At 71.4% G+C, this 57,370-nt stretch carries 47 protein-coding genes and 3 pseudogenes (2 of these 50 only partly in view); 23 read left to right on the plus strand and 27 right to left on the minus strand.

Features of this window, described 5'->3' with window-relative positions:
- On the minus strand, window positions 1–2,181 hold the 5' portion of the coding sequence (locus ACIBAG_RS31125) for a SpoIIE family protein phosphatase (protein ID WP_399109589.1). 597 nt of this gene lie to the left of the window's left edge; only the first 2,181 of its 2,778 coding nucleotides appear in the window; it begins with the start codon at window positions 2,179–2,181; the stop codon falls past the left edge of the window.
- 185 nt (window positions 2,182–2,366) lie between these two features.
- Window positions 2,367–4,892, minus strand: a complete 2,526-nt coding sequence (locus tag ACIBAG_RS31130; RefSeq protein ID WP_399109591.1) for a SpoIIE family protein phosphatase — start codon at window positions 4,890–4,892, stop codon at window positions 2,367–2,369.
- A 313-nt stretch (window positions 4,893–5,205) separates the two neighbouring features.
- On the opposite strand from ACIBAG_RS31130, the gene ACIBAG_RS31135 reads away from it, so the two are divergent.
- Both ACIBAG_RS31135 and ACIBAG_RS31140 read left to right on the plus strand, forming a co-directional pair.
- The gene (locus ACIBAG_RS31135) at window positions 5,206–6,888 is read left to right on the plus strand and encodes a hypothetical protein (protein ID WP_399109593.1); all 1,683 of its coding nucleotides are present in this window, start codon (window positions 5,206–5,208) and stop codon (window positions 6,886–6,888) included.
- Between the two features lie 59 nt (window positions 6,889–6,947).
- On the plus strand, window positions 6,948–7,199 hold the full coding sequence (locus ACIBAG_RS31140) for a hypothetical protein (protein WP_399109595.1): 252 nt from the start codon (window positions 6,948–6,950) through the stop codon (window positions 7,197–7,199).
- Window positions 7,200–7,309: 110 nt separating this feature from the next.
- Here ACIBAG_RS31140 and ACIBAG_RS31145 read toward each other — a convergent pair whose 3' ends face one another.
- The 3 genes from ACIBAG_RS31145 to ACIBAG_RS31155 are packed head-to-tail and all read right to left on the minus strand — an operon-like array spanning window position 7,310 to window position 10,496.
- Window positions 7,310–8,593: a sugar ABC transporter permease gene (locus ACIBAG_RS31145; protein WP_399109597.1), complete on the minus strand. Its 1,284-nt coding sequence runs from the start codon at window positions 8,591–8,593 to the stop codon at window positions 7,310–7,312.
- Window positions 8,587–9,369 carry an ATP-binding cassette domain-containing protein gene (locus tag ACIBAG_RS31150; RefSeq protein ID WP_399109599.1) on the minus strand — a complete coding sequence of 261 codons (783 nt, stop codon included), beginning with the start codon at window positions 9,367–9,369 and terminating at the stop codon, window positions 8,587–8,589. The genes ACIBAG_RS31145 and ACIBAG_RS31150 overlap by 7 nt, the downstream gene beginning before the upstream one ends.
- Window positions 9,370–9,407: 38 nt before the next feature.
- Window positions 9,408–10,496, minus strand: coding sequence for a substrate-binding domain-containing protein (locus ACIBAG_RS31155; protein WP_399109601.1), 1,089 nt, complete (start codon window positions 10,494–10,496; stop codon window positions 9,408–9,410).
- Between the two features lie 317 nt (window positions 10,497–10,813).
- Between ACIBAG_RS31155 and ACIBAG_RS31160 the strand changes: the two genes are divergently transcribed.
- Both ACIBAG_RS31160 and ACIBAG_RS31165 read left to right on the plus strand, forming a co-directional pair.
- Window positions 10,814–13,339, plus strand: a complete 2,526-nt coding sequence (locus ACIBAG_RS31160; protein ID WP_399109602.1) for a SpoIIE family protein phosphatase — start codon at window positions 10,814–10,816, stop codon at window positions 13,337–13,339.
- A 56-nt stretch (window positions 13,340–13,395) separates the two neighbouring features.
- Window positions 13,396–14,421, plus strand: a complete 1,026-nt coding sequence (locus tag ACIBAG_RS31165) for a substrate-binding domain-containing protein (protein WP_399109844.1) — start codon at window positions 13,396–13,398, stop codon at window positions 14,419–14,421.
- Between the two features lie 91 nt (window positions 14,422–14,512).
- Here the strand turns inward: ACIBAG_RS31165 and ACIBAG_RS31170 are convergent, their stop codons facing one another.
- Complete coding sequence (locus ACIBAG_RS31170) at window positions 14,513–16,327, minus strand: ABC transporter ATP-binding protein (RefSeq protein WP_399109604.1); 1,815 nt, start codon at window positions 16,325–16,327, stop codon at window positions 14,513–14,515.
- A gap of 280 nt (window positions 16,328–16,607) precedes the next feature.
- Between ACIBAG_RS31170 and ACIBAG_RS31175 the strand changes: the two genes are divergently transcribed.
- Window positions 16,608–17,045: a hypothetical protein gene (locus ACIBAG_RS31175; protein ID WP_399109845.1), complete on the plus strand. Its 438-nt coding sequence runs from the start codon at window positions 16,608–16,610 to the stop codon at window positions 17,043–17,045.
- A 92-nt stretch (window positions 17,046–17,137) separates the two neighbouring features.
- Here ACIBAG_RS31175 and ACIBAG_RS31180 read toward each other — a convergent pair whose 3' ends face one another.
- Window positions 17,138–18,064: a GNAT family N-acetyltransferase gene (locus ACIBAG_RS31180; protein WP_399109606.1), complete on the minus strand. Its 927-nt coding sequence runs from the start codon at window positions 18,062–18,064 to the stop codon at window positions 17,138–17,140.
- Between the two features lie 189 nt (window positions 18,065–18,253).
- On the opposite strand from ACIBAG_RS31180, the gene ACIBAG_RS31185 reads away from it, so the two are divergent.
- Both ACIBAG_RS31185 and ACIBAG_RS31190 read left to right on the plus strand, forming a co-directional pair.
- Complete coding sequence (locus ACIBAG_RS31185; protein WP_399109608.1) at window positions 18,254–18,703, plus strand: hypothetical protein; 450 nt, start codon at window positions 18,254–18,256, stop codon at window positions 18,701–18,703.
- Between the two features lie 54 nt (window positions 18,704–18,757).
- On the plus strand, window positions 18,758–19,582 hold the full coding sequence (locus ACIBAG_RS31190; RefSeq protein ID WP_399109610.1) for a DUF817 domain-containing protein: 825 nt from the start codon (window positions 18,758–18,760) through the stop codon (window positions 19,580–19,582).
- A 67-nt stretch (window positions 19,583–19,649) separates the two neighbouring features.
- On the opposite strand, the gene ACIBAG_RS31195 is transcribed toward ACIBAG_RS31190, so the two are convergent.
- On the minus strand, window positions 19,650–19,979 hold the full coding sequence (locus ACIBAG_RS31195) for an antibiotic biosynthesis monooxygenase family protein (protein WP_399109612.1): 330 nt from the start codon (window positions 19,977–19,979) through the stop codon (window positions 19,650–19,652).
- A 106-nt stretch (window positions 19,980–20,085) separates the two neighbouring features.
- Window positions 20,086–21,246, minus strand: a complete 1,161-nt coding sequence (locus ACIBAG_RS31200; protein WP_399109614.1) for a S1 family peptidase — start codon at window positions 21,244–21,246, stop codon at window positions 20,086–20,088.
- 273 nt (window positions 21,247–21,519) lie between these two features.
- Between ACIBAG_RS31200 and ACIBAG_RS31205 the strand changes: the two genes are divergently transcribed.
- From ACIBAG_RS31205 to ACIBAG_RS31225, 5 genes and pseudogenes are all read left to right on the plus strand, one after another.
- Window positions 21,520–22,152, plus strand: a complete 633-nt coding sequence (locus ACIBAG_RS31205; protein ID WP_399109615.1) for a bifunctional 4-hydroxy-2-oxoglutarate aldolase/2-dehydro-3-deoxy-phosphogluconate aldolase — start codon at window positions 21,520–21,522, stop codon at window positions 22,150–22,152.
- A gap of 221 nt (window positions 22,153–22,373) precedes the next feature.
- Window positions 22,374–23,354 carry a sugar kinase gene (locus ACIBAG_RS31210; protein ID WP_399109617.1) on the plus strand — a complete coding sequence of 327 codons (981 nt, stop codon included), beginning with the start codon at window positions 22,374–22,376 and terminating at the stop codon, window positions 23,352–23,354.
- A gap of 9 nt (window positions 23,355–23,363) precedes the next feature.
- A complete protein-coding gene (locus ACIBAG_RS31215; RefSeq protein WP_399109619.1) occupies window positions 23,364–23,714 on the plus strand; it encodes a hypothetical protein in 351 nt (116 codons plus the stop codon).
- 629 nt (window positions 23,715–24,343) lie between these two features.
- Window positions 24,344–24,712, plus strand: a pseudogene (locus ACIBAG_RS31220) (leucine zipper domain-containing protein); the annotation flags it as partial.
- A gap of 52 nt (window positions 24,713–24,764) precedes the next feature.
- A pseudogene (locus ACIBAG_RS31225) lies at window positions 24,765–24,889 on the plus strand (IS5/IS1182 family transposase); the annotation flags it as partial.
- Between the two features lie 56 nt (window positions 24,890–24,945).
- Here ACIBAG_RS31225 and ACIBAG_RS31230 read toward each other — a convergent pair.
- The 3 genes from ACIBAG_RS31230 to ACIBAG_RS31240 form a co-directional block, all read right to left on the minus strand.
- The gene (locus tag ACIBAG_RS31230) at window positions 24,946–25,686 is read right to left on the minus strand and encodes a class I SAM-dependent methyltransferase (RefSeq protein WP_399109847.1); all 741 of its coding nucleotides are present in this window, start codon (window positions 25,684–25,686) and stop codon (window positions 24,946–24,948) included.
- Window positions 25,687–26,357: 671 nt separating this feature from the next.
- Entirely contained in the window at window positions 26,358–27,110 is a 753-nt protein-coding gene (locus ACIBAG_RS31235; RefSeq protein ID WP_399109620.1) for an SDR family oxidoreductase, read from the minus strand.
- Between the two features lie 268 nt (window positions 27,111–27,378).
- Entirely contained in the window at window positions 27,379–28,416 is a 1,038-nt protein-coding gene (locus ACIBAG_RS31240; RefSeq protein WP_399109622.1) for a hypothetical protein, read from the minus strand.
- A gap of 290 nt (window positions 28,417–28,706) precedes the next feature.
- Here ACIBAG_RS31240 and ACIBAG_RS31245 point away from each other — a divergent pair, with 290 nt between their 5' ends.
- Both ACIBAG_RS31245 and ACIBAG_RS31250 read left to right on the plus strand, forming a co-directional pair.
- The gene (locus ACIBAG_RS31245) at window positions 28,707–29,159 is read left to right on the plus strand and encodes a MarR family winged helix-turn-helix transcriptional regulator (protein WP_399109624.1); all 453 of its coding nucleotides are present in this window, start codon (window positions 28,707–28,709) and stop codon (window positions 29,157–29,159) included.
- 231 nt (window positions 29,160–29,390) lie between these two features.
- Complete coding sequence (locus ACIBAG_RS31250; RefSeq protein WP_399109626.1) at window positions 29,391–29,831, plus strand: OsmC family protein; 441 nt, start codon at window positions 29,391–29,393, stop codon at window positions 29,829–29,831.
- A gap of 185 nt (window positions 29,832–30,016) precedes the next feature.
- Here the strand turns inward: ACIBAG_RS31250 and ACIBAG_RS31255 are convergent, their stop codons facing one another.
- A complete protein-coding gene (locus ACIBAG_RS31255) occupies window positions 30,017–31,348 on the minus strand; it encodes a cytochrome P450 (RefSeq protein ID WP_399109628.1) in 1,332 nt (443 codons plus the stop codon).
- Between the two features lie 520 nt (window positions 31,349–31,868).
- Here ACIBAG_RS31255 and cpt point away from each other — a divergent pair.
- On the plus strand, window positions 31,869–32,402 hold the full coding sequence (cpt, locus tag ACIBAG_RS31260) for a chloramphenicol phosphotransferase CPT (protein WP_399109629.1): 534 nt from the start codon (window positions 31,869–31,871) through the stop codon (window positions 32,400–32,402).
- A gap of 28 nt (window positions 32,403–32,430) precedes the next feature.
- Here cpt and ACIBAG_RS31265 read toward each other — a convergent pair whose 3' ends face one another.
- Window positions 32,431–33,441, minus strand: a complete 1,011-nt coding sequence (locus ACIBAG_RS31265; protein WP_399109631.1) for a zinc-binding dehydrogenase — start codon at window positions 33,439–33,441, stop codon at window positions 32,431–32,433.
- Window positions 33,442–33,702: 261 nt separating this feature from the next.
- Here ACIBAG_RS31265 and ACIBAG_RS31270 point away from each other — a divergent pair, with 261 nt between their 5' ends.
- Window positions 33,703–35,415 (plus strand): IlvD/Edd family dehydratase, encoded by a 1,713-nt coding sequence (locus ACIBAG_RS31270; protein ID WP_399109633.1) that lies wholly within the window; start codon window positions 33,703–33,705, stop codon window positions 35,413–35,415.
- A gap of 10 nt (window positions 35,416–35,425) precedes the next feature.
- Here the strand turns inward: ACIBAG_RS31270 and ACIBAG_RS31275 are convergent, their stop codons facing one another.
- The gene (locus ACIBAG_RS31275; protein WP_399109635.1) at window positions 35,426–36,265 is read right to left on the minus strand and encodes a class I SAM-dependent methyltransferase; all 840 of its coding nucleotides are present in this window, start codon (window positions 36,263–36,265) and stop codon (window positions 35,426–35,428) included.
- A gap of 1,010 nt (window positions 36,266–37,275) precedes the next feature.
- Window positions 37,276–38,151, minus strand: a pseudogene (locus tag ACIBAG_RS31280) (alpha/beta fold hydrolase).
- Window positions 38,152–38,283: 132 nt separating this feature from the next.
- Between ACIBAG_RS31280 and ACIBAG_RS31285 the strand changes: the two are divergent.
- Window positions 38,284–39,786, plus strand: a complete 1,503-nt coding sequence (locus ACIBAG_RS31285; protein WP_399109637.1) for a HEAT repeat domain-containing protein — start codon at window positions 38,284–38,286, stop codon at window positions 39,784–39,786.
- A 145-nt stretch (window positions 39,787–39,931) separates the two neighbouring features.
- Here ACIBAG_RS31285 and ACIBAG_RS31290 read toward each other — a convergent pair whose 3' ends face one another.
- Entirely contained in the window at window positions 39,932–40,819 is an 888-nt protein-coding gene (locus ACIBAG_RS31290) for a DMT family transporter (RefSeq protein WP_399109849.1), read from the minus strand.
- A gap of 302 nt (window positions 40,820–41,121) precedes the next feature.
- Between ACIBAG_RS31290 and ACIBAG_RS31295 the strand changes: the two genes are divergently transcribed.
- The 3 genes from ACIBAG_RS31295 to ACIBAG_RS31305 are packed head-to-tail and all read left to right on the plus strand — an operon-like array spanning window position 41,122 to window position 45,115.
- Window positions 41,122–41,343 (plus strand): hypothetical protein, encoded by a 222-nt coding sequence (locus ACIBAG_RS31295; RefSeq protein ID WP_399109639.1) that lies wholly within the window; start codon window positions 41,122–41,124, stop codon window positions 41,341–41,343.
- Entirely contained in the window at window positions 41,340–43,934 is a 2,595-nt protein-coding gene (locus tag ACIBAG_RS31300) for an FUSC family protein (protein ID WP_399109641.1), read from the plus strand. The genes ACIBAG_RS31295 and ACIBAG_RS31300 overlap by 4 nt, the downstream gene beginning before the upstream one ends.
- Window positions 43,935–43,942: 8 nt before the next feature.
- On the plus strand, window positions 43,943–45,115 hold the full coding sequence (locus ACIBAG_RS31305) for a PP2C family protein-serine/threonine phosphatase (RefSeq protein WP_399109642.1): 1,173 nt from the start codon (window positions 43,943–43,945) through the stop codon (window positions 45,113–45,115).
- Between the two features lie 93 nt (window positions 45,116–45,208).
- Here the strand turns inward: ACIBAG_RS31305 and ACIBAG_RS31310 are convergent, their stop codons facing one another.
- Window positions 45,209–45,790 carry a hypothetical protein gene (locus ACIBAG_RS31310; protein WP_399109644.1) on the minus strand — a complete coding sequence of 194 codons (582 nt, stop codon included), beginning with the start codon at window positions 45,788–45,790 and terminating at the stop codon, window positions 45,209–45,211.
- Between the two features lie 274 nt (window positions 45,791–46,064).
- On the opposite strand from ACIBAG_RS31310, the gene ACIBAG_RS31315 reads away from it, so the two are divergent.
- The gene (locus ACIBAG_RS31315; RefSeq protein ID WP_399109646.1) at window positions 46,065–46,283 is read left to right on the plus strand and encodes a hypothetical protein; all 219 of its coding nucleotides are present in this window, start codon (window positions 46,065–46,067) and stop codon (window positions 46,281–46,283) included.
- Window positions 46,284–46,487: 204 nt separating this feature from the next.
- Here the strand turns inward: ACIBAG_RS31315 and ACIBAG_RS31320 are convergent, their stop codons facing one another.
- Window positions 46,488–46,892: a RidA family protein gene (locus ACIBAG_RS31320; RefSeq protein WP_399109648.1), complete on the minus strand. Its 405-nt coding sequence runs from the start codon at window positions 46,890–46,892 to the stop codon at window positions 46,488–46,490.
- Window positions 46,893–47,293: 401 nt separating this feature from the next.
- Window positions 47,294–47,659 (minus strand): hypothetical protein, encoded by a 366-nt coding sequence (locus tag ACIBAG_RS31325; protein ID WP_399109650.1) that lies wholly within the window; start codon window positions 47,657–47,659, stop codon window positions 47,294–47,296.
- A gap of 789 nt (window positions 47,660–48,448) precedes the next feature.
- Here ACIBAG_RS31325 and ACIBAG_RS31330 point away from each other — a divergent pair.
- Window positions 48,449–49,699 carry an MFS transporter gene (locus tag ACIBAG_RS31330; protein ID WP_399109851.1) on the plus strand — a complete coding sequence of 417 codons (1,251 nt, stop codon included), beginning with the start codon at window positions 48,449–48,451 and terminating at the stop codon, window positions 49,697–49,699.
- A gap of 264 nt (window positions 49,700–49,963) precedes the next feature.
- On the opposite strand, the gene ACIBAG_RS31335 is transcribed toward ACIBAG_RS31330, so the two are convergent.
- From ACIBAG_RS31335 to ACIBAG_RS31350, 4 genes are all read right to left on the minus strand, one after another.
- Window positions 49,964–50,794, minus strand: coding sequence for a septum formation family protein (locus tag ACIBAG_RS31335; protein WP_399109651.1), 831 nt, complete (start codon window positions 50,792–50,794; stop codon window positions 49,964–49,966).
- Between the two features lie 314 nt (window positions 50,795–51,108).
- Window positions 51,109–53,034, minus strand: coding sequence for a protein kinase (locus tag ACIBAG_RS31340; protein WP_399109652.1), 1,926 nt, complete (start codon window positions 53,032–53,034; stop codon window positions 51,109–51,111).
- Window positions 53,021–53,620, minus strand: a complete 600-nt coding sequence (locus ACIBAG_RS31345) for a hypothetical protein (protein ID WP_399109654.1) — start codon at window positions 53,618–53,620, stop codon at window positions 53,021–53,023. The genes ACIBAG_RS31340 and ACIBAG_RS31345 overlap by 14 nt, the downstream gene beginning before the upstream one ends.
- A 201-nt stretch (window positions 53,621–53,821) precedes the next feature.
- Window positions 53,822–54,178, minus strand: a complete 357-nt coding sequence (locus tag ACIBAG_RS31350) for a hypothetical protein (protein ID WP_399109656.1) — start codon at window positions 54,176–54,178, stop codon at window positions 53,822–53,824.
- A gap of 311 nt (window positions 54,179–54,489) precedes the next feature.
- Between ACIBAG_RS31350 and ACIBAG_RS31355 the strand changes: the two genes are divergently transcribed.
- Complete coding sequence (locus tag ACIBAG_RS31355) at window positions 54,490–55,059, plus strand: YrhB domain-containing protein (RefSeq protein ID WP_399109658.1); 570 nt, start codon at window positions 54,490–54,492, stop codon at window positions 55,057–55,059.
- 226 nt (window positions 55,060–55,285) lie between these two features.
- Here ACIBAG_RS31355 and ACIBAG_RS31360 read toward each other — a convergent pair whose 3' ends face one another.
- The 3 genes from ACIBAG_RS31360 to ACIBAG_RS31370 all read right to left on the minus strand — a co-directional run.
- A complete protein-coding gene (locus ACIBAG_RS31360) occupies window positions 55,286–55,792 on the minus strand; it encodes a hypothetical protein (protein WP_399109660.1) in 507 nt (168 codons plus the stop codon).
- 228 nt (window positions 55,793–56,020) lie between these two features.
- Window positions 56,021–56,725 carry a dienelactone hydrolase family protein gene (locus ACIBAG_RS31365; protein ID WP_399109661.1) on the minus strand — a complete coding sequence of 235 codons (705 nt, stop codon included), beginning with the start codon at window positions 56,723–56,725 and terminating at the stop codon, window positions 56,021–56,023.
- A 489-nt stretch (window positions 56,726–57,214) separates the two neighbouring features.
- Window positions 57,215–57,370: the 3' portion of a hypothetical protein gene (locus ACIBAG_RS31370; RefSeq protein WP_399109663.1), read on the minus strand. It continues 81 nt past the right edge of the window; 156 of the gene's 237 nt are visible here — the last part of the coding sequence; the start codon falls outside the window, past its right edge; it ends in the stop codon at window positions 57,215–57,217.

Here is a 57,370-nt window from a genome sequence, read left to right on the forward strand (position 1 = left end):
CGCCTCGAACGGCAGCCCGCCCAGGCCCAGCGGGGGACCGGCGGGCACGTCGGGGAACTCGACCGTGCCGTCCGGGCGTATCACCGCCGGCGGCGGATGACCGGCCCGCGCGACGGTGCACCGCCGCGACACCGGGTCGTAGACGGCGTACAGACAGGTCGCGCCGGTCACCGGGGCGCTCTCGCCCTCCTGGGCCTCGTCCTGGTCGATGCGGGCGACCAGCTCGTCCAGGAGCGCGAGCAGTTCGTCCGGCGGCAGGTCGAGCGCGGAGAAGTTGTGCACCGCCGTACGCAGCCGGCCCATGGTGGCCGCCGCGTGCAGCCCGTGACCGACGACGTCCCCCACCACCAGCGCGACCCGCGCGCCGGACAGCGGCAGTACGTCGAACCAGTCGCCGCCCACACCGGCCTGCGCCGGCAGGTACCGGTAGGCGATGTCCAGGGCGTTCTGCTCGGGCAGACTGCGCGGCAGCAGGCTGCGCTGGAGCGTCACCGCCATGCTGTGCTCGCGGGTGTACCGGCGGGCGTTGTCGATGGACACCGCGGCCCGGGCGACCAGTTCCTCGGCGAGCGCGACCTCGTCGGCGTCGAACGGCTCGCCCTTCTGCGAGCGCCAGAAGCTGACCACCCCCAGCACCAGGGAGCCCGCCCGGAGCGGCACCGCCACGAGCGAGTGGATGCCGAACTCCACGACCTGCGCCGACCGCTCCGGATCCTGGGCCCGCCAACCCGGCGCCGCCTCCAGCCGCGGCTCGATGACGGCCCGCGCGCCGCTGAGCGCCCGGGCCTGCGGCGAGGAGTCGACGAAGCGGATCTGCTCGCCCACCGGGTACAGCGGCGCGCCCTTGCGTATCCCCCGGCACGCCGTGCGCCGCAGCCGCGTCGCCGCCTCCGGCTGCCCGCCCACGAGCACGGCGTCGAACAGGTCGACGGTGGCGAAATCCGCGAACCGCGGCACCGCCAACTCGGCCAGTTCCTCGGCGGTGCGGGTGACGTCCAGGCTGGTGCCGATGCCCACCCCGGCGTCGTACAGCATGTTCAGGCGCTCGCGGGCCTCCTCCGCCCGGCCGGACAGGGCCCGCAGCTCCGTCGAGTCGCGCAGCGTGGCGACGCTGCCCGACGGCCGGCCCCTGAGGTGGGTCGGGCGCTGGTTGACCGCCAGCAGCCGATCCGCCACCAGGTGCACCTCGTCCGTGGCCATCCGGCCGGAGTCCAGCAGTTCGGCCGTGTCGGGCGCGAGACCGAGGTCCACCACCCGGCGTCCCTCGGCGTCCTCGGGCAGGTCGAGCAGGCGGTGCGCCTCGTCGTTGGCGAGCAGCAGCCTGCCCTCGTCGCCGACGATGATCACGCCCTCCCGGACAGCGTGCAGGACGGCGTCGTGATGCTCGTACATGCGGGTCATCTCGTGCGGCCCCAGGCCGTGTGTCTGCCGCAGCAGACGCCTGCTGACCAGGGCCGTGCCGCCGGTGGACAGGGCCAGTGCCACCGCGGCGGCGGTCAGCAGGAGGGGGAGCTGCCGGTCTGCGGTACCGCCCACGGTCGCCTTCGTGACCCCGGCCGAGACCAGCCCGACGACCTGCCCGTCGGGTGCCCTGACGGGAACCACGGCCTGTACCAGCGGCCCGATGGTGCCGGTGATCTCCTCGGTCACGACACGTCCCGCCAGCGCGGGCGCGAGCGTTCCGACGAACTTCTTCCCGATCCGGTCCGGCTTGGGATGGGTGTAGCGGGTCCCGTCGGTGTTCATGACGACGATGAAGTCCACGTCCGTCGCCTCGCGCGCCGCCTCCGCCCGCGGTTGCAGCACCGCGGTGGGGTCCGGGCTGTCCAGCGCCTCCCGGGTGCCCGGCGCGTTGGCGAACGCCTCGGCCACGGCCACCGAGCGGTTGCGGGCCTCCTGCGTGGTGTCGTACCGCACCTGCAGCACCAGAGCCGCCACCGCGGCGACGACCAGCAGCAGCACGATGACCACCTGGAGCAGGAACACCTGCCCGGCGACGCTGAGCCCGCCCACCGTCGACCGCAGCGCGGAGAACGGGCCCTTGCGCCGCTCCTCGCCGGACGCGTCGGGCGGCGCTCCCCGTTCGGGTGCCCCGGGGGCGTGGCCGGGGGCTCGGCGGGCGCGCGGATCGCTGGGACGGGAGGCCGACCGGGCCCCGGATCGACCCAATAGTCGGACCATGTGCCCATGTCTACACTGCCGGGCCGCATGAGGCGAGAGACGTCACGGACCGTGACAGAACTCGCTCCCTCGACACGGAACGATCACGGGAGGGATACGCCGAATCCGGGCAACTCCCGCTCCTGTCACGGGGATAGGCGGACGCGGCAGCGGGCGCCCAGTCGACGGCGAAGGTCCGCGTGCCCTCACTTCCGGCGCAGGGGGGTGATCCGTCGCGTGGCGAGGAGCAGCGCGATGTCGTCGGGGCGGTCCGCCGTGTGCCGGGCCTTCGCGGTGAGCCGGTCGGCCACGCCCGCCAGCGCCCGCCCGCCCGCCCGCGCGGCCGGGGCACCGGCTCTGGCCAGCGCCACCCGCAGCGCGCTGATGCCGTCGTCGATGTCGACCCCGGGCCGCTCGACCAGCCCGTCCGTGTACAGCGCCACGACGGCACCGGGCTCCATCCGCAGCTCCGCCACCGGATAGTCGGCCTGCGGGTCCACGCCGAGCACCACGCCGCCGGACAGGTCGACGACGTGGGTACGGCCGTCCGGGCGGCGCAGCAGCGGCGGCGGGTGCCCGGCGACGGCCGCCCGCGCGATGCCGGTCACGGGATCGAGCCGGATGTAGCAGCAGCTCGCGAACAGGCCCGAGTCGAGGTCGATGAGCAGACGGTTGGTGCCGCTCATCACCTCGTCGGGCGGCAGGTCGCCGACGGCGAAGGCCCGCACCGCGGTGCGCAGCTGGCCCATGGTCGCCGCGGCCTGCACCCCGTGCCCCTGCACATCGCCGATCACCAGGGCGATCCCGTCCCCGGCGGTGATGACGTCGTACCAGTCCCCGCCCACCTCCATGCCCTGGGTGCCGGGCAGATAGCGTCCGGCGGTCTCCATCAGCGGGTGCTGCGACAGCCGCCGCGGGAGCAGCGCCTGCTGCAGCCCGCGGGCCAGTGCCGCCTCGCTCTCGTAGCGCCGCGCCTTCTCCAGGGCGTGCGCGATCAGTCCCGCCATCGCCGTCAGCACCGTGCGCTCCTCGGTGCTGAAGCTGCGCGGCCGGTCGAAGCCGAGGATGCAGGAGCCGACGGGGCGCCCGGAGGCGATCAGCGGGAGGAAGGCGCGGGCGCCCTCCGTCGCGTCCAGCGGGATGCCCGGATAGGCGTCGGCGAGCTGCTGCATCGAGTCGAAGAACAGCGGCCGCCCGCTGGTCAGCGTCTCGACCCCGGGCAGCCGCTCCTCCAGGCCCACACCGTCGAACGGGGCGAGGAACCCCTTGGGGAAGCCCGCCTCCCAGGCCAGGAACAGATGCCGCTCCTGCAGCAGGTAGATGGCCAGCCGACGCCCGCCGAACGCCGGCAGCAGCTCCCGCATCACCACTGCGGACACCTGACGCGCCGTGACCGCCTCCGTCAGCGCGATGGCGAGGACGATGGGGCGGTACAGGGGAGCGAGCGACGGAGTGCCGGCCGTCTCCGGCACGCCGAGCGCCTCCGGCGGGCCGGACGGGCTGTCGGTCATCCGGTGCCCCGGACGGAGCGTGCAGGTCAGCAGGTCCGGGCCTGGGTAGAGGGACAGGGCGAGCCAGTCGCCGCCGAACGGGCGGGCGGCGCTCTCCCGGCCGGGGTCGGAGGGTCTGCGGACGTGGAAGTGCACCGGATCCGGCGACAGCAGCGCGCCGCGCAGATGATCCTCGACGGCGGGCTGGTTCAGCCACGGCACGCCCTCCCACAGCGGCCGCCCCAGCAGCTCGGTGCGCGGCCGGCGCAGCAGCGCCGCCGCCCGCGGATTGGCGTAGACGACCGTCCCCACCCGGTCCAGGCAGAACACCCCGTCGGGCAGCAGATCGGCCGCCGCGTCCGCCACCGTGCCCGGCCCCGGCTCCAGGACGACACCCCGCACCGCCCGGACCCCGGAGCGCGCCGGGTCGTCGTACGGCCCCCAGACCTCCACCAGCCGCAGCGCACCGTCCGCCGCACGCGCGTACAGCGGCAGCGCCGGTGGCCGGCCGCCGGCCGCCTCCCGCAGCGCCGCCAGGACCCGCTCCGCGTCACCCGGCGCGACAGCCCGCGCGAACGCCTCCGCGCTGCCGTCGGACTCCTCCGCGGCCCGGCCCAGTACCAGGTTCAGCCGGTCGTCCGCCGTCACGCGGCCCGTCACCGGATCCCAGGTGAACCGGCCCAGGCGTCCGGACGGCGCACGGCCGGCGGGTGGGCGGACACACAGCGGCCCGCCCTCCCAGGACACCGTCGAGGTGTCCCCGTGCGCCAGCTTCTCCAGCGCGGCACCGAGTTCCTCGGCCAGCCGCGCCATGCGCTCGCGCACGGGCAGCAGCTCGGTGGCGTCCGTCGCCGAGGGGCGCAGCACGGTCAGCACGCCGAAGACCGTCGAGTCGCCCGGCACGGGCACGTACACGGACCCGAACTGGAACGGCAGACCGGCCGCGAACTGCGGATAGCGGCGCATCGTCTCCGTCGCGTTCGGCAGCACCACCTCGACGCCGAGCCGGTAGGCGTCCGCGACGGGGAACGGCCGGTCGGCGTGCAGCCGCCACCACGGCCGGAACAGCGGCCCCGGCAACCCCTCGAGAACTGCCAGACGCAACAGTCCGGGCGTGCTCGAGCGCAGGTAGACCCCACCCGCGTAGCCACCGGCCGCGCTGATCGCCTCCGCCGAGGCATCGATCAGCAGCGCCGCCAGCCTGCCGGGCGTCCGCTCTGCGCCTTCGGCGCTCCCAGTCATCGGCCCTACCTCGTCCGTACGCCCTCACGCGTGCGACACAGCAAGAATGCGCCACGACGCACCTTGCCCGCACCCGGGCGGCTTGACCAGGGGTGTGCGGGAACCGAGTGAAACCGGTGCCCATCGCACCGGGGGAGCCGCGCCGCCGGCCTCGACCGGATCCGCGGGAACCCGAAACCGTCCGGCAGAGCTGCCCGTTGTGGGTGCGGGTCCGCCACCACCGACCGGCACCGCAGGGGTCGGCAAGGCGGACGCTCTCGGGAAGACTCGGAAACATGACCGGCCGGCGCGGCACAGGCAGGAGACCAGAGCCATGGAGTACTACGACCTCGGCACCCACACCCGCTCCGTGACGACCTCCTCCCCGCAGGCCCAGCTCTGGTTCGACCGTGGGCTGGCATGGACGTACGCCTTCCATCACGAGGAGGCCGTCGCCTGCTTCGAGGCGGCCGCCGCGGCGGACCCCGACTGCGCCATGGCCCACTGGGGCATCGCCTACGCGGCGGGTCCCAACTACAACAAGCCCTGGGAGTTCTTCGACGACCGGGACCTCGTGCGCACCGTGGACCGCACCCACGCCGCCGTGGAACTGGCCCACACGAAGGCGGCGACCGCCACCCCTGTCGAGAAGGCGCTGATCGCCGCCCTGCGCGCCCGCTACCCGCAGGCCAAGGCCGTGGAGGACTGCTCGGTCTGGAACGCCCCGTACGCCGACAGCATGCGCGCGGTCTACGAGCTCGCCCCCGACGACCCGGACATCGCCACCCTGTACGCCGACGCCCTGATGAACCTCACTCCCTGGGAGCTGTGGGACCTGAGGACCGGCGAACCGGCCGAAGGCGCGCGCACGCTGGAGGCCAGGGCGGTGCTCGACCGTGCCCTGGCCACCGACGCGGGGCGCGACCACCCGGGCGTGGTCCACATGTACATCCACCTGATGGAGATGTCCCCGACACCCGAGGTGGCGCTGCCCGTAGCGGACCGGCTGCGCGGCCTGGTGCCCGACGCCGGGCACCTCCTCCACATGCCCTCGCACCTGGAGGTGCTCTGCGGCGACTACCGGCGGGTGGTCTCGGACAACACCGCGGCGATCGCGGCCGACGCGAAGTACCACGAACGGGCCGGGGCGATGAACTTCTACACCCTGTACCGCTCGCACAACTACCACTTCAAGATCTACGGCGCGATGTTCCTCGGCCAGTCCCGGGTCGCCCTCGAGACCGCGGCGCAGCTCGAGGCGTCCATCCCGGAGGACCTGCTGCGCGTGCCGAGCCCGCCGATGGCCGACTGGCTGGAGAGCTTCCTCGCCATGCGCTTCCATGCCCTGATCCGCTTCGGCCGCTGGGACGACATCCTCGACCTGCCGCTGCCCGCCGACCCCGAGCTGTACTGCGTGACGACCGCGATGCTCCACTACGCCCGCGGTGTCGCGCTCTCCGCCACCCACCGCCTCCCGGAGGCGGAGACGGAGCGCCGGCTCTTCCACGAGGCGGTCGCCCGGGTGCCCGAGACCCGCATGCTCTTCAACAACACCGGCGCCGACATCCTCGCGATCGCCTCGGCGATGCTCGACGGCGAACTCGAGTACCGCAAGGGCGACCACGCCGCCGCCTTCGCCGCGCTGGAACGCTCCATCGAGCTCGACGACAACCTCCCCTACGACGAACCCTGGGGCTGGATGCAGCCCACCCGGCACGCCTACGGCGCGCTGCTCCTCGAACAGGGGCGCATCGAGGAGGCCGAGGCGGTCTACCGCGCCGACCTCGGCCTCGACGGCACGCTTCCGCGCGCCCAGCAGCATCCCAACAACGTCTGGTCCCTGCACGGCCTCCACGAGTGCCTGACGCGCCTCGGCAGGACCGGCGAGGCGCAGATCGTCGCCCGGCAACTGCAGCTCGCCGCCGCCCTGGCGGACGTACCGATCGAGGCGTCCTGCTTCTGCCGGCTCGAAACCCACCAGGGCGCGGCCGCGCAGGACGGTTGCTGCGACAACTGAGGGACCCGGGTGTGGGCGGGCCGGGGCGCGTCTGTTCGAAGGGCGAACATCACGTCGCAATGACCATGTGCGAGGGCCTCCCCCAGCGTCGTGGGCAGCATCTCGCCGTCGAAGCGCTCTCGGCCCGTATCCGTTCGGCGTGGACAGCGTTCGCCCGCACCGGCGACCCGGGCCGGCCCGCCTACGACACCGACCGCCGCCTCGTCCGGCTCCTCGACACCGCCCCCACGGTCGCCGCGTACCCGCAGGACGCCTCACGCCGCTCCTGGGAGCGGCACACGTTCGCGGAGCTGCCGTTGACGACGACATGACGGGCCCCATGGGGCGCGCTACGGCGGCCTCCCCGCGCTCGCCTCGGCCGAATGTGACCGACTGCGGCCGGTGCGGGCTCGGCAGCACCTCCGTCGGCCGGCCGCCCGTCTCACGCCCGCCCATGCGCCTCCTGCGACCGTCGTGCCAGGGCGTCGATGACCACGGCGGCGAAGAGCACCCCGCCGGTGATCATGAACTGGACCGCGGTGGGCGTGTCCGTGATCACCATGCCGGAGGCGATGGACTGGATGACCAGCATGCCCAGCACCGCGGACCAGGTCGTACCGCGTCCGCCGAAGAGGCTGGTGCCGCCGATGACGGCCGCCGCGATGGCGTTGAGCAGCAGCAGGCCCGAGCCCGCGCCCTGGGACACCGAGGTGATGCGCGAGGCCAGGAAGAGTCCGCCGAGCGCGGCCATGGTGCCGGACACGGCGAGCACGGCGGTCTGCACGCCGGTCACATTGAGGCTGGCGCGGCGGGCCGCCTCGATGCTGCCGCCGAGCGCATAGACCTGGCGGCCGTAGTGCGTGCGGCGCAGCACGATGTCGAGGCCGGCCACCACCACGAGGAAGATCAGCAGGGCGAGCGGCAGCCCCTGGAACCGGTTGAGCAGGTATGCGGCGGTGAACGCCACCGCCGCCAGGACCGCCGTACGCACGACGATCCCCCGGAACGTGCGGTGCGGCATCCCGACCGCCATGCGCCGCCGCCGGTCCTGCCGGGACACCAGGAACACCAGTCCCGTGCCGACCGCCGCCAGGGCGTACGCGGCGGCGTCGTTGGTGAAGTAATGGCTTGTCAGCCGGGCGACGAGCCCGTTCTCGTCGAGGTTGACCGTGCCGCTGGTCCCCAGGATGTAGAGCATGAGGCCGTTGAAGGTGAGCAGGCCCGCCAGGGTGACGACGAAGGCGGGCACCCGGGTCTTGGCGACGGAGTAGCCCTGGACGGTCCCCGCGACGGTGCCGGTGAGCACCGCGAGGATGAGTGCGAGCCATTCCGGCACGCCGTTGTTCACATTCAGCACGGCGAAGACGGCGGCGGCGAGGCCGCTGACCGAGCCGACCGACAGGTCCAGCTCACCGATCAGCAGCACGAAGACGATGCCGACCGCGATCAGCCCCGTACCCACGATGTCCACGCTGAGATTGGACAGGTTCCGCGGTGACAGGAAGCTGTCGTTGAGGGACTGGAAGGTGATCCAGACGGCGGCGAGGACCAGGACGACCGGGAGCGAGCCCAGCTCGCCGGCGCTCAGCTTGCGCCGCAGGACCGTGACCCCGGTTTCGAGGACCTGGGAGAGGCCCGCCGTCCGCCCCGGGCGGTGGGTCGGCGCGGTGGGCCGGGAGGCTGCGGCCCGGCTGTCGTCGGCCTCGCTGTGCGTCCCTTTCACCACCCTGCCTCCCGGTGGGCCATCCGGCGTGGCACGTTCTCCGTGGCGCCGGTGATGGAAGCGATGATCTGTTCCTGCGGCGCGGTGTTCACGTCGAAGAAGCCGTTGTTGCGGCCGAGCCGCAGCACGGCGGCCCGGTCCGCGAGGGCCTTCACATCGCCCATGTTGTGGCTGATGAGCAGCACCCCCAGGCCGTGGTCGCGCAGTTGGTCCACGAGATCCAGAACCTCGCTGGTCTGCTCGAAGCCGAGCGCGGCGGTCGGTTCGTCCAGCAGGAGCACTCGCGGGTCGCCGAGGAGCGAGCGGGCGATGGCGACCGTCTGCCGCTGGCCGCTGGACAGGGAGACGACGGGGGCGCGCAGATCGGGAATCCCCCTGGTCAGGCGCTCCAGCAGCTGACTGGTGCGACGCTCCATCTCGACCTCGTCGAGGAATCCGAACCTGCGGATCTCCCGGCCGAGGAAGAGATTGCCCACCACGTCGAGATTCCCGCACAGCGCGAGGTCCTGGTAGACGGTGGCGATGCCCAGGTTGCGGGCGTCGTGCGGGCGCCGGATCTGGACCGGCCGGCCCTCCCACTCGATGACGCCCTTGTCCGCCGGGGCGACTCCGGAGATCACCTTGACCAGGGTCGACTTGCCGGCCCCGTTGTCACCCAGCAGCGCGACGACCTGCCCGGCGCGGATCTCCAGCTCGATGTCGGTCAGGACCTCGACGACCCCGAAGCGCTTGCACACGCCGCGCAGCGCCAGCAAGGGGGGACTCGCCACGGACACCATCTCCTTCCCACGACCGGTCCGGCGGAGGAACCGCCCGGTCAGGTGAGTCCGGCCCTGGCGCAGGCGGCGTCGAGCTGCGGGGTGCAGATCTGCTGGATCGTGTACACACCGTCCTTCACCAAGGTGTTCTCGATCGTCTCGACGGTCACGGACACCGGGGTGAGCAGGACGGCCGGAACCGTACTCCCCGTACTCGTACGCACGGTGTCCTGGGCGACCCGGTCGAGGCTCTCGCCGCGGGCCGCGGCCACGGCCAGTGCTGCCCCGGCGGAGGCCTCGGGCCCGAAGGGCTTGTACACGGTCATGTACTGCTCGCCGGCCACGATCCGCTGCACGGCTCCGAGTTCCGCGTCCTGTCCGGTGATCGGGGGCAGCGGCTCCACCTTGTTGGCCTTGAGGGCGGCGATGCTGCCGGCCGCGAGTCCGTCGTTGGCGGCGTAGACCCCGTCGATGTTGTCGGCGCCGAGGGCCGATATCGCGCCGGACATGTTCATGTGGGCGACCTCGGTCCGCCACTGGCGGGTGTCGTACTCCTTGGCGATCTCGACCTTGCCCTCGAGCTCGGACAGGGCGCCCTTCTTGAACGACACCGCGTTGGGGTCGGTGGGATCGCCGTTCATCATGACGATCCGGTCGTCGGCCGACCCGCCGCCCATGGCCTGCAGCAGCGCCCTGCCCTGGAGCCTGCCGACCTCCTCGCCGTCGAAGGAGGCGTAGGCCGCGATGGGGCCCTCGGCGAGGCGGTCGTAGGCGATGACGGGGATACCCGCCTCGTCCGCCTTGGCGACGGTGGGTCGCATCGACCGGGAGTCGACGGCGACGAGCAGGATGGCGTCCACTCCCTCGGCGATCATCGAGTCCATCTGGGCCTGCTGGATGGCCACGTCGCTCTTGGCATTGGCGTGCTCGACCTCGCAGTCGGCGCAGAGCGCCTTGATCCGCCGGTCGAGCATCGGCCTGTCGTTGGTCTCCCAGCGCTGTGTGGTGGCGTCCGGCAGCAGGACGCCGATCCTCGGCCCGTTCCCTCCGCCGGAGTCGTTCCCGCCACTGTCCCCGCAGGCCGCGAGCGCGGTGGCCGTGACGGCCGCGGTCACCGCGACGGCCGCCCCCCGTACGCAGGCCTTCATGCGAGGGACCTCCCTTTCCTTCACCTCGCGGGGTGGGGAGGGCGTCAAGGACGGACGGTCGCGATACCGGCGCCGAGCATCGCGAACGGCCATGCCGCCTGAGATCAGGGAACATTTCATGACATAAGCGGCAAGACGACTATGCCGTAAGTGTGGCACCGGCCGCTGTGAACTGCGAACGCGACCGCCATCGCGTCCGACTGATGGGGGATAGGTGTGATCTGTCTGCTTCGTCCGTATATGAGACGCTGGTAGCTGAGCGCGCCGATCTCAGTCTGTCGGCACCTGTGGCCTCGGGGCGGGAGGAAGGTGCGGACATGCCTCATGACGGCCCGGCCCGGACCGGCGTCTCGCAGCTGCGGGCATCGGAGGCCCGGGCCGCGGGCACCGGTCCACCGCCTCCGGCGCACGAGGCCGCCCCGGGGGAGCGGGCCCTGACGTTCGCCGGAGCGGCGCTGGTCGCTGTCTATGTGCCCGGCGCCGACGAGGAGCAGCTCCGGCTGGTCGAGACCGCGGGAGAGGAGCCGGCCCGGTACGGCCTGCCGCAGCTGCTGCCCCTGTCCGGCGACTCACCCGCCGCGCGGGCCCTGCGTACCGACCGGCCGCTGTGGCTGAGCGCCGCAGCCCTCGCCGCCTACGAGCACGGGCCCACACCGCCGACGGCGTCACTCGGCGCACTGCCCCTGACGGCGGAGGGCCGCCGGCTGGGCTGCCTCGTCGTCGTGGGGACACCGGCCGACGGATTCGACGCCGAGCAGCGCCGCCTCCTGGAGCGGTACGCCTGCGCGGTCGCCGACCTGCTCCGGACCGGGCCCGACCGACCCGGATCGCCGGGCCTGCTGGTCCTCGCGCTGCGCGCGCTGCGTGTCGGCTCCTTCGTCCTGGTGCCGGACACGGGCGTGATCGACGCGGACGAGACCCTGCTCGAACTGGTCGGCATCACCCCGGCCGACTTCGACGGCAAGGCGGACACCCTGCTCGCCAACGCCCTCCCGGAGGACATGCACGCGCTGATGTCGGTCCTGGAGCCGGCCACCGCCGAGTCCGCCCGGCGGGAGCTGGAGTTCCGGGTCCGCCACCCCACCGGCGAGGTGCGCTGGCTGAGTCTGCGGTGCCGGATGGCGGCGAGCGCCGACGACCGGCCGCAGCAGGTCCTGGGTGTGGTGACGGCGACCTCGGTGCAGCGCCGCAGCGCCGACGACGTGTCCCGGATCCAGTGGCTGACCGCCGCACTCGACGACGCCACCACGGTCCAGGACGTCGGCCGCGTGGTGGTCACCGCACTGCGCGAACCGCTGGCCGCCGACCGGGTGGCGCTCGCCGAGCTGCGCGAGGACCGCCTGGTGGTCATCGTGCTCGACCCGCCGCAGCCCGCCGCCTGGCCCGAGATCTGGCGTTCCCAGTGGCGCTCGGAATGGCCCGACGCCCCGGTCCGCGCCCTGCCCACCCTGCAACTGGCTCTGCGGGACGGCCGGATGGATCTGTGGCCCGCCGGTACGTCCCTCGAACCGGGCCTCGCGGGGATCGGCGCCGGCGGCCTCGCCGTCCTGCCGCTGCCCGCCAAGGGCGCCGTCGTCGGCGTATGCCTGGTCGGCTGGGACCAGCCGCACGAGTTCCCGACCGAGGAACGGTCCGTGCTGACCGCGACGGCCGCGCTGGTCGGGCAGGCCCTGGAGCGGGCGCACGCGTACGACGCCGAGCAGGAGCTCGCCACGCTGCTCCAGCGCAGCCTGCTGCCCCGGCGCCTGCCCGAACTCCCCGGCGGGACGGCCGTCGCCCGCTATCTGCCCGCTCGGCGCGGACTGCAGGTCGGCGGCGACTGGTACGACGTCATCGTCATCTCCGAGGACCGGGTGGCCCTGGTCATCGGAGACGTGCAGGGACACAGCGCGGGAGCCGCGACGATCATGGGCCAGATGCGCACCGCGGTCCGGGCGTACGCGGTGGAGGGCCACCCGCCGGACGTGGTCGTCTCGCACGCCAACCGGCTGCTCGTCGGCATGGAGACGGATCTCTTCGCCACCTGCTGCTACGTCGAACTGGACATGGAGGAGGGCAACGCGCTGTTCGTACGGGCCGGGCACCTCTCCCCGCTGGTCCGCCACCCCGACGGCACCACCGAGGAGGTGCAGGTCGAGGGAGGGCTGCCGCTGGGCGTGCTCGCCGAGGCGGAGTTCCCCATGACCGCGGTGGCGCTGACCCCGGGCACGGTGCTCGCCCTGGTCACCGACGGCCTCGTCGAGGCCGCCGACCTGCCCCTCGACGAGGGCATGGACCGGACACGCGCCGCGCTCGCCACGGCCGACCCGGCGGACCCGGGCCGGATGGCCGACGACCTGCTCGGCGACGAGGGCCGCCGCGAGGACGACGTCGCGCTGCTGCTGCTGCGCTACGACGGCATGACGGCCCGGCCGATCCGGGCCGGCTGGGAGGTGTGGCGGCTGCCCGACGCCGTCATGCACGCCCGCCGCTTCACCGCGCGCACCCTGCGCCGCTGGAAGGTCGCGCAAGCGGCCGACGGCGTGCTGCTGGTCGTGTCCGAACTGGTCACCAACGCCCTGATCCACACACAGGGTTCGGTGCGCCTCGACCTGATCCTGCGCGGGGACCTGGTGCGCGTGAGCGTGACCGACTCCTCGCCGCGCGCCCCCGCCAAACCGGTGATCGTGGACTGGGAGTCGACCGGTGGCCGGGGCCTGCTGCTGGTCGAGGCGATGTCGGAGTCCTTCGGCTCGGTGCCGGTGGCGGGCGGCAAGCAGGTGTGGAGCGAGATCCGCGTGCCCCGACCCGTGCCGGCCGGCGCGGACTCGGTGCCCCGAACGGACCTGGGGGGCCTGCCGTGAGAACCCGCGCCCAGTCCCGTACCCGGCACGTCGTCGCGGCGCTCGTCGCCGCACTCATGACGCTGTCCCTGGCTGCCTGCGGGGGAGAGGACGAGGCGGGCACGGACAGGTTCACGGTCGGTCTGCTGCTCCCGAACCGAGTGACTCCACGCTGGGAGAAGTGGGACAAGCCGCTGATCGAGCAGCGCCTGAAGGAACTGTGCCCGCGCTGCACCGTGGTGTACGCCAACGCCGGGGGCGACGTGGACCGGCAACGGCAACAGATGACCTCCATGATCACCAAGGGGGCCAGCGTCCTGATCCTCGACCCCGCCGACAGCAAGGCGATGCGCTCCTCGGTCCAGGAGGCACGCCGGGCGGATGTCTCGGTCGTCGCCTACGACCGGCTCGCCGAGGGACCGATCTCGGGCTACGTCAGTTTCGACGGCGCGCAGGTCGGCAGACTCCAGGGCGAGGCGCTGCTGGAGGCGATGGGCGGCAGCGGAAGCATCGTCATGATGAACGGCGACCCGACCAGCGCCAACGCCAGGTGGTTCCGCGCGGGGGCACTGTCCGTCATCACGGGCAAGTTGAAGATCGCCAGGTCCTACGACACCGTGGCCTGGAGCACCGACAACGCCCACGCCAACATGTCCGCCGCCATCGCGGCCCTGGGCGCGGACCGGATCGGCGGCGTCCTGGCGGCGAACGACTCCATCGCCGCGGGAGCCATTTCCGCGCTCAAGACGGCCGGCGTCAGGAAGCTTCCCCCCGTCACCGGCCAGGACGCCGACCTCGACGCCGTTCAGCGCATCATCAAGGGCGAGCAGTACATGACGGTGTACAAGCCGTTCAACGCGGAAGCCGCCGCAGCCGCCGACATGGCCGTCGCCCTGGGGCGGGGCGAGGACGTCCGGGACACGGCCACGGAGCTGCTGGACAGCGCCACCACCGAGGACATCCCGGCCGTACTGCTCACACCGAGAACGGTCACGGTCGGCAACATCGAGGAGACACTCGTCAAGGACGGCGTGTACAGCATCGAGCAGATCTGCGTCCCCAAGCTCCGTCCCGCCTGCTCCGAGGCCGGACTCTCCCCCTGAGGGGCCCCGGAGCCGGACCGGCCGGCGTCCGAAGCGGCGGGCGGGCGGCGGAGCGCATCCGACACCCGCCCTCTTCGGGGCCGGCTCCGGCTCAGGGGAGCTCGGCCGGCGCGGGACTGTCGTCGAGGAAGCCGCCCGACTGGTGCTGCCACAGCTTCGCGTAGGCGCCCTCCGCCGCGAGCAACTCGTCGTGGCTGCCCTGCTCGACGATCCGTCCGCGGTCCAGGACGACCAGCCGGTCCATGGTGGCGACCGTGCTCAGCCGGTGCGCCACCACGAGCGCCGTCCGCCCGTCCATGAGCCGCCACAGCGCCTCCTGGACGAGGATCTCGCTCTCCGAGTCCAGCGCGCTGGTCGCCTCGTCCAGCAGCAGGATCGGTGCGTCGCGCAGGATCGCCCGGGCGAGAGCGACCCGTTGACGCTGACCGCCGGACAGCTTGACGCCGCGCTCGCCCACCATGGTGTCGAAGCCGTACGGCAGCGCGTCGGCGAACTCCGTGACGTGCGCCGCCTCCGCCGCACGGCGGATCTCGGCCTCGGTGGCGTCCGGCCGGGCGAACGCGATGTTGTCCCGCAGGGTGCGGTGGAACATCGCCGGGTCCTGCGGCACATAGGCCATCAGGCTGCGCAGGTCGGCCTGGCGCAGCCGGCTGATGTCCTGACCGCCGACCAGGATCCGGCCGGAGTCGACGTCCGTCATCCGCAGCAGCAGCCGGGTGAGCGTGGTCTTGCCGCCACCGGACCGGCCCACCAGGCCGATCTTCGACCCGGCGGCCACCTCCAGATCGAGCCCCTCGAACAGAGGCCGGCCACCGGCGTGCGTGAAGGCCACCCGCTCGAAGCGGACATCGGCGGCCCCGCGCACCAGCGGCTCCGGCGACGGCGGGTCGAGCACCGTCGGCGGCGTCAGCAGCAACTCGGTGAACTGCGCCGCCTCCGTCATCGAGCTCTCCAGCCGGCGGTAGATCTGGTTGAACTCGAACATGATCCGGGTCGCGTTGGAGTAGTAGGTGAAGGCCACCACGATCGCCTCCACGCCGTGCGCGCCCCCGCCGAGCGTGACGGCGAGCAGCAGCCCCAGCGCGTTGGTCAGCACCGACATCGGCGCGACCAGCGTGTCGATGCGCAGATTGCCGTAGTCCCACGACCGCAGGGTGAGCCGCCGCGACGCAGCGACGCGGGCGCGGTGCTCGGCCGCCTCCCGCCCCTCGGCGGCGAACGCCCGCACCGTGTCCATGTTCATCAGGCTGTCGGCGACATGGCCCGACACCCGGGCGATCGCCTCCTCCCGCTCGTCGACGAGTGCCTGGCGGCGCCGGATCAGGGGCACCACGCACACGGCCGTCACGGCGACCATCACCAGCAGCCCGACCACGAGCAGCGGTTCGTAGCGCCACAGCACCACCGCACCGAATGTCAGCGGCACGAAGCTGCCCACGATCTGGAACGTCAGCGTGTCGACGAACTGCTCGAAGCGGGTGGCGAAGCTCAGGACGCGCTTGGTCAGCGACCCGGCGAAGTTGTCGTGGAAGAACGCGGCGTCCTTGGCGAACAGCTCGTCCATCCCGATCACGTACAGGTGCTCGATGCCGAGGGCGTCGAGGCGGTTCAGACAGTGCAGGGCGATCCGCCACAGTGTCTCGGCGAACAGCAGGACACCGACGAAGCCGAGGACGTACGGCAGCGCCGAGCCGACGGTGACGTCCTTGTCGTCGGCGATGTCACCCACGAGCTTGGCGACGATCAGCGGTGCGATGTAGTTGATTCCGATGTTGCCCAGCGCCGAGAGCAGCATCGTGGGTGCGGTCAGCCGGCGGAGCCGGGCCAACTCCCGTCCGTAGTAGCGAAGTGCGAGTAGTACCGAGCGTTTGCTCGGCTGGACCTTGCGTGATTGAGGCGTTTCCATCCCAACCCTGTGGTGTTCTGCGGCAGCCTGCCACGCGGCACGCGGGCAGGGGTCATCGCCGGCGACGGCCGTTGTGAGTTCGGGTTCGAGTGCGGAAGTGTCCCGCGACGGCGACCGCGCGGTCCAAGGGTTTTCCGGTCGGGAATCGGCCCTCGGCAGGCCGTCGGCACGGTCCCGCGAACCGGCCTCGCAGCATGGTCCTCACCGCACCGGACCCGCACGGTATGCAGGGACACCACAGCCCCAACTCCCCAGGCACACGGAGGACTTGGTGCGACTCATGCCCCGCTCCCCGTCCGGCTGGACCATGGCCGTGTTCGGCATCCTCGCGGCCACCATGGGCGTGGTCGGACTGCTCGCCCCGGACGCCCTCCTCACCGTCATGGGCTTCACCCGTGTAGGGGACGTCCGGCGCGCGGAGGGAGATCACACACCGGTCTTCCTGACCGCGTCCTGCATGGCGGCACTCAACATGGGGGCGTACTCCGTGCTGGCCGCCCTCTCCGACTGGAAGGCATCCTTCCGCTGGACCGCGCCCTTCCGCCTGTTGACCTGTACGGTCTTCCCCCTGCGGGTGCTCGCCGGCCGCGCCCGCTCCGGCTTCGTCGGCGTGGGTCTGTGGGAGGGCCCCGGCGCCCTGGTCACGGCCGCGGCTCTCCACCACGAGAAGCAGCGCGGGGCCCGCACCGACGCCGACGAGCGGGCGGCCGCCGCCTGAGACCGGGGCGAGTCACTCGCCGGAAGGCTTTCCCCGCGGGCAGTCGGGCCGACTCGGCCGTACGGCGGTGCCGTCGCCGTGGAAGCCGTCGGTCACTTCAGGACCGCCTCCCAGGTGTCGACGGCGAAATGGACCGTCAGGCCGTGCCGTGCGTACAGGGCGGGAGCCCCCGTGGCGTTGGCGGTGTCCACACCGAGTCCCACCGTCTCCCGTCCGCGCGCGGCGAAGGCGCCGAAGGCGTGCCGCAGCAGCAGGCTGCCGAGACCCTGGCCACGGGCTTCGCGCAGCACGCCGATGCTCCGGATCCAGCCCATCGCCTCACGGTCGTCGCGGGCGATCAGAAACCCGGCGTCCCCCAGTTCCTCGGTGCCGACGATCCACACCAGGGACCAGTCGAGCACATCGGCGTCGACGTCCTCCAGCCACTGGTCGTAGGTGCGCGGCTGGAAGTCGAAGTGCTGCGCGAAGCTCGACTGATACAGCGCGTGCACCCGCGCACGATCCTCCTCGCCGGCGCACGGCCGCAGCCGTACGCCGGGCGGGGCCTGCGGCACGAGGTCCTCGGCCGTGTCCAGAAGCCGGTGCAGCACGTGATACCGACGTACGACGTACCAGCCCCGCCGTTCGATCAGCGCCGTGTCGAGCGTCGGCTCGGTGTTGAGATGCAGATGCACCACCGCCCGCGCGGCACCGTTCGCACGGGCCTTCTCCAGGGCTCGGTCCTCCATCGCGTCCAGCAGGATCTCTCCGGCCCGCTGATGGTCGGGCAGCACATAGTGGTCGATGTCGACGCGCTCACCGCCCGACTCGTCCCACAGCAGGCCGTAGGCCACCAGCCGGTCGCCGTCGAAGGCCAGCCAGGAGTCGCGCTCCAGCGTGACGTCGGACCGCTTCAGATCGGACTCGACGGTGTGCTGGTCGGTCTCGGGCCGGCCGATCTCCAACCGGTCTATGTCGTTGAGCAGTCCGGTGATGGCGGCCGCGTCGCCGAGGCCGGCGGGGCGAAAGACGTAGGGCATGGGCTCAGGGTCCGGGGCGAGGAGGACGGCCGCAACGGGATATCCATGGCGGCGATCCCTTCAGGGATGACATCACCAGGCTCTGACGTGAGGTCACCCGGACCCTGGGACTTCTCAGGTACCGCCCCCGCGGCGCGGCACCTACCGTCCTGACGTCAGGACACACCGACCCACGAAGAGAGGGCTCCCATGCGCCGCCGACCGATCCAGACCCTGCTGGCCACAGGAGGCGCCGCCGCGCTGCTGGCGCTCACTCCGCTCACCGCGCACGCCGCACCGCACCAGGGCGGCAACTACGGCGCCTACGCCTACGAAGGGCAGTACCCCACGGTCGGCGGCTGCGCCGGGACCTTCCGTCAGGTCGGGCCGACCAAGACCGCCGCGGGGATGTCGCTGAAGTACTTCTACTCCGCCAAGTGCGGCTCCTTCGCCCGCATCGAGAACTCCCGCGCCAACTGCGCCGCGGTGCTGGAGCGCTCGAACTCCGGGGCGGGACGCGCCGACGGCTGGGTCTCGGAGACCGTCGACGCGGGCATCAACTACGCCTACACGAAGATCGGCAACAACCTCGACGGTCGTGTCTCGCGGGCGCTGCTGGCGTGCGACGGGCACGCCCTGACGACCACGGGCTGGTACTGACGAGCCCGAGCCGGCGGCAACCGAGCAGGCCGAGGGGCCGTCCTTGAGAACATCATGCTCACCACAATCAACACCGCCCCCTTGGCCTCCTCGGTCCGCCAGCTGCTCGACTTCGCCTGGACCCAGACCCGGTCCTGCGCCTTCGCCATCGCCCTGCTCTCCGGCGTGGCCGCGTCCACCCTGCTGCCCGGCCTGCCCGTGGCCCGCTACGACCTGCTCGTCGTGTACGGCGTGCTGCTCACCGTCCTGTTCTGGGTGCGCGGCTGGGAGAACGGCCGGGACATCGCCGTCATCGGCGTCTGCCATGTCATCGGCCTGGCCTTCGAGCTGGTGAAGGTGTCCCTCGGTTCGTGGAGCTACCCGGAGCCCGCCGTACTGAAGTTCGCGGGCGTCCCGCTCTACGGAGGGTTCCTCTACGCGGCCGTCGGCAGCTACGTCTGCCGCGCCTGGCACCTGTTCGACCTGGAGCTGGTCCGCTACCGGCCTCGGGCGACAGCCGTCGTGGCCGCGGCCGTCTACGTCAACTTCTTCAGCCACCACTGGCTGCCCGACGTGCGCTGGCTCCTGGCCGGCCTGCTCCTGGCCGTCACGGCGGGCACCTCGGTGCGTTTCACGGTCCGTGGCGTACGCCGCCGGATGCCGCTGGCGCTGTCGTTCGTCCTGATCGGCTTCTTCCTCTGGGTCGCCGAGAACCTCGCCACCTACGTGGGTGCCTGGCGCTACCCCTACCAACTCCACGGCTGGGAGCCCGTGGGAGTGGACAAGTTCGGCGCCTGGTCCCTGCTGATCAGCGTGACCTTCGTCCTGGCGGCGGTGACCCGTGCGCGCCGCCGCCCCGAGACCGACGGCGCGGGTGACTCGATGCCGGGAGGGTCCTGAACGCGCCTGCCCGCATGATGAGGCAGACCGGCCGGGAAGACCGTGGTCAGCCCCGGCCGGTGGACCGCTACTTGCTCGTCGGCCCCGCCTGCTGCACGACCTCGAAGGACCACAGCGTGGACCCGCTGGCCGCCGGCTTGGGGCGCTCGCCCGCCTCCGCGCCACCGCCCTGGTGGGCCGCCTTCATCGGGCCCTCCATCCAGGCCTGGAAGGACTCCTCGTCACGCCAGCGCGTGTACACGAGGTAGGTGTCGGTGCCCTCGACGGGGCGCAGGAGCTCGAACCACTCGAAACCGTCGGAGTTCTCCACGGCGTGCGCACGCGAGGCGAACCGCTTCTCGAGCGTCTCGCGCTGCTCGGCGGGGACGGTCAGTACGTTGATCTTGACTACGCTCATGGCCTCATCCTGCCGCACGTCCTCAGGCAGCCGGACAGCGACTCGGCTCGCACCGCCCCGATGGCGGGCCGGGAGCGGCGCCCCCGGCACCGGGGGCACCGTGGTGTCAGGCCGTGTGCAGGGTCAGCCCGTAACGGTTGAGGATCTCGTTGACGGGCTGGAACCAGGTCTCCCCGCCGCCGGAGCAGTTGCCCCAGCCGCCCGAGGTGACCCCCTGCGCCTGGTCACCGCTGATGAAGGAGCCCCCCGAGTCGCCGGGTTCGGCGCAGACACTGGTCTTGGTCATCTGGTGCACCGCGCCCTGGCTGTAGTTGACCGTCTCGTTCCTGGCCAGCACCGTCCCGCAGTGCCAGTGCGTCGTGGAGCCGGAGCGGCATATGGAGGTGCCGACGGGCGCCTCGGCCGAGCCGCGCACGAGCCGGTCCGGGACGGTGCCCCAGCCCAGGACCACCGGCACGGTCCACCAGCCGCTGCCGACGCTCACCCAGGCGTAGTCGTCGCCGGGGAACGAGGAGCCCTGGAAGGAGCCGATGTGGCTGCCGTCCCAGCCCCTCACCCCGGCCCCCGGCTGCCCGCAGTGGCCCGCGGTGACGAAGCCGCCGTGCACCGAGAAGCCTATGGAGCAGCGGACGTTGCCCGTGTAGTACGGATCGCCGCCGACCGTTCCCGCCGCGAAGGTGCGCGGAGCCGCGGCCACCGTCTCGACGGTGACGGGGCCGGCCGCCCGGGCGCGGGAGAGGAAGCGCCGGACATCGTTGTCGGCCTGCCTGTCGCGTACGACGTTCACGACGACCGTGCCGGCCACCGGATCGACGTGCCAGCTGCTGACGCCCGAGGGTGCGGGGATGCGGTCGATGCGGGCCTTGGCCGCGTCGAGTTCTCGTTCGCTGTGCGCGACGGTGCGCACCGTCGCTCCGGTGGCCCGGATCTTCCGCACCGTCGCGGGCGGGGCGTCGGAGGTGACGGCGACGGTGAGCCGCTCGCTCTCGGCGTCGAACCAGGACCCGCCGAAGGCGGACCCGGCGGCCTCGCGCGCCTTCGCCGCGAGGTCCATGGCGGTGCGTTCCGCGGCCAGTCGCGCCTCGGCCTGGCGCTTCGACAGGCCGAGGTCCCGCTGCATCGCCTGCAGCAGTCCGGTGGAGGCGGGTCCGGCCTCGGCCGCCTCGACGGTGTCGTTCGCCGAGGCGGACCCGGTGCCGCTCGCGGTCCAGCCGCCGAGCAGGAGGAGCACCGCGAGGCCCGCGTAGGTGAGTCTGATGCGTCTCAAGGGAGTTGCCCTTCGTCGTTCCAGCAAGGTGGGGGTGGAACAACCACAGGCTGAGAGCGCTCTCATTCAGGGTCGGGCAGAGCTTAGCCAGCTCGGCCTGTCAGGTCCATACCAATGCGGGGAACGTTGGGGGATGCCCAAGTGGAAGGCACGTGGCGATTCCGTGGTCCGGCAAGTCAGGCCGGCGTTCGGCGAGTTCCGCCTGCGGCTTACCCTGACCGCTGTCCGCCGACTCCCCTCGCCGCCCGCCCAGCGCCAGAAGGAGCACCGTCCGTGGACCTGACAGCCGCGCTGGCCACTCACCGTCTGGTCGCCGTCGTGCGTGGTGACGACCCCGATGCCGCGCTGCACACCGTGCTGGCCCTGGTCGAGGAAGGCGTCGAACTGGTAGAGGTCTCACTCGCCGGCAAGGACGCCCTCTCCGTCATCGAACGGGCCCGGCACGCCCTCGGCCCGGACCGCCCCCTCGGCGCGGGCACCGTCCTGACCGCCCGGGACGCCCGCGCGGCGCACAGCGCGGGAGCCGACTTCGCGGTCACCCCGGGACTGGGCGACGGCGTCGGCGCCGCACGGGAGTTGGGCATGCCGGTCCTCGGCGGTGTGCTGACCCCGACCGAGGTCATCGCCGCGAGAGCCCTGGGAGTGGCCGCGCTGAAGCTCTTCCCGATCGCCCAGGCCGGGGGAGCGGAGTATCTCAAGGCGTTGCGCGGCCCGTTCCCCGACGCACCGTTCGTCCCGGTGGGCGGAGTCGACGAGGCCGCCGCCCGGTCCTGCCTCGCGGCCGGAGCCATCGCGGTCGGCGTCGGCTCCCCCCTCGTCGGCGACGCCGCCGACGGAGGCAGCCTCACCGCCCTCAGGGAACGCGCCCGCGCCTTCCGCAAGGCCGTGCAGGAGGCGACGGCGTGACCCCCGCAGCGGCGCCCACCACCCGCCCCGACCGCCTGGAACCGGGCGACGGCATCCGCGGGACCGGCATGGTCGATACCGTATGCCGCGGCCGGTCGCCGTTCAGTGGGCCTGCATGACGGCCCGTCACCGGAGTCCCGCATGACCGCCCCTTGCCGGAATCCCGGCAAGACCGCCCGTCACCGGAGCCCTGCGTGCCGGCCCCTCACCGGATTTCCGGCGTGACTGGCCCATGGCGCCCGGCTCCCGGCCCGGTCGTGTGCGTCGGCGAGACCATGGCGGCCCTGGCTCCCGACCCGCCCGGCCCTCTGCTGAACGCGGCCCGACTGCGGCTGTCCGTGGCGGGAGCCGAGTCGAACGTCGCCATGTACCTGGCCGACCACGGCGTCCCCGTCGCCTGGCTCTCGGCGGTCGGTGACGACCCTCTGGGACACCGGGTTCGCGCCACCGTGTCCGCCGCCGGAGTCGACGTGTCGTATGTCAGCACCGACCCCCACCGCCCGACCGGCCTCCTGGTCAAGGACCCCGGCCCCGCCGGGACCCGTGTGCACTACTACCGGTGTGACTCGGCCGCCTCAGCCCTCGGCCCCGAGGTGCTGGACGGCCCGCCCGTGCGCACGGCCTCGCTGCTGCATCTGACCGGCATCACCCCGGCCCTGTCGGATTCGTGCCGACAGCTGGTGACGCGAGCCCTGGCCGCAGAGCCCGGGCAACGCCCGTACGCGGTGAGTTTCGACGTCAACCACCGTGCCGCTCTGTGGTCGGACGGGTCGGCCCCGATCGTGCTGCGCGAGCTGGCCGACCGGGCCGACATCGTCTTCGTCGGCCTGGACGAGGCACAGGCGCTGTGGGGCGCGAAGCTGACGCCGCAGGACGTACGAGCGGTGCTGCCGCGTCCTCGCATCCTCGTCGTCAAGGACGGTGCGAACGACGCGACCGCGTTCACCGGGGAGGGCGTCCACACCGTGCCGACGCCGCCTGTGACAGTGGTGGAGGCCGTTGGTGCCGGTGACGCCTTCGCGGCCGGTTTCCTCGCGGGCCTGCTGCGGGGCGCGACGACGACACGGGCCCTGCGGCTGGGGCATGTCACCGCCGCCTCCGCCCTCCGGGTCACCGGAGACCACGGGCCCCTGCCCGCCCCGCGGGAGACGGAGGCGTTGCTCGCTCTCTCGGCGCGGGAGTGGGCCGAGCAAGGGCAGTAAGTAATCGCTGTGCTGGCTTCGGCGGCCGGCACCACACCGGTACCGACCCTGAGAAAGCTCCGCGCGGCGGCCGACTACGCCGTCGACAAGGTCCGCACCGTCGCACCGACCGTGACTTCCTTCCCCGTCGGCACGAAGTTCGAGAAGTGGCTCTACTCGCGGAACGGCGACTGGGTCGGCGGCTTCTGGCCGGGCACGCTGTGGATGGCCTGGCTCCACAGCGAGGACGACGCCTTCCGCGGCTGGGCACTGGCGTCGGCCGAGAAGCTGGCCCCTCGCCAGTACGACACCGGCACGCACGACCTCGGCTTCCTCTTCTGGACATATCGGGACCAGCAGCGGGAACGAAGCGGGCCGTAGCGGCGCTGATCACCGATCCGGGCACCTTGAGGTCCGTCCGTCCGGCCGGTCGGCGGCATGCGCTGCCCCGGCACAGCCACTTCCTGGCGGTCTCCACCGCCGGGTGCACCGCGAAAGTCCCGGGGCACATGAGCCTCGGGACTTCGCTCGTCCTCCAGTCGGAGACCGGGACGCTCTGCGGTTGCCGATGTGCGTCGGCCCGGTCGGCCCGGTCGGCCCGGTCGGCCCGGTCGGCCCGGTCGGCCCGGTCGGCCCTGTCGGTCCGGTCGGCGCGCGGGACGCGGAACACGCCAAGGGCTGCGGCGTCGTTGCTCCCGCAGGCTGCGAGGGTTGTCGTGGCGGAGCGGCTGTGCGCACATGGCGGCCCAGGGCAGTCGCGCAAGAGCAAGCAGTTGGCGGGTGCGGCACGGGTCGCGCTCGGCTGGCGGTCGGCATCCGGTGGCTGCTGAGCGGGTTGCGGGGGGCAGTAGGAACCGCCTTGTACCGTCGGTGATGCACGACGCGCCGACGCCGATCGCCGTCGCCTAGGTGTATTGATCACGAGCGTTGTTGACAGTTGCTGGGCTTGATCATGGCGAAGACCTCCGGTGTGGTGGAGCTGTCTAGGACTGCACCGCACGGAGGTCTTCGTGTCCCACCGTAATGCCCGGCTGACCGTTCACGGCAGGCGGCTGCTCGTCGAACGGGTCCGCGCAGGTCGCCCCGTCGCTCATGTGGCTGCGGAGATGGGGATCTCCCGCGCCACGGCCCACAAGTGGATCCGACGCTGGCGATCCGAGGGCGAGCCGGGCCTTGCCGACCGCTCCAGCCGGCCCCGGACGACACCCCATCGCACCCCGGCGGCCGTGGAGGCCCGCGTCTGCCGCCTGGGGCAAGACCGCAGACTCGGTCCCGCAAGGCTCGGCCCGATCCTGGGCCTGCCCGCCTCGACGACCCACCGGATCCTGTCCCGCCACGGCCTGAACCGCCTGGCCCACCTGGACCGGCCGACCGGCCAGGCCGGGGCGGCCCGGACCGTGCTGCGCGAGCTGAGCAGGCCCTGACCGACCTCGGCGCAGGGGCGGACGGCCCGCCGGCTCCGACAAGACGATCTGCAACGCAGGAACGAAGTGGAGGGGACGATCAACGCGTTGAAGAACTTCCGGGCCGTGGCCACACGCTTCGACGAACGCGCTACAGACCCATGGCCTGCCCGGCGAGGGGATGCCTTCTCCTCTCGGCGCGGCGGAACTTACGGTTTGTGGGTTACCCAGAGCAGTTCCGCCGGCCAGCGGCGTGCCCAGTCGGGTGGGTCGGTTTCGTTGTAGCCGTTGAGTGTTCCGAGTTCGGGCCTCGGCTCGATGAGGTCGTCGATGATGAGACCCGCGCCGCGCAGGACCCTGACCCAGTCGCCGTAGGTGAGCTGATAGCTGGTGGCGCCGTCGTTTTCGGCGATGGTGTTCAGCCCGAAGTAGTCCCGCTGCAGCGTCGTGGTCACGCGGCTGGCGGCTTCGTCGTAACAAGCCTCGAACCATGGGCTGGCGACGTTGAACACCAGGCGCCCGCCTCGGCGCAAGACGCGTGCGGCCTGCGGGACGGCCAGGTGCGGGGGCGCCCAGCTGAGCCCACCGAAGTCGCAGAACACCAGGTCGAAGCTGTCGGCGGCGAAGGGGAGTTGTTCGGCGGCGCCTTGCACCAGCGGGTAGCGGGCCGCTCCCATCGCGCGGGCCGCTGCGGCGAGTTGGGCTTCGGACAGGTCGAGCCCGACCACGGTGGCGCCCTCGGCTGCGAGCGCCCTGGACCACTGGCCGGCGCCGCAGCCGAGTTCGAGGACGCGCTTGCCGGTGACGTCGCCCAGGGCGTGCAGGTGCGCGTCGGGGATGGAGTACATGCCCCACAGCCGGGGTGCGGCGCCGATTTGCGAGTCGTGCTCGTGCTGGTAGGCACTGCTGATCCGGTTCCAGAACCGCCGGTTGGCGGGGATGCTGTCCACGTGCCGACTCCAGCACTGCCTGCCGGGGGCGGTCAACACGATCAAGGCACTGGCCGGCCCTCGCCTCGGTCCGGCCCTGGCTCGGCCCATGATCCGCCGGACGAGCCCCAGGCGTGGGACGACGACGCGAATTACTGGCCGGCCGCCGAGGGCGACGACGACCACCTCACCGATCCCTTCTCGCCCGGCCTCCGGCTCGACCTGGCCGAGGCCGCGCACGCGCGGCTGGACGTGCTCGGCGTCCACGTCCCGGCGATCCGCCTCGTCGACCGCTACGGCGCCCCTTGCCCGGTCGATCTCGCGATCGTCGAAGACATCCCCGACGAGAACCTGGAGGAACTGCTCGCGTGCGACCCGAGCGCAGCGGCCCCGGTCATGGCCCGGCTCGGGGAGGCGTTGCAGGCGATGCGGCGTCATGAGGCATGCCCGTACGGCGAGCCGGCTGTGGTCGATCGAGGAGGAACGCCACGTGGGACGTCGTGCGCGGGGGTCGTTCTGGAGCGTGCGCTGCGGGACCTGGCCGAGGCCGCGTCGCGTGATCCGCGGATCGCGGCGGCCCGCGACCGTCCGGAGAAGTGGCTCCCTGAACACCGCTGGCGTTTCGCAGTCCGTCACGCCGGGTGCTCGTGCAGGGCTCGTACGCCGCCACCGGTGCCCTGGGCCAGCGACGGCTACTGCCGCTTTGCGAGCCAGTCGTCGAAGGTGGTGGGCGCGATGCGGGCGCCCTCGCCGGGCAGGAGCACGTCACCGGCCATCTCGGCGCCCAACAGCGATGACCAGGTCGGCACGAGCTTGACCGCGTGTCCGCGCGCCTCGTTGGTGCGCCGGGCCATGTCCACCAGGTCCTGCGGTTCCGGGCCGGCTACGTCGCGGTAACGCCTCTGCGCTGGGCCCGTGGCGATCTCGGCGAGGATGTCGGCCACGTCGCCGGGCGCGATCGGCTGGACGAGCAGTGGGGGGATCGTGGCGACGCCGTCCTGCTCGGTCCAACTCGTCACCGTCACCGCGAAGTCGTGGAATTGCGTGAAAGGAACGATCGTCCACGGCACCGGGCCTTCGGCTACGAGGCGCTCCTGCTCGCGCTTGCCGGCGTAGTGTGCGTTGCCTTCGACACGATCGATGCCGACGATCGAGAGCAGCACGTGGTGCCGGACACCGGCCCGTTCCTCGGCGGCGAGCAGGTTCCGGGTGGTGGTGCCGAAGTACGCCACAGCCTCGTCGCGGTCGGCCGCCTCGTGGCTCGTGGCGTCCACGACTGCGTCGACGCCGGTCAGTGCGGCGTCAAGGCCGTCGCCGGTGCTCAGGTCGACGCCGAGTGAGCGGCTGATACGTACGACTTCGTGGCCGGCCCGCTCCAGAGCGGCCGCCGTGCGGGCCCCGATGTTCCCGGTTGCTCCGGCGACAGCGATGCGCATCGTGCTCATGATGATCTCTCCTCTTTCACTTCTCTCGGGTTGGTTCACTGCCGTGCCGGTCCATCTCGGAGAGGCAGCCGGTCTCCTGCCAGATGCCAGATGCCAGATGCCAGGCCAGATACCAGATGCCCGGAGGGAAGCGCCGCGAGCCGGTCCGGGTTCTCGCCCCTTCTTGAGTGCGTCCCGGGTGTGCAGCCTCGTGGGGACAGTGAGTGGCAGTGACCGACTGCCCGGGCAAGCGATGGCACCGATGTTCGTGCGCTCATGGTTCCGGCGGTCAGGCGCCGGGCGCGGTACGCCTGGCCAGCCGGGGGCGCAGGCCGACGAGCAGCGCGGCGACGACGGCCCACAGCGCGAGTGTGATGACCGGCCCTGTGGCGTGCGCGCCGTCGAAGTAGCTCAGGTCGCTGATCGCGCGGACCGCCGCGCCGGGCGGCAGCAGTGCGGAGACGGCTCGGGCCCCTGCGGGCAGCAGATCGGCCCCTATGACGGCACCGCTGGTGGCGTTGCCGAGGGTGAGCAGCACCAGAGTGGCAACCGGGAGCCCGACCGGCCCGAGGTAGGTGCCGAGCAGTTTGGTGGTGAAGGCGGCTGCGCCCGCCAGCAGCGTGAGGGTGAGGGCCAGCGGGATGACCGGTGCCGGGACGGCGCCCAGAACGGGGCCGGCGATGACCGCGGCGACGGTGCCGATGGCCGCGGAAGCGCCGCCCAGCAGCCAGAAGCGGTGACGCAGGCGCAGGAGACCGGCCAGGCCGAGGGCGTTCGAGGCGAGGACGAAACCGGCCAGGCTGACACCGAAGGCGATGTAGAAGCCGGCCAGTCCGCGGGCGTCGAAGCGGGTCAGGGGAACGACGTCCTCGGTGGTGACGTGCAGGTCCGCGTCGTTGGCGTAGGCGCTGACGAGGGTCTTCACGGCCGAGGTGGTGGACGCGCCGTTCGCCCCCGCTGTCTCCAGACGCAGTCGGCCCGGGCCGTCGGCGCTGAGCGCGGCGGTGACGTCGCCGCGCTCGACCGCCTGGCGCGCCGCCGCGGCGTCAGTGGCCGGGTGGACCTCGACACTGTCGCCGAGGGCCTGCCGTATGTCGCCCGGCAGATCCGGTGCGGTGACGGCGATCGGGACCCGGTGAGGCTGGGGATCGCGCTGCAGGCCGACGTAGAGGCCGATGAAGGCCGCTACGACGATCAGCGCGATCAGCGTCGGCTGGAGCCAGGTCCGCACCGGCGGGCGGCGGCGCGCGGCCTGTTTCGGAGGGTGGGGCAGCCGGTCGGAAGGTGTCTGCTCACGTTCGGGGGCGGATCGGACGGGGGTTTCCATGATGGGGCTTTCTGGTTGAGAGGAAAGAGGCACGGGGTCCAGACGGAGGCTGGCAGGGGGCCAGGTCCTCTTCGGCAGGTCCCTGCGCCATCGGGGGACCGCCATCAGGTACGTGGGTCAGTGCTCCACCGCAATTAGGAGCATATGCTCGTATCGGTGGGAGTGCAAGGCCTCGCGGCGGGGAAGCGAATCCCGGGAGTGCCTGCTCCTGTCACGGGGGAGCGTCTGAGCAGCCACTTCACTCTTGCGAGCACATGCTCCTATCATGGGCGGGGAAGGTTGGAGGAGACATGACCCCTACGCCGGCGAACCTCGACCCCGCGTGCAACAACCTGGCTCTGCGCAAGGCGGCCCGATACCTCGGCGCGACGTACGACAAGGCCTTGGCCCCGGTCGGTCTTCGGGCGACGCAGTTCAGCATCCTGCAGAAGCTCAGCACTCATGGAGAGACGACGATCACCAGCCTCGCCGACATGATCGCAATGGACCGAACGACGATGGCCACGAACCTCAAGCCGCTCGCGCGGGAGGGCCTGATAACCGTCGAGCCGTCGGCAGCCGACCGCCGCGCACGGATCGTGACGATCACGCCGGAAGGCCTGGTTCGGATGAAGGCGGCGTTGCCGCTGTGGCAAGCCGTGCAGGACCGGTTCGAGGAGAGCTTCGGCGCAGACGCGGCAGCCCAGCTGCGCACATCCCTGAAGGCCGTCCTTGATACCGGCTTCGAGCCGTGGGCCGAGTGAGACGCGGATTGTGCCGGCGGGGATGTCGGCAACGTCCTCGGGCGCGATCGGCAGGCCGCGCAGAGGGGCTGCCGCCGCTACCCCAACGGCCCTCACCGTTGCCACCGCGCCGGCGATCTCTGTGACGGACGGGCCGGAACCGCTGGGCGGGCGGGCTGAACCGCCGGGCTGACCGCCGGGCATCGAAGAAGGTGCCGAAGGTGGTCCACAAGCGGCACTACTGTCGGCGGCATGAGCGAAAACTCCGAGCGTTCCGTTGTCGTCGAACGCACCAGCACCGGCCACTTCGTCGCGACCAACACCCGAGGCGGATCGATCAGTTTCGCTACGGCCTCCGATACCGACCGGGACACCGAGTTCACCCCGGTCGAGCTGTTGCTGGCCGCGATCGGGGGCTGTACGGCCGCGGACGTCGACGTTGCCACCAGCCGCCACGCGGAGCCCACCGCTTTCTCCGTCGGGGTCACCGGCGACAAGATCAGCGACGACCTCGGCAACCGCATGACCAACCTCACGGTCTCCTTCACCGTCGCCTTTCCGGACGGTGAAGGTGCGGACCGCGCCCGCGCGATTCTGCCCCGCGCGGTCAAGACCTCCCACGACCGTCTTTGCACCGTCAGTCGCACCGTAGAACTCGGCACGCCCGTCACGACGAAGATCACGGACGCCTGACGTTCTCGCCCGCACGAGTGAGACCCCCGTGTCGAGCCGGCTACTTGACGGCGGCCCTGCCTCGTCCAGTGCGGAGGGCGGTCGTCGCCGGCGTGTACGCGATCGGCACGCGGGTCCTGCGAGGTTGGAGTGCCGTGCAGGGCAGGGTGTGTGCAGTGGCAGGAATGCAGCCGGTCAGCCCGCGATCAGACGGCTACGGGCTTCAAGGTCGCGGGCGTGGGCCCGGCCGGGCGGACGGTGATGCCGTACGACGCCTTCGTGGGGGTGGAGGAGAAACTCGGCGTGAATGCCGGCAACAGGTGTTCGAGCAAGATGGTCGATTCCCGGAGCGCGAACTGCAGACCCAGGCAGGCGCGGGGCCCGATGCCGAAGGGGAGGTAGGCGCCCGGATGGGCGGGGCGGCCGCCCGGCGTGAGGAAGCGCCGCGGGTCGAAGCGCTCCGGGTCCGGCCACAGCCGCGGATCGCGGTGCGTGAGGTAGGGGCACACCAGGATGTCGGTGCCCGCCTCGACGGTGTGTCCGGCGAGAGTGTCGTCCTCGGCGGCGTGGCGGGGCAGGAGCCAGGCGGACGGGTAGAGCCGGAGCGTTTCGTGGATCAGGGCCTGGATGGCCCTGCGGCGCCGCTCCGAGCCTTCGCCGCCTTCGGCCAGCGCCTGTTCGCGGGCCGCGGGGTACTGGTCGAGCAGCAGGTAGAGCCACGTGAGTGTGGTCGCGGTGGTCTCGTGCCCCGCCGCGAGCAGCGTGACCAGCTCGTCGCGGATCAGCTGGTCGGTGTACTCGGGGCGCTCGGCGCCCGCGTCGACCAGGACGTGCAGCACGCCCGGCCCGTCTGGCCCGGTCACGCCACTGCGTGCGGCCTCGATGGCGCGCTCGGCGACCGCGTCGATCCGGGCGAGGTCGGTGGCGACGGAGTCCCGGGCCTGCTCGGCGTCCGCGGGCAGCGTGGGAAGGGCGGTCCCCACGGCCGTCACGGCCTCAAGTTCGAGCGCGGTTTCGTCATCGAGTGGGTGTCCGGTGAGCGAGCGCCAGATGGCGTCCAGGGCGAAGCGGTGCATCTCCTTGCCCACATCCAGGACTTCGCCGGTGCGGGCGTACGCCTCCCACCGCTCGGAGGTGCTCCGGGCGGCCTCGGTGATCCGCTGTTCGAAGCGCCGCATCCCGGTTCCGGTGAACTGGGCCTGCAGCAGGCGGCGTTGCCGCTTCCACGCCTCACCGGTGGCGGCCATGACACCGTCGCCGATCAACAGGCGGGCGCGATGGGACCGCTTGACGTACCGGTCCGCCCGCAGCGCGAGCACCTCCTGGACCGCCTGCGGGTCGGTGACGAGCACAGTGAGGCCCGGCCCGAGCCGGAACCCGGCGACGCCGCCGGCCCGCTCACGCACCTGGGACAGCAACTCGACCAGTTCGCCTTTCGCGGAACCCCACCGCTTGACGAGCTCGGGATCGACCATGCGGACCGGGCGCTCGGTCCCGGGATCCTGAGGAAGCGAATCGAGGCTGGCTTCGGCGTCCATGTATCTCCCTCGGTCAACCGCTGGATCGGACCGTGCCCGCGCGGGTGCCACGAACTGTACGGGAGCAGACGCCAGTTGGTAGCCGCCCGCAAGGTCGATGTCACTCTCCGGAGTGGCTGAGGACGAGCAGCACGCCCGGCGGCAGTCGGGCTGCTGTGGGTGGTCGCGAAGGGCGGTCAAGCCGCCCTCTATGACCACCTTGGCCCATCCCAGCGGCCTCGACTCACCGTCGACATAGGCGAGGACCTCGCGGCCCTCCTCATCGATCCCCAGGACCGGGGGAGACGATTCCCAGGACCGGGGGACAGTAGGGAAGCCCACCGCTTCGAGATGACGCAGCAACGCCTGGCCCGTCGCCGTCCAGGGCCCCACGGGCCGCCGTACGGTGTCCCCGATCCGCACGACCTCCCGGTGAGCGTGGCCCTGAAGCACGTCTTCGCTCGTCGCGGACGCGCGGCCATCCGTGCGGTCGTTTCGTTAATCGTTTCCGGCCCCGCTGGAAACGTCATAGCGTGACGCCGTGGCGACCCAGGTGATCATTCTCAACGGCGGTTCCAGCTCGGGTAAGTCCGGGATCGTACGGTGTCTGCAGGACGTACTGCCCGATCCGTGGCTGGCGTTCGGGTGCGACTCGCTCGTCGACGCCATGCCCGCGAAGATGCAGACCTCCGACGAGGGCATCGTGTTCGAGGCGGACGGCCGGGTGAACGTCGGAAGCGACTTCATGGCTCTGCAGGCGGCCTGGATGGAGGGCATCGTCGCGATGGCCCGTGCCGGGGCCCGGATCATCATCGATGACGTCTTTCTCGGTGCTGCGGCGTCCCAGCAGGGGTGGCGGAAGGTCCTGGGCGGGCTGACCGTGTTGTGGGTGGGCATTCGCTGCGACAGCGCCGTCGCCGCGGGTCGCGAGATCGCTCGGGGCGATCGTGTCCGGGGGATGGCGGAGTTGCAGGCGGAGATGGTGCACGAGGGGGTGTCCTACGACGTGGAGGTGGACAGCGCTCGCGCCGAGTCCCTGGAGTGCGCGCGCATCATTTCCTCATACGTCAGGTGACCTGCCGCCGCCGGGGGCATGCGCCGGCTCACCGGGGATCCACATGGATCTTGGGGCCGGGCCCGGCACCGTCCGGGCGTTCACCCGCGAGAACCGCCCCGACCTCGTCGAGGCCCACGATGGCCGCGACGAGGGGCCTGGGGTCGACCGCTCCGGCCGCGTAGGCCCGGATGGTGGCGTCCAGACCGGGGGAGGCGGACAGGATGCCCACCGCCGTCACGTCCTTCAGCACGAGCGCGCGGGTGTCGATCCTGCTGGGCTCGCCGGCCAGCCCGATGTACACCAGTCGGCCCCCCGGTTCGACCAACTCCAGTGCCCTGCCCGGCAGATGGGCGGCGTTCGAGGCGTCGACGACCGCGTCGAAGGGCAGGTCCGGAAGGGAGTCCTCGTCCCACACATGCTCGAAGCCCAGGCCGTGGGCGAAGTCGGGTGAGTTGCCTGCGCGGTCCAGCAGGTGGACCTCCGCGCCCGCCGCCCGCAGGAACATCGCGACCAGGAGCCCGATGGTCCCGGGCCCCAGGACGAGCGCACGGTCCCCGGCGCGTAGCGCGGCCGCCCGCGCCGCACGCAGGGCATTGCCGCCCGGCTCCACGAGCGCGCCGAGCTCGGCGTCCACCGAGTCGGGCAGAGCGTGCAACGACGACCCCGGTACGGCGAGTTGCTCCGCCAGCGCCCCCGCCCGCGCGCCTCGGATGCCGACCTCCTGACGCTTCTCGCACACATGCTGACGGCCCCGAAGGCAACGGCGGCAGCTGCCGCAGCCCAGCATCGTGTCACCCATGACCCGGCGTCCGATCCAGCCCGGGGCGACACCGTCGCCGACCGCCGCCACGCGCCCGGCCCACTCGTGACCCGGCCGTATCGGATAGGCGGAGTGCCCTTGGTGGAGATAGGCCATGGCCCCGGTGAAGAACTCCATGTCAGTGCCGCACACCCCGACCCGCTCCACATCCACGACGACTTCACCGGGTGCCGCCACGGGTGCCGGAAGCTCCTGAACCTCGTACACGCCCGGGGCGGTCAGCACGAACGCGCGCATCAGCGGTGCGGTTCGGTGAGCGGGCCGAGCGCAGCGCGCGTGGCCGTCGGGCAGGGGGACTGGGTGGCGGCTGCCGTACACAGGGAACGGCCCGTTCGACGCTCCACCGGGGAGCCGCCGGCCCACGAGGCGCCCTCAAGTGGGCCGAGGGCGGCAGTGGGGCTGTGGTCACCGAGGGCTGTGGATCCCGGGTACGTCTGCGTATGCTCCATGGCGTTCCGGACTGTAGACCACCGTACCGACTGCTGGAAGAGGTCCAGGGTGAGGCTGCGCAGCGCACAGTGGTACGAGGGACAGGACCGAAACGCCTACATCCACCGGGCGTGGATGCGCCGAGGCCTGCCGTCGGACGCCTTCACGGGCCGGCCCCAGATCGCCATCGCCAACACCGCCTCGGACCTGACCCCGTGCAACGCCCACCTCGACGAGGTCGCCGCCTCGGTGCGCGACGGCGTGCACGAGGCGGGCGGCATCCCGCTGGACCTGCCCGTGGTGTCGCTCGGCGAGACACAGGTACGGCCCACCGCCATGCTCTGGCGCAACATGGCCGCGATGGCCACCGAGGAGATGCTGCGGGCCAACCCCATAGACGGCGTCGTCCTGTTGGGCGGCTGCGACAAGACGATCCCCTCGCTGCTGATGGCCGCCGCGTCGGTGGACCTGCCCGCCGTGGTCGTGCCCGGCGGCCCGATGCTCACCGGGACCTTCCGGGGCAGGCCACTGGGCTGCGGCACCGATGTGTGGCGGCTGTCGGAGGAGGTCCGGGCGGGCACGCTCTCGCAGGAGCAGTTCACCCGCTCCGAGTCGGCGATGATCCGCAGCCGCGGCCACTGCAACACCATGGGCACCGCGTCCACGATGGCCCTGGTCGCCGAGGCGCTGGGCACGGTCGTCCCCGGTGTGGCGGGCACCCCCGCGCCCGACAGCCGGCTGCTGGAGGCGGCGCACGGCACGGGCCGCCTGGCGGTGGACATGGTCGCCGCCGATCGCCGGCCGGGATCCTTCCTCACCAAGGCGTCCTTCCACAACGCGATCGTCGCGCTCGCCGCCATCGGCGGCTCCACCAACGCCGTGGTCCATCTCCTGGCCATCGCGGGCCGACTGGGCATCGACCTCACCCTCGACGACTTCGACCGCATCGGCTCGCGCGTCCCGGTCCTGGTCGACCTCCAACCGGCCGGCCGCTTCCTCATGGAGGACCTCCACCGCGCCGGAGGCCTCCTCGCCGTCCTGCGCGAGGTCCGCGACCTGATCGACCCCGACGCCCTGACCGTCACCGGCAAGCCGCTGGTCGACGCCCTCGACGACGCCGAGATCTGGGACCCGGGCGTCATCCGCACCCGCGCCGAACCCCTGGTCGCCGAGGGCGGCATCGCCGTCCTGCGCGGCAACCTCGCCCCGGACGGCGCGCTCATCAAACCGGCCGCCGCCTCACCGCACCTGCTGCGCCACCGAGGCCGGGCCGTCGTCTTCGACTCCATCGAGGACTTCCACGCCCGGATCGACGACCCCGCACTCGACGTCGACGCCGACTGCGTCCTCGTCCTGCGCGGCTGCGGCCCCAAGGGCTACCCCGGCATGCCCGAGGTCTCCAACATGCCCCTGCCGAAGAAGCTCCTCGAACAGGGTGTCCGTGACATGGTCCGCGTCTGCGACGGCCGGATGAGCGGTACGGCGTACGGCACCGTCGTCCTGCATGTGGCTCCGGAGGCCGCGGCCGGCGGCCCCTTGGCGCTCGTGCGGACGGGCGACTTCATCACCCTGGACGTCGAGGCCCGCCGCATCGACGTCGACCTGCCCGCCGGGGAGCTGGCCCGCAGACAGCCCGACGAGGCCACGCGCACCGGCTTCGCCAACCCCCGGCGCGGCTGGGAGCGCCTCTACGTCGACCACGTACGCCAAGCCGACACCGGCGCCGACCTCGACTTCCTGGTGGGCTCCAGCGGTTCGGAAGTGAGCCGCGAATCGCACTGACGGACCGCTGTCACCGCCGGTGCGACACTCCCAGCTCGATCAGATACCGCTTGGTCACCCGGCCGCCGTACCGCCCGTCGATCAGCCCCGCGACACACTCGAACAACCCGTGCCTTGCGGCCTTCGGAAGAGCCCGGTGGCCGGAGTAGGTCCGCAACAGGTCGAGATACTCAGACGTGGTGTACGTGAGGTCGTACTCGTAGCGGCGGAAGACCGTCGAGCCGAACAGGCCGCTGCGCGCCACCTCCGCCACATGATCCGACGCGTCGACCTCGGCTGCCGCCGGAAGGCGGAGACCTGGCGTCGTGTCCGGGTCGAACCGTTCGTAACACCGCTGCACCTCGACGAAGAACTCCTCGGTGCCGCCCCGCACATGCTGGGTGCGCACCACGGCGAGCGCCCCACCCGCACGCAGCGCGTCGGCGGCCTTGACGATCCGCACCGCAGGGTCGAGCCAGTGGAACGCCGTCGCCGAGACGAGCGCGTCGAACGGCTCCTCGGGCAGCGGCCAGCTCTCGAACTCCGCCGTCACCACCTCCACCGCCGGGGCCCCGGCCAGGTTGCGCCGGGCCACCGCCGCCATGCGGGGCCCCGCCTCGACGGCCGTGATCCGACAGCCCCGCCCGGCCAGCGGCACCGTCACCTGACCGGTCCCGCAGCCCACCTCGAGGACCCGGCTGCCGGAGCCGGCACCCGCGAGCTCCTCGAGGTCGGCGTACAGCTCCGGCGGATATCCGGGCCGGGCACGGTCGTACAACTCCGCGACCTCGTCGAAGATCCGGCTCAGGCGCGCCCGCCGGGACTCCTCGGGACTGTCGTCGCGTGGTGCCTGCGCACGGTTCTCGGGCATGCGCAGCAGGCTAGCGACGCCGGGCGGACTCGGCATCGCCGTCCGACGCGGTGACGGCGCGTGCTGCTGTCGGCGGCGTCGACGATGTGGTGTTCGTTGCTTCGGGCCGGGTCCCCGGGTGCCGCGCGTGGATGTGGCGGTGCTGGGCGCCGTCGCGCTGTTGCGCGCCGGGGGACGGGTACGGGCCGGAATCCGCACCGGGCGGCGTGGTGAAGCACGCCCCAGCGGTACCGTCGGCACGCCGGGCCGGCTCGTGGGACCGCGGGCCCCTCCCGCGCGGCTTCCGGCGCGGCTTCCGGCGCGGCTTCCGGTGCGGCCGTCGAGGCGGCGCGAGGCCTCCTGACTCCGGCGATGTCACGCTCCGCACGGCCAGATGGGAGGGGGCGCAGTTCACGGTCCTGTACGCCCCGGGTTCACCCCGGCTCGGCGGGTTGGTGGACGGGAGCGGCAACATGGCGCTGTCCGCGGACGACCCCCGCGACCGGCTCCGGATGCCGACTGCCTCGGGAGCCGGGTTCGTGCTGCTTCCGGCTCTCGTCTTCGGCCCGCTGCTGCTCGTCCTCGCGATCGTGCAGACACGCCCCCCGCCGTGCGGTCCTGCGCGCCGACACCGTTCGTGGCGGGCGGCTGCCCGCGGTACGGGCCAGGGTCACCGGCGCGGTGCGCGACGAGTGCACGACACTCGGCGTCACGACGGTGGAGGTGGCAGCGGAACGGCGCGTCAGCCTACCCGCGCCCCGCACGACCGTCGGCCTGACCTCGGCCCGACTGCCATGGCTCGGCCTCCTGGCGCTGGGCTGGGCGAGGCATTGCCGGTACTGGTCACACCGTCGACGTGGCTGCTGTCATGGCCGCTGTCTGCCGTGTCCGGGGCCGCGATCGCCATGGCCTGCGCAGTCCTGCTCAACGGCTTGGGACGAGCCGCCGACCGCACGGACGGCTGGGAGACGACAGTACGGCGTGACCCCGCACTCGGCCCCTGGACCCCGACCCTGCGCTGCGCGCGCCACTCACTCCTCCGCGTCGGCCTTCTCCAGAAGGGAGACGAGGACAGGCTCGGCATGCGTCCACAGAACGGCGCCGCCGATGCCCGGGACGATACGGCGATCAGCACCGGGTATGCGGGTGGCGAGCAGCGCCCCGTTGTCGGGGGAGTGGCTGACGTCCCGTTCGCCGTACCAGATGTCGACCGGCACCGCGATCCTGTCGAGGGCGAACGGCCACCGCCCCATGGCCAGAACCGTGTCGCGTGCGTAACCGGCACCCCCCTGCCCGAATCCCTCCGCCAGGCCCGCCGGTAGCCGGCGGCGAACTCAGGATCCTGATAGACGGCGAGGTCGCAGCCGGGGCTGCCGGCCATGACCATGTCCCACATCGCATCCGCGGTGAAGCCCGCGAAGAACTCCTCGGCGCCGTCAGGGTCGCACGCGGTCCGCTCGACCAAGCGACGCAGATCCGCCGGCAGAAGAGAGGCGAACTCCGGCGCGGCGACCTCGTCCGCGCCGGAGACGACAGCCAGCGCCGAGGCGACGCCCGCTTCCGCGCAGGCGAGAGCGAAGGGCGCGCCTTGGGAGTTCCCGACCACGGCCGGGTGCCCCAGCCCTCGCAGCACACAGAGTTCACGCATGTCCGCGACGAAGTCGCCAGAACGTACGGCCGGGCGCGGGCGTCGAGACCCCCAGTCCCGGGCGATCCACGCAGACGAGACGAACGCCGAGCGCCTCGACGACCCCCGCGCCGAACCCGAGCCACCGGCTGGTGGCCGCACCCGCACACAACACCACGGGCGTCCCGTCCGCCGGTCCCCACTCGGCCCAACCCAGCAACCGTCCGTCGGACATACGACTCTGACCCAGCCGGGCAGGCTTGTCGGCGTACGCAGTCATGATCGACATCATGGTCACCGACGAGGGTGCGTCGCACCCGGATTTCTCCGAGGTCCCGTGCAGGACCCGGCCGCCCGCGTAGCAGCAGCACAACCTCCGCCCGGCTCGCTGGTCTGACTCATCGGGGTGTTCATGGGATCGGAGCAACAGATCGCCTTCTTCCTACGGGAGTTGAAGGACGGCGACACCTGGCGGCGTGCGGCCGCCGCGAAGGGACTGGGCAGGGTCGGACGGGACGAGCACGCGTGGCTGCTCGCCGGATCGGCGGACGACCGGGCTCCCGAGGTGCGTGAGGCCGTGGCGGCGGGTCTCGGCCGGCTCGGGGTCGCCGAGGCGGGCCGTACGGTGCTGCCCGCCCTGATGCGGGACGACGACCCTTGGGTGCGGCGCCGGGCGTCGCGCGCCGCGATCCGGCTCGGACTCGACGGCCCGCCGTTCGTGGACGCCTTCTCACGTCTCCTTCGCGATCCGGACCACCACCTGCGCGTCAACGCCCTGGACGGCCTGGCGGCCCTCGGCGTGCCGGGCGACGTGTCCCGGGTCGTGGCGCTCCTGGGCGACCCGGAAAGCGCCGTGTGGGGACGCGCCCGAAGCCTGCTGTACCGCTTCCGGGACGACCCGGCCGTCAGCGCAGAGGTGGTCCTTACGGCCGAGCGGGGCGACGGAGAGGCTCGTGTGCGGGCTCTCGACCTGCTGCCCCGGCACTGGACCGAGCGCCTCCTCGACTCCCTGCTCACCGGGCTCCACGACCAGTCCGCCGAGGTCCGGATCGCGGTGGCGGGCCGGCTGGCCGACGTGGCGCACGCACGGACGTCGGACGCCTTGGCAACAGCCCTGGAGACCGAGCGGGACGCGCATGTCGCGGCCTGCTTCCTTCGTCGGCCGGCCCGGCGGGGAGACGAACGGGTGACCGACGCGGCGACGCGCCGGCTCGACGACGCCGTCGCAGGCCCGTCGGCGGCCTGTGCGCTGGGAGCCGTGGCAACGCGGGCCGCCGCCGGGGTGCTGCGCAGGGCCGTGACCGACTCCGCGCTGCCCGGCCGTACCCGCGCCGCCGCCGCGAAGGCCATCGGACAGGCGGGGCGATGGGACGCCGTCCGGCTGCTGCTCCCACTCCTCGACGACCCCGACGGCCACGTGCGCGCGGGGGCCGTCGACGGCTTGGACACGCTGGTGGAAGAGGGACTCCGCCCGTGGGAGCGCCGCCCCGTGGCGCGGGCGTTGGTGGCCCACCTCGTCGCCGACCCGAACACGACCTGGCAGACGCACAACGCACTCGTCGGCCTCGCCGAGGCCCTGCCGGCCCTACGCCAGGTCGTGGACCGGACACCGTCGCCCGATGTCCGCGCCGCCGCGCTCTCGCTCCTCGACACGGACAACGCCACCGACGAGCACACCGGCCAGGACCTGCCCCGCTTCGTCCACGCCCTGCACGACCCGGACGAGACGGTCCGCCACCACGCCGCACAGGGCCTGGCCCACTGGCTGGCCGCCACCGGAAGGCCGCCGCAGGACGAGGACCGACTGCGTGCCCGGCTCGCCGCCATCGCCGCGGAATCCCCGAGGGAAGGGACCCGCGCGGCGGCTGGAGAGGCGCTTCGCGCGTTGGAGGGCTGCCGGCCCTCCCCGCCGTGAGGACGGTGAGGAAGGCCAGGGGCCCGGGCCTGCCCACTCGGGCCATGGGCAGGCAGTAGTGGGCCGGTGGCCTTCCTGGTGCTCGGAGCCGGAAACGGCCGTACGCCACGATCCCGACCCGGCACCGTCATGGGCGTTGGCTCGCTCACCCCGCCCGACGCTCCTCCTCGGGCGCCACCAGCGCCTTGGTGAGCGGGACCCGCGACAGCGTGAGAACCCCGGCGGCGATCAGTGCGACACCGAACAGCTCGGGCACCAGCCACCACCCGGAACGGACGTCCTCCTCGTACAGGATGATGCCGAGCGCGAGGCTCACCAACGCGTCGCCGAGGGTGAGCGCGGGCTGGGAGGCGACCAGCGGACCGGCCTGCATCGCGTTCTCCAGCAGGAACAGCGCGCACACGCCGGTCGCGGCGAACGCGTACGTCTGCCAGGCCGAGAAGAAGGCTCCGAGTCCTTGCTCGTCGAGGATGTGCGTGGCGGCCTTCATCAGTGCCGCGGTCACCGCGTAGCTGATCGCCGTCGCGGCCCCGAGACAGGCTGCCCGGGCGCGGCCTTCCGGCCGCCGGAGCGCGGCGAGCGCGAGGAGGACGACCATCCCGAGGCACACGCCGAGCGCGGGAATCCACCGGTCCAGTGGCACATGGGTGCGATTGCCGGTGGGGGACGCGGCGGCGAGCGCGATCGCCAGCCCGGCCACCACCACCGTCACGGCGAGCCAGCCCGGGCCCGTCAGCTGACCGTGCATCAGCAGCGAGGCGACGATGAGGGTGAGCGGCAGCTCCAGCACGAACAGCGGCTGCACGATCGTCAGCGGCCCGGTCACCAGTGCCAGCGCCTGGCAGACCGCGGCGGCGATCACCGCGAGGATGCCGGCCAGCCAGACGGGCTGTCGCAGCAGGTCGAGCATCAGCCCGGCCCGCAACCCCTGGGAGCGCGGCACGGTGAGGGCCGCCTTGCGCTGCAGCACCGTCGCGACGGCGTTGCTCAGTGCCGCGCACAGCGCGAACACCACGGAAAGCGGGGTGTTCAGCGTGGCCACCTCCCGGATCGGCGGGCGCGTGAGGCCGGCCGGCTTTCTGCTGCCATGGTCGCCTGGAGGGCGCCGGGCACGCGATCGCACGTGACCTGGCGCAGGCGGAGTTGGTCCTCACTGTCGTCACGTCGTTCGGCCGGACAGCGGAATGGCGTGGATGGTCACTCGGTGCCGGTCCCCAGAGGTGAGGAACCGTCGGGCTGCGGTCCGTGCGCGGTCGGCCGACAATGGGCAGTGGATCGCATGTCCGGCCCGGCCAGGACGCCGGTACGGCGCGTCGGCCCGAGAGGAACGTGCTCATGCGCGCTGAGTCTTCGCCGGCCGACGCCTTCGGACGCCTGGGCTTGTTCGCCGGGACGGGCGTGATCCCGCTCAGCCGTGTCACCGCGCGGCGGCTGTACCTCCCGGTGCCGACACCGGATACGTCCGCCGTCGTCATGGCCGTAAGCGATCGGCTCGTGGTCTGCGGCAGGGTCACGCCGCTCGCCTCGCGTGCGCCACATGGCGGGCACCTGCCGTGAAGAGCGCGGCGGAGCGGACGGCGATCCTGCACCGGTCGGTGCGGGTGACCCTCGCCGCGGCCACCGGCTTCTACGCCTTCGTGTACGGGCTCGACGAGCCGGTGCTGGCGCTGTACGCCCTGTTCGGGCCGATCTCCCTCGGCCTGCTGGCCCCTATCCCGGGTTCCGGGCGGCAGCGGGCCGAGGTGATGCTGAAGGCGCTGCCCGTGGGCTTGCTCCTGGTGGCGCTGGGGACGGCACTGGCGGTGCAGACCTGGGCGGCGGTGCTCGGCATGCTCGTCGTGGGTTTCGTCCTCGCCTTCGCGGCGATCGCGGGCCCGCGCCCGGCCGGGGCGGCGCCGGGACTCCAGCTCTTCTACATCCTGGCGTGCTTCCCGCCGTACGAACCCCAGACCCTGTGGCTACGGCTCGCGGGGCTGACCTTCGGGGTGGCGCTGCTGTCGCTGTGCGAGCTGTTCCTGCTGCCGCAGCCGCCGGCGCCGACGTACCGGACGACCCTCGCCGAGGCCCTGGCGACGGCGGGCGACACGATCGCCGGGCGCAGCGCCCTCTCCCCGAAGGCCCTGCGGGAGACCGGCGCGCGGTTGCGCCTGTCGAGCATCCCGCCCGCGGAGCGCCCGGCGGGTCCGGACCGAGCGGCCCGGGGCCTCTCCCAGGCCGGATCCGCCGCCCGTCGGCTGCTCGAGCAACTGGCCCGGCTGACCGAGACCGGCGAATTCCGCGAACTCCTCCGGTACGGCACAGAGGGCGGGGGCGGCGAGCCGGGCAAGGGCCCTCGCGACACAGCCCAGGGCGGCGGCGAGCGGGGCAGGGGCCGTACCGACGCAGCCCAGGGCGGCGGCGAGCGGGGCGGGGGCCGTACCGACGCAGCCCAGGGCGGCGGCGAGCGGGGCGGGGGCCGTACCGACGCAGGCCAGGGCGGCGGCGAGCGGGGCGGGGGCCGTACCGACGCAGGCCAGGGCGGCGGCGAGCGGGGCAGGGGCCGTACCGACGCAGCCCAGGCCGGCGGCGAGCGGGGCCGGGAGCGTACCGACACGGCCTCCGAGGCACTGCTGCCGCAAGTGGTGTCCCTGTGCGACGAGACCGCGGCCGCCCTGCGCACGGGCCGGGCCGTCCCCGGCCCGCAGCGGATGGAGAAGGCCATCGCACACTTCCAGCAGGTGCGCCTGCGGCAGGCGACCGGGTCCGCCGACGCGGTACCGCCGGCACCGGTGCTGCGCCGGCAGGCGGCGCTGCTCGCCGTCGCCGAGTCGGTGCGCATCCTGGAGATCTCGGTAAGGGTCGGCCTCGACGGGCGGCGCACCGCGCCGATCGAGCCACGGGAACTGTTCTGGTACACGCAGGCCGCCACGCCCCGGCTGTGGGCGCGCCGTATCACCGGCAACATGACGCTGCGCTCGGTGCAGTTCCAGAACGCCGTACGGATCGCCGTGGCCCTGGCCGCCGCACGCCTGGTGGCCGGTTCCCTCGACCTGACCCACGGCTTCTGGGTGCTGCTTGCGGTGCTGACGCTGAGCCGGACCACCGTCGGGGAGACCTGGACGGCCATCCGCCGGGCCGTCACCGGCAACCTCGTGGGCGCGGTCGCGGCGGGCGCCCTGCTGATCGGCCTGGGCCGGCACACCGAGGCGTACGCCGCGATCCTGGCCCCGGCCATGCTGATCGCCTTCACGCTCGGGCCGCTGCTCGGCATCGCCTGGGCACAAGGCCTGTTCACGCTGGTGGTGGCCACCGCGTTCGCCCAGATCGCCCCGGCCTCCTGGGAGCTGGCCGAGGCACGGATCGTGGACGTGGTGACCGGCAGCGCCATCGGCCTGCTGTGCGCGCTGCTGGCCTGGCCGGCCGGTGCCCGCACAGAGGTACGCAGAACCATGGCGGGGCTCCTGCGCGAGTGCGGCCCGCTGATCAAGGGCACGGTCGAGATGCTGACCGCCGTGCCGCCGGGCTCGGCACCTGCCCCGCCCACGCTCCCCGCCCTGCACCGGCTGCGCCTCGCGGAGACCGCCTATGCCCAGTTCCGCAGCGAACCGGGGAGCACCGCACCCGTGCGCGCAGACTGGCACGCCGTGCTCATCACGGCCAACCACATCCTCCTCGGCGCCCACTGGCTGCCCCGTTTCGACCTGCCCACGACAACGCTGCCCCCGCACACCGCCGACCGGGTACGGGCCGAAGCCCACAGGCTCGCCGAGACAACCGACCGCCTTGCCGCAGTGTGCGGAGGTGACCGCACAAGCCTGCTGCGGACAGGACCGACACGCGCGGCCCCGACGGCGCCGATGCCGGCGGGGCGGACGGGCCGGACGTCGGGGAAGCCCACCGGGTCGATGCCTGCGGAGCCGGTTTCGACCGGGCCCACGCCTGCGGAGCCGGTTCCGACCGGGCCGGTACTGCCCCCTGCATGGCCCGTGCTGGTCGACCTCGACATGTGGCTGCGCAGTCTCGCCCATCAGCTCGCCCGAATCGAGGCCGGGCTGCCCGAGGCGGTCGCAGGCAGGGCGGGCGGTACGACGGCTGCCGGCGGGTCGGGCACCGTGAGCACCGCGGACACCGCCGGCTCCGGGTCCGTTCGTGCCGGTCCGGGAAGGTAGGGCACGCCGTGTCCGGACACGAACTCCGCCCCGAGCTGCGGCCCCCTTCCCCGCACGGGTGGGTGTGGTGGCTGCCCCTGGCCGCCGTGTTTGTCGACGTCGCCGCCGAACTGATCGTCAGAGGACGCGAACCGGTGAGCTTCATGCTCGTCGCGGTACCGCCGCTGGCGGCCGCGACACGCGGCCCGCGAGGCACGGCCCTGTCGACGCTGGTATGCCTCGGGCTCCAGATGTGGATGGCCGCCCGGCGCCCCGGCCACTTCGACGAACAGCACCATGTGGCTGTCTACGTCGCCACGACCCTCATCGGCATCGCCGCCGTCGCGCTGGCCGGGCAACGGGAGCGGACCCGTCGGCATCTGGTGCGGGCCAACTCGGTGGCGGAGGCGATGCAGCGGACGCTGCTGCGTCCCGTGCCGTGCAGGCTCGGTCCGGTGCGCGCCGCCGGTTTCTACGAGGCGGGGGAGGGCGGCACGCTCGTCGGCGGCGATCTGTACGACGTGTGCGAGACGCCCTTCGGGGTACGGGCGATCATCGGCGACGTCCGCGGCAAGGGGCTGGACGCCGTCCAGACCGTCGCGGCGGTACTGGGCAGCTTCCGGGTGTCGGCCCACGAGTGGCAGAGCCTGAGCGCGCTGGCGGGCCGGCTGGAGCTGAGCATCGCTCGCAACGGCCCGGCCGGGGAAGACGGGGATCCCGAGCTGTTCGTCACCGCTCTGGTGCTGGAGTTCCCGCCGGACGGCGGCGAGGTACGGATCGTCGACCGCGGCCACCCCGCACCGCTGGTGATCGGCCCGCACGGCGCCCGGCGACTGCTCACGACGCCCGGACTGCCCCTGGGACTCGGCGCACTGGCACCGGACGGAGAGTCCACGACGGTGCACCCGCTCGCCCCGTCGGAGGTGCTCGTCCTGCACACCGACGGCGTGAGCGAGGCGCGCGACGCGGACGGCGTCTTCTACCCGGTCCTCGACCGGCTCGACGAACGGTTCGGCGGTCGGCGCACACCCGACCCGGAGGCGGTCGTGTCATTCGTACGGAACGACGCGGACCGCTGGTCGGCTCGGTCCGACAATGACGACCGGGCCGTACTGGCACTGTCGGTCGAGGACGGGACACCGCCGCGACCGAACCCCCGGGAGTCCGCCCCCGACGCCCGGGAGCCGCGTCACCGGCAGTGAACGGCATCGCTTCCGTCTTCAGGCCGGCCACCGGCCTTGGCGGGCCCCATCGCGATGCGTCGACCTAGGTCTCGTACGGGAGGCGGCGGCGGATCAGCCTTGATCCCACGCAGGCTCGAAGGCGATGCCCAAGCGCTGCAGAAGACCTTCCCGCTGCTCGGCTGAGGCCAGGACCATGATGTCGTCGTCGAGATCCGGGCCTTCCTGCTCGACGCAACGGAATTCCCGCGGGTCGTCATCGGCCCTGAGCGCTTCGACGGCCAGCCTGGCCGCCCCCATGTCGAGGTAGTCGTTCGACTCCTGCTCGACGCCGAAGGAAAGCAGCTTGCCGTTGCATTCGAAGTGCATCGTCCCCAGGCCGCAGTCTTCGTCGTCCGGGTTGTCCTTCTGGAAGCGGTAGTTGGAGACGGTGACTCTGCCTCCGGTGAGGGTTGCGGCTTCGTTGAGGAGCCATTCGTAGTGTGCGTCGGCGAAGTCGACGTCATCGGAGTGGATGGAGACCGCCACGTCGAAGGATTCGAGGGCACCGGCGATGTCATAGCGTCGCTCGATCGGGTCGGTCGCGTACCTGGCGGCCTCCTCCAGGACCTGTTTGGCCTTCTCTTCATTGATCATCCCGAGTTCGGTGAGAACTTCGGCTATCCGCACGTAGGTTATGGATCGGCTGCGCGTCATGGGGCCATCATCCTGCCATTTCGCGTGAGTAGCTGTGAGGATCGCGCTCGACGCGGCTGTCGGCCCTTTCACGCGGACGCCGGTCCGCCACCGGTCCGCCCGTGGGCGCCGTCACCTGCGTCTGACGTAGCGTCAGCCAGTAAGTGAACGTGGTGGCTGGTGCGGGCAGCGGCATGTGAGCCCCTATTCGGGTGCTTGTATGCACGGTGACGCTTCTCCCATGTGGGCCGGCGGCATACCTCTGGCGAACACACACCGATCGAAGGAGACGCTCATGCGTGCACCATCCGTGCTGGCCGCCGTCGTTCTCTCCGGGACCGTTCTGCTCGGCGGAGCAGGCCAGGCCCTCGCCGGCGAGGAAGATATGGGTATCGCCGGAAGTGTTTTCGGGAACAGCTCGCAGTCCGCGCCCGAGTTCGGCCAGGAGGCCTCCGGCTCGGAGCAGGACGCGTCCGGTTTCGGCCAAGGCGGATCTGTTTTCGATCTCCGCTGACGGCCGGGCCGTGCCTTCATTTCCTGCCTCGCACCGCAAGCTCGGTGCGAGGCAGGATGCTTTTCCGGTGTGCCGGCCGTGGGCGACTGCGGGTTACTGGGCACCGGTCGAGCGCGCTCATGGACGTCGGACGACTGCGTGGCACCGACACAACGACCGGCCCCACCCCAGGCAGGGTCGGTCTCGTGGAGGGCCCGCTGGTCCTTACTGCCGTACCGCCACCGCATCCACCTCGAACTGCATCCCCGGCAGCGCGAGCGCGGCCACGCCGCTCAGTGTCTGGGCCGGCAGCCTGTCGCCGAAACGTGCATGCAGCGCCTTGCCGAGGATCTCCAGCTTGTCCAGGTCATGATCGACGATGAAGGTACCGAGGCGGACCACGTGCTCGTATCCCAGTCCGACCCCTTCCAGTGCCGACCGCAGCCGGTCGAAGGCCAGGTCCACCTGGGTTGCGAAGTCACCGGGCACGGGAGCACCGGTGGCGTCGGAGGCGTACTGGCCGCCGATGAAGACGAGTTCGCCGGGCGCTGAGACCGCGTGGCTGTAGCCGAACGGTGTGGGGTCGTGGAGGGTGGCCGGGTTCGTGATCGTGCGCTGATCGGACGTCATGCCTGCTTCAACCTCGGGTACTGACCTGCCATTCCATGGAGGCGTGTTCTCGGTACGAGAGTCGGCCGGTGGCTGGGCCGGCAGGGTGTCTGCCCGGAGGCCCGAGGCGAGCCGGCTCAGTAGCCCCGGGCGATCACCTTCTCCCGCATCAGCCTTGCCAGCTCCGTGTCCGAGAGCGGATGCAGCGTGTTCACGAGGTGGCGCAGGCCGGGGTTCGTCGAGGGACTGGCTGGAGATCTCGACCTCCGCGTCGCGGTGGCGGCGGACGAGGGTGATGTCGCGGGTGTCACCCGGGAGGCTGCGGCTCATACGCATCTCGCCGTGCCCGTCCACGGCGCAGGTCACGTCCTTCGCCACGAGCTCAGGGCACCGCAGGCTGGGCGTGAGCGGCGGGCGCACCGTCAGGCCCACGTGCCCGCTCTCGTCCTGCCGGACGGGGTGGCGCCTATGTACAGCAACTCCGGACGCTCCCGGTACTGCGCGACCTCCACCGCGTGCCGGCGCTGCTGCGCCTGGACCGGGCCGACAAAACCCCCGTAGACCACGCCGGCCGCCAGCGCGGCCACCGCCCCCAGCCGCACCCACCGGCTCGGCACGAAGAACGCCGCGACCACGGTGTACGGCGCCCCCGTCAGCGCGCCCCGCGTGCCGGCGCTTCCCGGGTCGACGTCCCCACAGTGGGCGGCCAGCCCTGCGAGGACGCCGAGGGTGCCGAGGACGAAGACCACAACCGCCCAGCCGAGCGGCCCGGACGCGGAGCCGCACAACGGCACCACAGTCCGCGCCGGAATGCCCGCCGTAGCCAGCAGTCAGCGCCCGTTCTGCCACTCGTCATATGCGAATCCTTGCCGCCCGCGATTGGCGCACATGGGTTCTCCTCCTCAGTGCCTGTTTTCGAAGACCGAGTCTGGAGACTGCGTGACCGGCCGTGCTGACGTGGGTGGTTGACGACAGCGTGACCGCGCTGGATGTCGCGCGTTCGGCAAGGTGACACGCGTGCATCGGAGTGTCGTGCGGTCCCAGTTCTCGCCGGCGTGGGGTTGGGAACCGCTGGTTCTGATGACCGCCCCGTCATGGCAGGTGGCCCCTGGTCTTCCCCTCGAAGACCGGGGGCTGTCGACGTTCGGGGTGTGGCTCCTCGCGGACGGGCCGATTCCGCGTGGCTTTGACGGTGGTTGATGGACCCGCTGCCAGAGTGCCGACAACACCAGGCCCGTCTGGGCCTCCCGACCCCGGGGAACGACCAACTCCCCGGCCCTTAATTGCCTTTCGTGCCCTCCCGCGCGGGAGCTACTGTTCGTGCAGAGAGTGACTCACGAGGAGCGAAGACATGGTCGGTCGTCCGAGCACGCGTTGACGTCGGAGGCCGTGAGCGGCCTGTCATCGCGTGCTGCCCTTGATGCGCGGCACAGCGAGCCTTCCTTTCCCGCTGCCTGACATGGTCGGTGCACCTGTCGTGCGCCGGTTGGCGGGTCTCGTCTTCGGTCATCCGAGGGGTCCCTGTGCCGTCCTCTTCCTTCCCTGTATCCGATTCCGGTCGGCCTGCTGGGTCAAGCCTGTGGCGGGACCGCGACTTCCGCAGGCTCTGGGTGGGCCAGACGGCCTCCCAACTGGGCGAACAGACAACTCTGGTGGTTCTGCCGCTCTTCGCCGTCCTGACGCTCGAGGCCGGTGCCGGCCAGTTGGGCGTCCTGCGCGCGGTGGGACAGGCGCCGATCCTGCTGCTCTCGCTCTTCGTCGGCGCGTGGGTGGACAGGTGGCGAACCCGTTCGGTGATGGTGCTGACGGACGCCGGCCGGGCCGTGGCCCTGGGCGTCGCCGCCGTCGCGGCCCTCCTCGGTGGGTTCGGCCTGCCGGCGTTGCTCGCGGTTGTCTTCGCCGTCGGGGCTCTGTCCGTGTTCTTCGACGTGGCCTACCAGGCGTCGTTGGTACGGCTGGTGAGACGCGATCAGTTGGTGCGGGGCAACAGCGCGCTCGAGGGCAGTCGGTCCGCTGCGCAGATCGGCGGTCCCGCTCTCGGCGGTGCGTTGGTGTCTGTGCTGTCGGCGCCGCTCGCTGCCGCCTCCAGCGCGGGGTTCTTCGCGCTGTCGTTCCTGTCGATCCGACGGATCGGCCGCCGCGAGTCCGTCCCGGAACGCTCGGAACGCCCTCCTCGGATCTGGCGGCGGATCCATGAGGGCCTCCGTTTCGTTGTCGCAGACACCTCGCTGCGGACCGTGTGCCTCGCGTCAGCCGCCTTCCAGTTCTTCTTCGCTGCTGTAATGACCGGCTACCTGCTGTTCCTGCCACGGGAGCTGCACCTGTCGGGCACCGCCGTCGGGTTGGCACTCGCGGCGACGGGGCCGGGCGCGCTCCTGGGCTCGGTGCTGGCCGCCCGCCTGCCGGGCCGCTTCGGACACGGCGCTGTGCTCGTGTCCGCGGCGGCAGTCGGCGACGGCGTGTTCCTGTTCGTGCCCGCTCTGCACGGCTCCTGTGCGGTGACGGTTCCCGCGCTCCTCGCGGTCAACTTCGTCTTCGGGACCTTCAGCCAGTTGGTGAACGTCACGGTCATGGCCGTCCGGCAGACCGTCACTCCGGACGAGTTGCAAGGCCGCGCGGCCGCGACGATCAATTTCGTCGGCATGGGCCTGACCCCGCTCGGCTCGCTGCTCGGCGGGCTTCTCGCGGAAGGGTGGGGGACGCGCACCAGCCTGCTGGTGACAGCCGCGGGCATGCTGCTGTCGCCGGCACTGATGGCCCTGTCCCCACTGGCCCGCCTGGGACGGACGCTTCCCGGCCCGCCGGAGAATCCGGTCCCGTCTGTGTGACGGCTTCTGTCGCCGCGAACAGCTGACACAACTCCTTGAGCCGTCGTAGCCATCACCAAGGGGGGCCACAACCAACGTGCGCTCAGTCACATAAGAGTTGGATGGCCAAGCGCAGCGACAGTTGGCCACGTCGGTCAATCCCGCGCAGGTCCCGCCCGTCGTAGGCTTTGTCGGCGTGCCGGCGCTGGGCCTTGAAGCAGCGGTCGTGAGGGGGCCTGTTTCGTTGGGTGACCCGACGTCGTCAAGCCGGTGAAGGACCGCTTGTCAGTCATCTGGTGTGCGTACGGCTGAGCCAGGCGGAAGCTTCTGTCCCTCGTCGCTCGCCACGAGCGCGCACATCACGAACCGGAAGCCGAGATCCCAGTAGTACTCGGCGTCGGTCGCCGCGAACAGGTTGCGGGTGGGGCTGATGTAGGAGCCGTACTGCCTGACGCACAGCTCGTGCATCGCATCCCAGGACTCGTCGAACGTCATGTCCTCGGGCGCCTCGACAAAGCCCAGGACCTGCTGATCGTGCGGTTTGCCGCAGTCCACCAGGAAGAAGGATATGGAGTCCTGCTTCTCCTGTTCCTGGATGTCCAGGCAGTCGCCGACTGAGCTGTTCTCGAGATAGATCTCCTCGCCGTAGTGCCGGTAGGTGCCCACCGGGCCGTAGAGGCCGACGGTCTTTCCGAAGAGCAGGCAGGCGGTGTCCCGCACCCCGTTGTCCCAGCCCGCCTCGCTGGGTATCAGCGCGAAGGCCTGGACATCGGCCATCTTGCGCACCATGTCCCGCAGGAGCCCGAAGCAGATCCCCTGTCCGTTGGCCCGCGCGTCGCTCAGGGAGGTGGTCCGCTCCGCATACACGACCTGGCCGTCCGGGTAGTTCTTGCAGTCCACGATTTTCAGTTTGGGCAGGTCCTTGAACCTTTCCGCCGGCCAGGAGGCGGAGACGCAGTCGCCCGGTTTCAGTTCGCGGGTCAGCCCGACCTCGTCTCCGTACGGCAGGACCGGGTCGGCCTTTGCCACCTCGACATCTGAACCGTTGGGCAGGGCGACGCCCGCCCCCATCCCACCGCCCACGAGCAGCAGCACGGCGAGAAGGAGTCCGAACATCCGGCCCCAGGCGGCTTTGGAAGACCTCCCGCGATGCTGAGGCTGTGACGGGACTGCCGCTGGGCTGCTGCCCTCCACAGCCGACGGTTCGCCAGGCGTCCGCGAAATGGACGGCTGGTCACGTCTGAGCCGTCCTCGCTCTATGCAGTCGTGCCCCAGACTGTGTAGAGGCCGGTACCGCCTTGGTGTCACGCGCTCGGAACTGTCGCCTTTCGTCATGGCAGATCTCCACAACGCATAGTTCCTCAACCGTATGGACCTCGCCGGCTCAGAGTGCCGTGACAAACGGGCCCTGCGGGGCGTAGGGGGGCACATCAGAGGCCGTTCTGACCGGCTGTCACCGGGACCTCCACCGGGTCGGTGTTGGCGGGGGAGGGCACGGGCAAGGCTGAGCCGGGCGGGAGCTTCTGGCCCTCTTCGGGCATCGCGAGCAGGCACATCACAAAGCGGAAGCCTTGGTTCCAGGTGCTCTCCGCGTGATTCCATGCGTACAGGTCGCGCGTGGAACTCCTGTAGGACCCGTAACGCTTGACGCACAGGTCGTAGAACGCATCCCAGGAGTCGAAGTTCATGCTCTTCGGTGCCTCGATGTAGCCCAACCCCTGCAGCTCATGCGGCTGTTTGCAGTCCACGAGCAAGTGGGCGTAGTTGTGTTCCTCCAGTTTCCTGCGGTCGTAGCAGTCGCCGATGGAACTGTTCTCAACGAAGATCTGTTCGCCGTGCTTCCGGTAGTCGGCCACCGGGCCGTAAAGGCCGACGGTCTTGCCGAAGAGCAGGCAGACGGTGTCCCGCACCCCGTTGTCCCAGCCCGCCTCGCTGGGTGTCAGCGCGTAGGACCGGACGTCGGCCATCTTGCTCGTCGTGTCGCGCAGGAGTCCCGTGCAGATGCCCTGGCCGTTGGTTCTCGCATCCTCCAGGGACGTGGTTGCGTTGATGTCCAGGACCTGGCCGTCCGGGTAGGTTTTGCAGTCGATGATTTTCAGTCTGGGCGGATCCTTGAACCGCTCTGCGGGCCACGAAGCGTGGACGCAGTTGCCGGGTTTCAGTTCGCGGGTCAGTCCGACCTGGTCGCCGTACGGTGGGACCTGATCAGTCGTTGAGCCCTCGGGGTCCGAGTTCTCGAGCAGTGCGGCTCCGGCCCATACGCCGCCGGCGATGAGTGCGAGTGCAGCGGCGATGACAGCCCAAGCCCGGCGTGACGGGAGCTTGGCGCTCCGGCGGTGCCGCGGTCGCGGCGGAGCCTCCGTGGGCGGTGGGCCCGCTTCGGCCGGCAGTGCGCCAGGAAGGGGTCGCACGGCCAATTGCCCTTCCGGCAGCGGTGTCGTCTCGATCTCCGCGTCGGCCGGCCTGTGCACTGTCGGCTGCCCACCCGCAGTGGCGGTGAGCGCGGCGAGCATGTGCATCGCCTCGTCGCCCCCGATCCGCTGTTCGGGATCCTTGGCCATCAGGCCGGCCAGGACCGGTCCCAGGTCTCCGGCTCGGGTCGGCGGCGGGGGTTCCTCGAAGAGCAACGCGGACAGCGTCTCATAGGGCGTCGGCCTGTCGAACGGCCCGCTCCCCTCCACGGCGTAATACAAGGTGGCACCCAGTGAGAAGAGGTCTGAAGCCGGGCTCGGTGCCACTCCGCGCGCGCGTTCGGGTGCCAGGAAGCCTGGAGTTCCCATGATCCCCGACGTTGAGGTCAGCCGTGTGTCGCCCGAGTCCGGCTCCAGCGAGATGCCGTAGTCGGTCAAGAAGACCTGCTGGCCTGGTGCGCCGCCAGGGGTCTGGGCGCCAGGTCCCGTCAGCAGGATATTGGCTGGTTTGACGTCCCGGTGCAGGATGCCTGCCCGATGGCCCGCCGCCAATGCATCGAGTACGGCGACCCCGATAAGCGCAGTGTTATCGGGCGACAGTGGTCCGTGATCGCGCACGACCTCGGCGAGATCCTTCGCCCCGGGCACGAACGCCATCACGATCCAGGGCAGGCCACCTTCCTCCACCACGTCGTAGACAGTGGCGACGTGCGGATGGCTGCGCAGTCGGGCAGCATGCCGCGCCTCGACTCGCACACGGGCGATCCGGGTGCCCATCTGATCCTCTGGGACCCCTACGGGCAGAGCGAGCTCCTTGAGGGCGACCTGACAGTCGAGCATCTGGTCGTACGCCAGCCATACTCGCCCCATCCCCCCGGTCCCCAGCCTGTGCAGCAGCCGGTACCGCCCCGCTACCAGGCGCTTGGCTCCTTCACCTTCCGCCATGGCAGACCTCCATGCCGCCCGACATCAAAACCGTATGGCCGCTGATCGAAAAGTACAAATGCACCCAAAATGACATGCTGCACCGCTCCGGAAAGCGCTGATCTCGCCAGTGGGACTGCGGGCCATGAGGCTCGGCGATGGCGAGGTGGTTCGTGGCCTGGGAGCGGGCGGGAGAATCTCGTAACAGCGGGCCAGGCGGCGGTGGAGCACGAGCCAGCCGTACGTCCGTGGATGTTGATGCCGAGGGCGTCGACGTGCCCGGCGAAATGCTTGCGGCGGCCGACGTTGACGCAAACCGCCCGGCGGCGTCAGGCATGTCGTGCTGGATGTCGACCAGGACCGTGCTGTCGATCTGGGCCACGTTGTCGGTCCTGCCGTCGTGGACGTGGACGTACGGGCGGTCGTAGCCCTGGCCCAACACCTGGAGGTTCTTGGGAAGCAGCGGAACGAGGGTGCCCAGGACGGCGGCCACGGTCGGCTCATCGTGGCCTCTCGGCGTCGGCGTCTGCCCCCACCGTTTCTCCCGGCCCTCGACATGGGGATCGACGACCTGCCGCCACACCTCGGCTGTGACCAGCTTCGTCAACTGAGCACCGCGTCGGGGAAGGTGTCCGTCTTCCGGACCCGTTCCGGCCCGAACCTGCCACTGCTGTCAACAGGCCCGACGGGGCACTCGGCGCAGGCCAGGAGCGGCTTCCCGGCCCGCATTCGGGCCACTGTCCCTCCTGATCACTTGAGTGCCGCCACCCGGCCACCCGCTCGAGGGCGATGCCAAGGGCCTCGCGGTCTAGTAATAGGAGGCGACGAGGTTACGGTCCACGGTGATCATGTCGCGGTGCAGTGCGGGTAGTTCCAGGTGGTCACAGATCAGCCGGGTCAGCTCCTCCTCGTAGTCCTCCTTCTCGTGGTCCAGCCCGGCAGCCGTGATGAGAGATGCCATCTGGTTGGGCCAGAACTCCCCGATGTAGTCGGGGTCCTCGTAATCGATGCAGGACGCCACCCGGCCGTCCTTGTAGTGGTAGGCCTTGGGACCGTGCGCCTTGGCGATGCACGGATTGGGCTGGAACACCACCAGCTCGGCCCCCAGGGGGCACAGCTTGCGGTAGTCGATCGGGTCGAAGTCGTCGCGGGACGGGTTGTGCATGTGGTGCACAATCACCCCCCAGACGCCGGGGGAAGGGCTGCTGCCGTAAGCGAATGGCGGCCGGTGCTGCGCTCTCAGCCCTTCAGTCATGTCAGTCAGACCGACGCCCTTGAAGTACACGAGGACGGTTTCGTCCTCATACCGGTAATCGTCCATCCATGCGATGACGCCACTCTTGATCCAACCAGTCATGCCCCGCAAGGTAACCGGTACCACTGACACGCCAGGCACACCCGGGCCAACTCGAATGAGTCTCGCTGAGTACAGAAAGCCACTCGTCGGCGGATGGACCGTAGGGGGATGCTGCACCCGTGATTGAGCGAGAAGCCGCCGTTCGCATCGTCGAGGAAGAGCTGGACCGCGAGCACCAGATGTGGTCGGCCCGCGGTGTGGACTTGGCGCGTGTGACCGTCGTGGATGTCGAGGAGCACGAGTTGGTGTGGATCGTCTACTGGCAGTCCGACGAGTACGTGCGCACGGGAAACTCCGGTGCCATGTTGGTCGGCAACGGACCGTATCTGGTCGACCGCGTCGACGGAGGGCTGCACCGGATCGGAGTCCTCTCCGCGAAGAGCGGGGAGTGGGAGAGCGACTACCGTGCTCGCATCCGGGGGTCGGCCGTTCGGACCGCCGTACACGATCTGCACGACGGGATACGCGAAGTCGCCGCCACGTTCGGACGCATGCATGCCGTGCGCACCCTACGTCAGAGGCTGCCGGCGCTGTCCCCGGCGCAGGCCCTTGAGTACGTAAGCGGGTTGCTGGGCGGCGATGCCCCAGCCCACCTCGTGTCAGTCGCCGTCGAGCGACTCGTTCAACCCATCGACCCCGTGCTCGCCGTGCACACCATCCGGCCGGGAGACCTCAACCAGCCGGCGTGACACGCGAGGAGTGACTTCTCCGATGGGAAGCCACTGCGCGTCGTGTCGACCGGCTGAGCGTTGGATTCCGTGAATCCCCAAATTCCGCAAAACCCCAGATTCCGTACCCCAGATCCCCTTAGGGCGAGGAGCGTCAACGCCAGCTCTCCGTCATCGTCACCGTTCCCGCGTGACCGCCGCCTCGTACGCAGTCGCAAGGATGCCGCCCCAAGGACCGAGCCGTACGTCACCCGGCCGGCTCGATACGCAGGACGGCGGCATTGTCGAGGATCTCGACGACCTGAAGGCTCATGGCGTCGTTGATGGTCGCGGCGGGTCCCTCGCCGCAGCTGAGCCCGACGCCGCCCGCGCCCTCCGACGACACGCCGCCGCCACCGGAACAGCCCGCAACGCTGTAGCCCGACCCCGTCAGCTGCGCGACCATCTCGACCACGTCGCCGTCGATCGCCGTCACCTTGATCGGCCCGAGGCCGTACGTCTCCGGAACTGTCACGACGTCCCCCACGGCGACCTCGATCTCGCACGTCCCGTCAGCGCACGGCCCGGTCGGCGAGGGCGACGGCGTGGACGTCTCCGTGACGCCGGACGCCGATGAGCCGGAGCCGGGCCCGCTGGGCCGGCCCTCGGCGGGGGAGCGGTCCGAAGAATCCGAGGAACACGACGTGAGAGCGGCGAGCACGCCGACGACAACCATGGCGACCACGGCAGTGGATGACGTTCTTCTACGCATCATGGTTGCCATGGAACCCTGCCGTGACCGGGACCCGTCCCGCCACCGTCCGGGCAGGCGCGCCGCCAGGCGCCCGGGCGGCGCCGCCCAGCTGTGAACCGACCGGGCGCCACCCCGAGTTGCCGGCGCGGGGGTGGGGATCGCGGTCCGGATCGCGCCATAACGGCGGCGCCCGCGGCGGCTGTTGGTGTGGTGCGGGACTCGTCGCCGAGTGGTCGGCGTGCGAGCACCTCAGCTGTTGGCCAGTGTGCGGTCGAGGAGGGGGAGCAGGCGGTCCCAGTGGCGTTGCAGTCCGGTGGGATCGAAGGCGTCGGTGTCGGACATGGTGAACCCGTGGACGGTGCCGGGGTAGATCTCGGAGGTGTAGTCGACCTTCGCGGCGTCCAGGGCCCGGTTGAGCTCGCCCAGGGCCTCGGCAGTGAGGTCGCTTTCGGCGTGGCCGAAGTGGACCTGGGCGGTGATCTCGGCGAGGGCGTCGAGCCCGGCCGCGCCCACGGGACCGTGGAATGCGGCGACGGCGGCCACCCGTCCGGGGTGGGCCGCGGCGGTGCGCACAGCCAGGAGGCCGCCTATGCAGTAGCCGGTCACCGCGACCGGTCCGGCGGCGACCTGGGGCTGGGTGGTGAGGAACTTCAGGTAGGCGTCGGCGTCACGCAGTACGCGTTCGGCGGTGTGCGCTTCGATCAACGGCATCAGCTGCGCCATGAGCGCGGGCCGGACCTCTTCTCCGATGCGCTCGGGAAGGTCGAGCAGGGGCGCCGGGCCGTGCCGGTAGAGGAAGTTGGGGGCGAGTACGTAGTACCCGTGCCCGGCCAGTTCGCAGGCCATCTCCCGCAGTACGGGCCGGATGCCGAAGCCGTCCGCGTACATCAGCACGGCCGGGTGCCGCTCGCCGCGGTCGGGAAATGCGGCGAAGGCGTCGGCCTGGCCGTCCATGGTGGGAATCTGCAGCGTCCTGGTGGGGAGGCGGAGCCCGCGCAGCAGCGCAGGATCCTCGATCCAACAGAGCGCAGGATCCTCGATCCAACAGCGGGCCCGCACCGGCCCGTACGGCGCTCAGAAGAGCACCGGGTCACCAATCCGTGTGTGGCGCGAAGCCGTCCCGGTAGTCATGACCTCACAGCGTAGCCCACGGGCAAAGCCCGACGCCGGTTGCACGAACGCGGTACAGCCGCCACCTGCCGGAGTCTCAGGTCGGCGCCGGATCCGACGTCCATCCGACACCGGTCGGTCATGAGATTCCGACGCCGACTCTGCGAGCGCAGGAGGATGGCGAGGGACAACGCCGCAGCGACGGTGCGCTGATGGGCCGAAGAGTTCAGAGGCCGGGTTCTCCGGAGGCGTCTGAAGTGCTCGAACTGCCGTCCAGTAGCGCACGTCCCTCCGGAGTTCCCCGGTGCGGCGCCGCCGGGGACGACGCCCTCTCTACTCCGCCGGGAAGAGCCGCAACTTCGCGGTGTCTCCCACGATGGCGAGGACGGCGATCGACAACTCGTTGACGGTGGAGGGACCGCCCTGGTCGGGGCGCTGCCCGAGCAGGTTGGAGGTGAATCCGCTCGCGTTGACCGAGCTCAGGTCCAC

The organism is Streptomyces sp. NPDC051243, from assembly GCF_044455405.1.
Lineage (GTDB): Bacteria > Actinomycetota > Actinomycetes > Streptomycetales > Streptomycetaceae > Streptomyces.

Bases quoted from the DNA above. Each gene is read 5' to 3' on its own strand.
- ACIBAG_RS31130 (WP_399109591.1), bottom strand. From the start codon at position 4,892: ATGACTGGGAGCGCCGAAGGCGCAGAGCGGACGCCCGGCAGGCTGGCG.
- ACIBAG_RS31135 (WP_399109593.1), top strand. From the start codon at position 5,206: ATGGAGTACTACGACCTCGGCACCCACACCCGCTCCGTGACGACCTCC.
- ACIBAG_RS31140 (WP_399109595.1), top strand. From the start codon at position 6,948: ATGACCATGTGCGAGGGCCTCCCCCAGCGTCGTGGGCAGCATCTCGCC.
- ACIBAG_RS31150 (WP_399109599.1), bottom strand. From the start codon at position 9,369: ATGGTGTCCGTGGCGAGTCCCCCCTTGCTGGCGCTGCGCGGCGTGTGC.
- ACIBAG_RS31155 (WP_399109601.1), bottom strand. From the start codon at position 10,496: ATGAAGGCCTGCGTACGGGGGGCGGCCGTCGCGGTGACCGCGGCCGTC.
- ACIBAG_RS31160 (WP_399109602.1), top strand. From the start codon at position 10,814: ATGCCTCATGACGGCCCGGCCCGGACCGGCGTCTCGCAGCTGCGGGCA.
- ACIBAG_RS31165 (WP_399109844.1), top strand. From the start codon at position 13,396: ATGACGCTGTCCCTGGCTGCCTGCGGGGGAGAGGACGAGGCGGGCACG.
- ACIBAG_RS31170 (WP_399109604.1), bottom strand. From the start codon at position 16,327: ATGGAAACGCCTCAATCACGCAAGGTCCAGCCGAGCAAACGCTCGGTA.
- ACIBAG_RS31175 (WP_399109845.1), top strand. From the start codon at position 16,608: ATGCCCCGCTCCCCGTCCGGCTGGACCATGGCCGTGTTCGGCATCCTC.
- ACIBAG_RS31180 (WP_399109606.1), bottom strand. From the start codon at position 18,064: ATGCCCTACGTCTTTCGCCCCGCCGGCCTCGGCGACGCGGCCGCCATC.
- ACIBAG_RS31185 (WP_399109608.1), top strand. From the start codon at position 18,254: ATGCGCCGCCGACCGATCCAGACCCTGCTGGCCACAGGAGGCGCCGCC.
- ACIBAG_RS31190 (WP_399109610.1), top strand. From the start codon at position 18,758: ATGCTCACCACAATCAACACCGCCCCCTTGGCCTCCTCGGTCCGCCAG.
- ACIBAG_RS31195 (WP_399109612.1), bottom strand. From the start codon at position 19,979: ATGAGCGTAGTCAAGATCAACGTACTGACCGTCCCCGCCGAGCAGCGC.
- ACIBAG_RS31235 (WP_399109620.1), bottom strand. From the start codon at position 27,110: ATGAGCACGATGCGCATCGCTGTCGCCGGAGCAACCGGGAACATCGGG.
- ACIBAG_RS31240 (WP_399109622.1), bottom strand. From the start codon at position 28,416: ATGGAAACCCCCGTCCGATCCGCCCCCGAACGTGAGCAGACACCTTCC.
- ACIBAG_RS31245 (WP_399109624.1), top strand. From the start codon at position 28,707: ATGACCCCTACGCCGGCGAACCTCGACCCCGCGTGCAACAACCTGGCT.
- ACIBAG_RS31250 (WP_399109626.1), top strand. From the start codon at position 29,391: ATGAGCGAAAACTCCGAGCGTTCCGTTGTCGTCGAACGCACCAGCACC.
- ACIBAG_RS31255 (WP_399109628.1), bottom strand. From the start codon at position 31,348: ATGGACGCCGAAGCCAGCCTCGATTCGCTTCCTCAGGATCCCGGGACC.
- ACIBAG_RS31265 (WP_399109631.1), bottom strand. From the start codon at position 33,441: ATGCGCGCGTTCGTGCTGACCGCCCCGGGCGTGTACGAGGTTCAGGAG.
- ACIBAG_RS31275 (WP_399109635.1), bottom strand. From the start codon at position 36,265: ATGCCCGAGAACCGTGCGCAGGCACCACGCGACGACAGTCCCGAGGAG.
- ACIBAG_RS31285 (WP_399109637.1), top strand. From the start codon at position 38,284: ATGGGATCGGAGCAACAGATCGCCTTCTTCCTACGGGAGTTGAAGGAC.
- ACIBAG_RS31295 (WP_399109639.1), top strand. From the start codon at position 41,122: ATGCGCGCTGAGTCTTCGCCGGCCGACGCCTTCGGACGCCTGGGCTTG.
- ACIBAG_RS31310 (WP_399109644.1), bottom strand. From the start codon at position 45,790: ATGACGCGCAGCCGATCCATAACCTACGTGCGGATAGCCGAAGTTCTC.
- ACIBAG_RS31315 (WP_399109646.1), top strand. From the start codon at position 46,065: ATGCGTGCACCATCCGTGCTGGCCGCCGTCGTTCTCTCCGGGACCGTT.
- ACIBAG_RS31320 (WP_399109648.1), bottom strand. From the start codon at position 46,892: ATGACGTCCGATCAGCGCACGATCACGAACCCGGCCACCCTCCACGAC.
- ACIBAG_RS31335 (WP_399109651.1), bottom strand. From the start codon at position 50,794: ATGTTCGGACTCCTTCTCGCCGTGCTGCTGCTCGTGGGCGGTGGGATG.
- ACIBAG_RS31340 (WP_399109652.1), bottom strand. From the start codon at position 53,034: ATGGCGGAAGGTGAAGGAGCCAAGCGCCTGGTAGCGGGGCGGTACCGG.
- ACIBAG_RS31350 (WP_399109656.1), bottom strand. From the start codon at position 54,178: ATGCACAACCCGTCCCGCGACGACTTCGACCCGATCGACTACCGCAAG.
- ACIBAG_RS31360 (WP_399109660.1), bottom strand. From the start codon at position 55,792: ATGATGCGTAGAAGAACGTCATCCACTGCCGTGGTCGCCATGGTTGTC.
- ACIBAG_RS31365 (WP_399109661.1), bottom strand. From the start codon at position 56,725: ATGGACGGCCAGGCCGACGCCTTCGCCGCATTTCCCGACCGCGGCGAG.